Here is a 54,713-nt window from a genome sequence, read left to right as displayed (position 1 = left end):
GGTCGCGCTGGGTGTCGCGGCGGTGCTGATACTCGTCAACGTCGTCGGCGCGAAGCAGACGGGGCGCCTGCAGGTCGGCATCGTCGTCGTCATGCTGGCCGCCCTCGGCTGGTTCGCCGCGGGGAGCGCACCCAGCGTCCAGCAGGCAAACTACGCCGGCTTCTTCGACGCCGGTCTCGGCGGTCTCCTCGCCGCGACCGGCCTCGTGTTCGTCTCCTACGCCGGCGTGACGAAAGTCGCGAGCGTCGCCGAGGAGGTCGAGAATCCGGGCCGGAACATCCCGCTGGGTATCCTCGGCTCGCTCGCGTTCACAACGGTCCTGTACGTCGCCATCGTGGCGGTGCTAGTCGGCGTCACCGACCCCGGGAGCGTCGCCGGGTCGCTCACGCCGATGGCGGTCGCCGCCGAGGCGACGCTGGGCCAGTTCGGCGTGGTCGTGGTCATCCTCGCGGCCATCCTCGCGCTCGTCTCGACGGCCAACGCGGGCGTGCTCTCCTCGTCGCGGTACCCCTTCGCCATGAGCCGGGACAAGCTCGCGCCGCCGTCCTTTTCGGCGGTGAGCGAGCGGTTCGGAACGCCCGTCGCCTCGATTACGCTCACCGGTGCCGTGCTGTTGGTGCTCATCGCGTTCGTCCCGATTCTCGATATCGCGAAACTCGCCAGCGCATTCCAGATTCTGGTGTTCGGCCTCATCAACGTGGCCGTCGTCGCCTTCCGCGAGGGGAACGCGGAGTACGACCCCGAGTTCACCTCGCCGCTGTACCCGTGGCTCCAGGCGTTCGGCGCCGTCACCGCGGCGCTCCTGTTGACGCAGATGGGCTCGACCGCCCTGCTCGGGGCCGTCGCCATCACGCTCGGGAGCGTCGTCTGGTACGTGCTCTACGCCCGGCCGCGGGTGAGCCGCGAGGGCGTCGTCACGGACGCCGTTCGCCGACAAGTCGGACAGAGCGCCCTCAGCCGAACGGAATCGGCGATGGACGAGCCTCCCCGCGAGGTGCTCGTCGCGCTCACGAAGGACCTCGACGACAGGCGCGAGCGGTCGCTCGTCGCCGTCGCCGCGGATCTCGTTCGCCCCGACGACGGCCGCGTCGTCGTCGTCCGCTTCGAGGAGGTGCCCGACCAGGTCCCGCTCACCGAAGCCGTCACGGCGCAGTCGCCCGCGGACCGCTCGTACGAGGCGCGAATCGAGGCGCTCGCGGCGGAACTGGACGTCGCCGTCGAGGCCGACGAAATCGTGAGCCACGACACGAAACACGCGGTGGTCAACTTCGCGCGCGGCCGCGGGGTCGACGCCGTCGTGGCCGAACACGAGCCGCTTCGGCTCCGCTCGCGGCTGTTCGGCGACCCTATCGACTGGGTCGTTCGCCACGCGCCCTGCGACGTGCTCTTGGTCGATAACCTCGGCTACGACAGCCCGGAACGGGTGGTTCTCTCCGGGGACGGCGGGCCGTACCCACCGCGGGCGGTCAGCGTCGCGGCGGCCGTCGCCGCCGCCAACGCGAGTGAACTGTTGCTCCAACACCCGCCGAACCCGGAGATGACCGAACAGCACGAACGGACGGTCGGCGAGTATCAGACCGAACTCTCGGCGTTGCTTTCGGTCCCGGTTCGTACCACGCCGCTCAGAACGGACGGCGGGCGACCGGCCCGCCCCGACGTGGTGGTCCGTCGCGCCCCCGACCGCGGGCTTCGGAACGTCCGCTTCGCCGGCCGACCGACCGCCCCGAGTCCGCGGTGTACGACGATAACCGTCTACCCCCACGACTCGCGCCGACCGGGATTCGCACAGCGACTGCTCGAACGGCTGACGTTCTAGCCGACGCCACGGCGTTTGGGTCGGCGGGGCCGCGGCGTCGGGTTCGGTCGGAGAGACCGGCGTCAGGACGGTGGCCCATCCGCGAGTTCGATGCTGACGGTGGTCTCTCCGTCCAGGTCTTCGAGTCGTTCGGTTCCCGAACCTCGATGTGCCCGAGTTTGACGAGTCCGGACGCGTAGCCGAACTCCCGATAGAATATCGCGAGGTTCCCCCACGGCGCGTAGTAGGTGATGTCGCCGACCTCGGGGTCGACGCCGTCGTCGGAACCGCTATGACGGTGCGGCCGAGCCGTACAGCCACTCATCGGGTAACTCCCGAGGGTGCTCCTTGTATTCCCGAGCGACGGCGTCGGAGCGCCCGAGTCGAAGTGACCCCAGTTTGTAATCCGAACCAAACGGACGTAGCGCGAGGTACACGAGATGCTCGACGAGTTAGTTCGCTGAAAAAGTAAGCCGGTGGAGGGGATTGTGAACCTCGGTCGCAAATCTTCGATTTGCTCCCTGCTTCAAATCCCTCCACGCAGGGCTCTTCGTCTCACTTCGTTCGACAGAAAGAGCCGGTGGAGGGATTTGAACCCTCGGCCTATTCCTTACGAAGGAATCGCTCTGCCAGCTGAGCTACACCGGCGCGGTGGGCTTTCGAACGCATTCTTTCGTACCCCGGTTACGTAATTAAGACTTGCGAATCAACCCGGTGTCTGTCGGTCGGCACCAGCCCCCTCACGCCCGCTTCGTCAGGCGAACGTCGAGACAGACGTTGTACTCGTGGGGGGCGTACGACCGGACGACGTGTTCGTTCACGACCGCGACCTCGTAGGTCGGTTCGGCGGCGGCGCGGACGGCGGCCAGCCCCGGCCCGAACGGGTCGTCCTCGTGTTGGATGTCGTAGAGGTGAATCACGCAGTCGTCGCTCGCGAGGCGGACGGCGGTGTCGAGGAAGTCGCCGGCGCTGTGCGGGAGGTTCATGATGAGGCGGTCGGCCCAGCCCTCGTAGTCGGCGGCGACCTCGCGCACGTCGCCGTGAATCGCGATGAGTCGGTCGGCCACGTCGTTCCGCGCGGCGTTCTCGCGGAGGTACGCGACGGCCGCCTCGTTGAGGTCGCAGGCGACGACCTCCGCGCCCGCGGCGGCGGCGGGGACCGCGAACGGACCGACCCCGGCGAACATATCGAAGACGTGCTCGCCCTCGCGAATCTCCTCGACGACGCGGTGGCGCTCGGTCGCCAGCCGCGGCGAGAAGTAGACGGTGTCGATGTCGAGGCGGAACTCGTGGCCGTACTCGCGGTGGACCGTCTCGGTCGACTCGCCGACGAGCACGTCCCAGTCGCGGACGCGGAGTTCGCCTTTGACCTTCGAGGCGCGGTTGACGACCGTCTCGGCCTTGAGGTCGGAGGCGACGATGGCGTCGGCGATGTCGCGGGCGCGGTCGGGGTCGTCCTCGTCGAGGATGACGATGTCGCCGAGGCGCTCGTAGGAGGGTTCGAAGCCGAGCAGGTCGGCGGGCGTGGTCTGCGTGTCGCGGGCGGGCGGTTCGTAGTCGACGACCGCCAAGTCGTCGGGGACGGCGTCGGCGTCGACGACGGGGATGTAGAGCGTCCCCTCGGCGACGGTAATCTCGTGGTCGTGGTCGAGCAGGCCGGCGTCGGCGAGGCGTCGGCGCGCCGCCTCGCCCGACTCGCGGGGCACGCGGACGCAGGGGACGTTCATATCTCCACCACTGCGCGGTCCCGAGTAAGGGTGACGCTTCGCCGCAGGGCTCCGCGGACGCGGCGTGTCGCCTCTCGGGCGGGCGCGCCGCTCGCGGCGTTCGACGTTCGAAAAATCCAGTTTTCCCCGACTCGCCGTGTGTTCGGGGCGGCGATTCGGACTCGAATCACACCTCGACGTGTTCGTGGTCGATGCCGAGGAACGACTCCGCGGTCTCGACCCAGTCGGCGAACGTCCGAGCCCCATCGGCTCGTTCGTGGGGGAAGACGGCCTCGATTTCGTCGCCTCGGAAGACGATGCCCAGCGTCCGCGGGAGGACGACTGCATCGTGTTCGGGGCCCATTCGACCGGAGCCGACCGTCGCCCGCTCGTCGAGCGTCGGGAGCGCGACCCCTTCCGTTCGCGCCCAGTGGCGGCACTCGGCGAGTCGCTCGCGGACGACGGCGTCTCGCTTCGTCGGTGCGAGGTCGGACTCCACGTCCACGTTCCGCCCCCAGGTCCGGACGCACACGTCGTCGACGAACCCCCCGTCGGTGAGTCGTTCGAGTCGGACGATCAGCGCTTGGTGTTCCTCACCGAAGCCGTCTCGAATCGGCCGAATCCACAGTTCTACCCTCCGTTCACCGTCGGTTTGCATGCTCCTCACCACCCGATAGAGAGTACGCCCGATTCGGGCATAAGGCGAGCGTATCCTTCCCGACGGCCGGGAATCGGGAACGCGAGCGAGCGCGACGCGACTGTGTGGGGACGGGCGACGCGGCAGGCCGGGTTCGGTTTTATTCGCTCGGCGCGCGTCTGTGACGACATGTTCGACCACATCCTCGTCCCCACCGACGGTAGCGCCCATGCGACCCGCGCGGCCGAGTACGCGGTCGACCTCGCGGCGACCTACGGGGCCTCCCTGCACGTCCTCTACGTCGTCGACGTTCGAACCGGCCACGCGGATGCGCCCGTCGACGACGACGATTCGCAGACGCGCGGGGAGGCGGCGGTCGGCGACATCGCCGCGCGTGCCGCCGACCGCGACGTGCCCGTCGAGACGGAGATTCGCGTCGGCCTGCCGCACGAGACCATCATCGACTACGGCGAAGAGCGCGACATCGACCTCGTGGTGATGGGGACCCACGGGACGAGCGGGCTGGAGCGATACCTGCTTGGAAGCGTCGCAGAGCGAGTCGTCAGGCTCTCGGACGTCCCGGTGCTGTGCGTGCCGCCGGCTGACGACGAGTGAGTCGGCAGGAACGGCGGCCGACCGGACGACTGCGGAGCGACCGACCGGGCCGCGAGCGGCGGCCGTCAGCGAACGACCATCACGCTCATCGGCGCGCGCCCGGCGACCAACTCGGCGACGCTCCCGAAAAGCAGGTCCGTCTCGCCGGCGCGGCCGTGACCACCGAGGTAGACCGCGTCGACGCCCTCTCGGCGCGCGAAGTCGACGATGGTCCGCGCGGGGTCGCCGCGGAGCGTCTCGGTCCTGAGTGCCACCTCGCTCCCGTCGGCCAGCGCCGCGAGTTCCTCGAAGATGCCGTCCGCGAGCTCCTGTGCTCGCTCGTACCACTCCTCGGAGCCGTGGAGGGGTTCCGTGCTGATGTCCGCGTCGAACGGGGCGCTGTAGCCGGGGTCGGTCGGGTTGATGACGTGCAGGGCGACGACCGTCGAGTCGGCGTGCGCGAGGGCCTGTTCGAACGCGCGCTTCGACAGCGGGGAGCCGTCGACGGCGACGAGAATCGTTTCCATAACGATTATCTATACGGTTTCTTGGCACAAAAGCGCTCTCGCGGAAGCGGCGGGTGTCGCCGTCGATTCTGTCGGTTCCGCTGGTGTCGTCGGCGTCCCGGCCGGGTCGCGGGTCGCGCCGGGCTTTTCCCCGCGGCGTGCGAGTAGCCACCCGTGTTATCCGTCCCCGAACTGTTCGAATCGCGGCGCGACCGGTGGCGGACGCTCGCGCTCGCCGTCGTCGTCGTGGCCGTCGTCGCGCTCGTCGGAACGACGCTCGTCGACCGATTCCCGTTTCTCGCCGACCCGACGGCGCTTCGGGCGTGGCTCCTCGGGTTCGGAGCGCTCGCGCCCCTCGCCTTTGTCGGCGTGCAAATCGCGCAGGTCATCGTCGCGCCCATCCCCGGGCAGGCGCTCGGGTTCGCCAGCGGCTACCTGTTCGGCGCGCTCTGGGGGACGGTCTACAGCATGGTCGGTATCGTCCTCGGGACGGCGCTCGCGGTCGGCCTCGCTCGCGCGCTCGGCCGCCCGTACGTCGAGCGGGTCGTCACGCCCGACGCGCTCTCCGTGTTCGACGACGCGATGGAGACCCACGGGCTGGCCGTCCTCTTTCTCGTCTTTCTCGTTCCCGGCCTCCCCGACGACGCCGTCTGCTTCGCCGCCGGTCTCACCGACATCCCGGTCCGCAGGATAGTTCTCGTCGCGGCGGTGGGTCGGCTCCCCGGCTTCCTGCTCGTGAACCTCGCGGGCGCGGCCGCCGCCGACGGCAACGCCGAACTCACCGCGGTGTTCGTGGGCGCGTTGCTCGCCGCCTCGGTCCTCGGCTACCTCTACCGCGACCGACTCATGGGCGCGCTCGGGTCGCTCACGGAGCGAACAGCCGGTCGTTGAGCCACACCAGACACAGGTTCGCCGCGAGGAACGGGACGAACGCGCCCGCGACCCAGCCCCACTCCGTGAGGCCGAGCGGGACGACGCCGAAGAGGTCGGCGACCGGCGTGTACAGGAGGACGAGGTGGAGCGCGAGCGACAGCCCGACCGCGCCGAGGAGCCACGGGTTCGAAAGCGGCGACAGTCGGTAGCGGAGCCGCACCGACTGCGTGCGGACCAACTCGGCGGTGACGAGGAACGTGAACAGCACCGTCTGGGCGACGACGAGGTCGCCGGAGCGGTCGAGCGCGTAGAAGAACACGCCCAGCCCGGTCGCGGTGAGCGCGACGCCGATGCCGAGAATCGAGGCCATGGTCCGGCGGTCGAGGACGCCCTCGTCGCGCGGCCGCGGCGGCCTGTGCATCACGTCGTCCGACTTGGGGTCCGCGCCGAGCGCGAGCGCGGGGAAGCCGTCGGTGACGAGATTGAGCCACAGGAGCGCGACGGGCGTGATGACGAGCGCCGACTCGGACGCGAACGTCCCAGGGAACAGCGCCGCCCCGAGGAGCGTCCCGAGGAAGACGACGAGCACCTCGCCGGCGTTCGCCGACAGCAGGTAGTTGACGAACTTGCGGATGTTGTCGAAGATGCCGCGGCCCTCCGCGATGGCGTCGCGGATGGTGACGAAGTTGTCGTCCCGCAACACCACGTCCGACGCGCCCTGTGCGACCTGCGTCCCGCGGTCGCCCATGGCGATGCCCACGTCGGCGTTGCCGAGCGCCGGCGCGTCGTTGACGCCGTCGCCGGTCATCGCCACCGTGTAGCCCGCGTCCTGAAGCGCCCGGAGGATGCGGACCTTGTGCTCCGGCGCGACGCGGGCGAACACGTTGGTCTCCTCGACGACCCGGCCGAGTTCCTCGTCGTCCATCGCGGCAACCTCGGTCCCCGTGACGACCGAGTCGGCGTCGATGCCGACCTCGCGGGCGATGGCGCGGGCCGTCCGCGGGGTGTCGCCGGTCGCCATCGTCACCCGCACGCCGGCGTCGAGGCAGTCGGCGACCGCCTCGGCGACGCCCTCGCGCGCCGGGTCGGTCATGCCCTGGAGCCCGAGGAAGACGAGTCCCGATTCGAGCGTCTCGTCGTCGGCGTCGAGGTCTGCGCCGGGCGCGTAGGCGAACCCGAGCACGCGGAGCGCGTCGTCGGCGAAGGCGGTCACGGTCGCTTCGACACGCTCGCGGCGCTCGTCGGTGAGTGGTTCGATTGCCCCGTCGACGAGGACGCGGTCGCACCGCGCGACGATTTCCTCGGGCGCGCCCTTCACGAGCGCGACGGGGCCGTCGCCGGGCGCGTCGAACTCGTCCACGACGACCGACATCCGCTTTCGCTCGGAGGTGAACGGGACCTCGCGGAGCCTGTCGTTGGGGTCGCGCGAGCCGTCGAGGCCCACGTCGGCGGCGGCGCTCACAAGCGCGACTTCGGTGGGGTCGCCGCGGTGGTCGCCGCCGTCGAGTTCTTTGGTGTCGTTACAGCGGGCACCGCAGGACAGGAGCGCCGCGAGCGCCGGGTCCGAGTCCGGGTCGGGGTCCGGTTTCGTGGCGGTCGCGGCTTCCGAGTCGGCCGCGGCCGACGCGCCGCCGTTTTCGGACGCAGACGCGGTGACGGCCGGCGCCGACCCGCCGCCCAGTTCGACCGTCCGGTCGTTCGGGAGCCACGCGCGGGTGACGGTCATGCGGTTTTCGGTCAGCGTCCCCGTCTTGTCGGTGACGATGTAGTCGACCGCGCCGAGACTCTCGACGACCGCGAGGTTGCGGACGAGCGCGTTGCGCTCCATGAGCGTCCGCGACCCGAGCGCGAGGGTGAGGGTGACGACAGCCGGGAGGCCCTCGGGGACGGCCGCGACGGCGAGCGTGACGGCGACGAGGAGGACGACCACCGGGTCGGTGGCGGTGAGGAACAGCTGGACCGCCGCGATGAGCAGGATGAGCGCGACGATGCCGACGCCGATGCGGCGGCCGAGGCGGTCGACCTCGATTTCGAACGGCGTCTCGCGCTGGCGGGCTTGCCCGAGCTGGTCGGCGATGGCCCCGAGTTCGGTGTCCATCGCGGTGGCGACGACGACGGCCTCCGCGCGGCCTCTGACGACCGTGGTCCCGGCGTGGAGGACGCTTCTCCGGTCGGCCAGCGCCGCGTCGGCGTCGACCGCCTCGGCCGCCTTGTCGACCGGGACGCTCTCGCCGGTCAGCGTCGACTCGTCGGCGCGGCAGTCGGCCGCGGTGAGGATGCGGGCGTCGGCGGGGACGGCGTCGCCCGCTTCGAGGACGACCACGTCGCCCGGGACGACTTCGGTCGCGGGGACCGCCCGAATCGAGCCGCCGCGTCGGACCGTCGCCTCCGGCGTCGCCATCTCCCGAAGCGCCGCGAGCGCCTGCTCGGCGCGGTAGTCCTGTACGAAGCCGAACAGGCCGTTTCCGAAGAGGATGAGCAGGATGAGCGCCGCGTCGGTGTACCCCGGTTCGCGGCCGGGCAGGAGGCCGACGGCGAGCGAGAGGCCCGCGGCGACGAAAAGCAGGAGGATGAGCGGCCCGGTGAACTGCGAGACGAGGAGCGAAAGCGGCGAGACGCCCTCCTCGTCGGCGAGTTCGTTCGGACCCTCCTCGTCGAGTCGGCGGGCCGCGTCGTCGCCGTCGAGTCCGTCGCGGCTCGACCCGAGTCGCTCCAGCGCCGCCTCGCCGTCGAGCGCGTGCCACGGGACGCCCTCGCGTCCGCTCGCTCCCCCGGCCTCCCGATGCGCGGTTGCCTGCTCGTGCACGGTTCGACTGAACGACACGAGCCGACGTATGTCCACCGGCGATTTTCACCCCGCCGCAGTCGGCGGTACGATGAATACCGTTCGGGTCGCACGTTCGACCATGTGTGTGGTGTGTCAGCGTGTCTAAACGGGTGGCGACATCGAGCGAGAGCGTCTGTCCGTACTGCGGCGTCGGCTGTGGCATCCGCTACGACGCCGACCGCGGGAGCGCCGCGGGGTGGAACGGCCCGGTCAACAGGCGGGGCGAACTCTGTCCGAAGGGGGCCGCGGCGTGGGACGTGGTCGACCACGACGAGCGCCTGACCACCCCGCTGGTGCGAGTGAACGGCCGGCTCGTCGAGGCGACGTGGGACGAGGCGTTCGACCGCATCGAACGCGAGTTCTCCCGCGTCGTCGCAGACCACGGCCCGGACTCGGCGTTCTTCTTCGCGTCGTCGAACTGCACGAACGAGGAGAACTACCTGCTTCAGAAGACGGCGCGGGCGCTCGGGACGAACAACATCGACAACTGCGCGCGGCTCTGTCACGCCTCGACGGTGGCGGCGATGGGCGACCGCTTCGGCGCGGGGGCGATGACGAACTCGCTTTCGGACCTCGGCGAGGCCGACGTGTTCCTCGTGACCGGCGCGAACCCCGCCGAACAGCACCCGGTCATCTTCCGGTCGTACCTGCTTCCGGCGCTCAAGTCGGGGACGACGATGATTCACGTCGACCCCCGCGAGAACCAGACGACGAAGGCGGCGGACATCCACCTCCCGGTGAAGCCGGGGTTCGACATCCCACTTCTCAACGCGATGGCCGCCGTCGTCGTCGAGGAGGGGCTGGTCGACGAGGCGTTCGTCGCCGAGCGCACCACGGGGTTCGAGGCGCTCTGCGAGTCCCTCTCCGCGCTCGATATCGACGCGGAGGCCGAGCGAGCGGGCGTCGACCCGGCGGACCTCAGGGCCGCCGCGAGAGCCTACGGCGAGGCCGGCCGCGCGGCCGTCTTCACCGGGATGGGGATGAGCCAGCACCACTGCGGCACCGACAACGTGCAGGCGCTCATCAACCTCCCACTGCTGACCGGCAACGTCGGCGAGGCGGGCACCGGCGTCAACCCGCTCCGCGGGCAGAACAACGTGCAGGGCGCGGGCGACGTGGGCGCGCTCCCGAACGTCCTGCCGGGGTATCGCCCCGTCACCGATGACGACGCCCGCGCCGCCGTCGCCGACGCGTGGGGGTTCGAACCCCCCGCCCTGCCGGGGCTCACGGAGGTCGAAGCGACCCACCGCTTCGGCGACGAGGTGCGGGCGGCCTACGTCTTCGGCGAGAACCCCGCCGTGACCGAGCCGAACGCGAACCGCGTCCGCGAGGCGTTCGAGGCGCTCGACTTCTGCGTCGTCCACGACGTGTTCCCGACCGAGACGGTCGAGTTCGCGGACGTGGTGCTTCCCGGGAGCGTCTGGGCCGAGAAGTCGGGGACGGTGACGAACACCGACCGGCAGGTCATCCGGATGAACCGGAACGTCGCGCCGCCGGGCGACGCCCGCGCCGACCTCGACATCCTCCGGGAGTTCGCCGCCCGCGTGGCCGGCCTCGACGCGCCGGCGACCCCCGAGGGCGTCTTCGACGAACTCCGGCGGGTGACGCCCATCTACGCCGGGATGTCGTACGACGGCATCGGCGCGGGGAGCCAGCGCTGGCCGTTCCCCGAGGGCGCGACCGAGGGGACCGCAATCCTCCACGCCGACGCGTTCGAATCGGGGTCGAAGACCGCCCCGTTCCGGGCGGTCGAACACGTCGACCCGGCGGACTCCGTCGCCGACGGCGAACTCGTGCTCGTGACGGGGCGGGTCCTCCAGCACTTCAACAGCGGCGCGCTCACCCGTCGCTCGGGCGTGCTGATGCGGATGCGCGGCGAGGACAGCCTGCAGATTCACCCCGACGACGCCGCCGCCCGCGGCATCGAAGACGGGGCGACCGTCCGCGTCGAAAACGACCGCGGCGAAATCGCGGTCGCGGCCGAGGTGACGCCGGCCGTCCGCCGCGGGACCGTCTTCGCCACGTTCCACTACGCGGAACCGCTCGTGAACCGACTGACCGGCGACGCGCTCGACCCGACCGCGAAGATACCCGAGTACAAACACAGCGCCGTCCGCGTGACGGTCGAACCGGGGGCGGCGGCCGATGACTGACGACCCGTCTGAGACCCCCGCGTCGCTTCCGACGCTCGCCGACGCCCTCGGCATCGGCCCGGACGACCTCGTCTGCGCCGTCGGCGCGGGCGGCAAGAAGTCGCTTCTCTACCGACTCGCCCGCGACCTCGACGGCGTGGTCACGAGTACCGTCCGCATCCCAATCTTCGACGACGAGGTGGCCGAGGTGGTCGTCACCGACACCCCCGAGACCGCCGTCGCGGAGACGCGGACCCGACCGCTCGGCGTCGTCCCGGAACGCGAGCGCCCGGACCGCTACCGCGGCTACGACCCGGCGACGGTCGACCGAATCGCGCGCGCCACCGACGACGTGGTGTTCGTCAAGGCCGACGGCGCGCGCTCGCGCTGGCTGAAAGCGCCCGGCGAGAACGAACCGCGACTCCCGGACGCGGCCGACCTCGTCTGCCCGGTCGCCAGCGTCCGTGTCGTCGGCGAACCGCTTTCCGACGAGCGCGTCCACCGACCGGAACTCGTCTCCGACGTGTCGGGGACGGCCGTCGGCGACGCGATATCCGCGTGGGACGTGGCCGCCGTGCTGTCGAACGACCGCGGCGGGATGAAGGGCGTCCCCGAGACGGCGCGGGTCGTCCCGGTGCTCAACATGGTCGACGACGAGCGACTGGCCGAGACGGCCGGAGAAATCGCGCGGTGGCTCTGCGAGCACCCCCGCGTCGACCGCGTGGTGGCGACCGCCCTCGACGCCGACGACCCGGTCGTCGGATTCTACTGACTCGGCCCCGCCCCGGTCGCGGGGGACTCGTTCCGCCGTCGCGGCGACTATCTGGCGGTCTCGCGGCCCGTCAGCTCGTCGAGTTCGAGTTCGACGAGGTGGAAGTCGAGGTCGTCGACCTCCTCGTCGAACACGCGGACGCCGCCGAACAGCTCGTTTATCCTCGCCGCGTCGGGGCGTTCGTCGTCCGGGAGGACGCGAATCGCCCCGCGGGCCATGATGCTCCAGGAGTCTTCGCCCGCGTCCTCGTAGCAGACGAACGTCGCCTCTTCCGTCTCCTCGATGAACGCGAGCTTCTCGCTTCCGCCGTCGTCGGTCAGGCGGAACAGGAGCCGCCCGCCGTCGGGGTCGTAGAAGACGTGCGCGGGAATCGCATACGAGCGGCCGCCGTCGGCCAGCGACAGCACGCCCGACGAGGCGTTCGACAGGCGTTCGGCGACCGTTTCGGGGTCGGTGCCGACGGTGTAGACGAATCTGATATCTCGCATACGTGACGTTCGCGGCCGCGACACATGAAACGGTGGTGCACCGAGGGCGGGTCGCGGGCCTCGAGTCGGAGGTCAGGGGAGATAGAAATGTGACTTCGGGAACCGCCGGTGAATCTCCGGGGGCGCGTGGCGGACGATGTGCACGTCGTGGGCGTCGTCGCTCGCGACGTTCCCGCCGACGCTGACGAGCGGGACGACGACCCGGCCCGCGTTCTCGCTCCCGACGAAGATGACGCTCGCGTCCGTCTCGGCCGCGACCGTCTTGAGCTCCGCGACGATGTTCCCGGGCGCGGGGTTCCGACCGACCGAAACCGCCTGAAACGACGCCGACGGCGCGATATCGACCGCGGTCTCGTGGAGCTCTCCGACGACCGTCTGCCGGTCGAACACCTCCCGCGACGGGACCCACCCCGCCTCGACGGCGTACGCCGAGTCGTCGGGGACCACGGCGACCGCGAGCACGTCGTGGCCGGTGGCCGACGCGAACCGCGCGGCTCTGTCGAGCGCGGCGTTCGCCAGCCGAGAGCCGTCGTAGGCGACGAGGTACATACGTGTCGCTCGTGTAGCGACCGTGATAAATCAGTCGTCGGCTATCGATTCGATTCGCTCGCCCGACGACGCGAGCCGGTCGAGCGCCTCCTGTGCGGCGTCGCTCACGGCGTCGGCGTCGCGGTAGGAGTCGCCGAGACCCACCTCGCGGCGGTGCCACTCGCCGTCGGCAAGGGCGAAGATATCGACCCACCAGTAGAGCGTCAGCCCCCGCGCGAACTCGGTGATGGTGACGCGCCGGTCCGAGTCGGGCGACTCGTAGACGGTCTTGGCGCTCGCCTCGTCGGTGTCCACGTCGGTCTCGACGGTCCACCCCTCCGGAACGGCGAGCGAGAAGGGGTCGTCTGTCATCATCGTTCCCGATGAGACGGAGCGACTTGACTGGTCCGCTTTCGGAAACCGTCGCGGGGAGGCGACCGAGCGGCCGGCCGTGTCGCTCTCTCGGCGCTCGGGAGCCGGCGGCTCAGTCGAGCGACCGCGCCGAGTTGGCGACGACGAGCAGGCTCGAGGTGCCCATGGCGACGGCGGCGAAAAGCGGGTTGAGCACGCCGAGGGCGGCCAGCGGGATGGCGACCGCGTTGTAGCCGAACGCCCACGCGAGGTTGCCGCGGATGCGGCGGTTCACCCCGGTCGAAAGCGAGAACACCTCGGGAATCGCGTCGATGTCGCGGCCGACGAGCACCGCGTCGGCGGCGTCGCCCGCGATGTCCGTCCCCGTGCCGAGCGCGATGCCGATGTCGGCGGCGGCGAGCGCGGGCGCGTCGTTGCTCCCGTCGCCGACCATCGCCACGGTGCCCCGGGCGCGGAGGCGCTCGACCGTCTCGGCTTTCGCCTCCGGCGGGACGCCCGCGAACACGTCGGTCACGTCCGGGTGGTCGCGGAACCGGCGGGCGGCGCGCTCGGAGTCGCCCGTGAGGACCACGACCTCGCGGCGGCCGCCGTCGGCGACGGCCGCGACCACGTCGTCCCACGCCTCTCGCGGTTCGTCGCCGACGACGAGCACCGCCCGAGAGCGCCCGCCCCACCCGACGACGACGGGCACCGCGCCCTGGTCGCGGGCGGCCTCGACGGCGGTTTCGTGGGCCGGAGCGAGCGTCACGCCCCCGTCGCGGAGGAGCGATGGGTGACCGACGACGACGCGCCCGCGCTCGCCGCCGACCTCACCGGAGACGCCGCGGTCGTGGACGGTCACGTCGTCCGCGGAAACGTCGGGAATCGCCGCGGTCGCGTCCCCCGCCTCGATTCGGGCTTCGGCCGCTTCCACGACGGCGGTCGCAAGCGGGTGCGCGGAGAACCGTTCCAGCGCGGCGGCCGCGGCGAGGGCGGCGGTTTCATCGTCGCCGACGACTCGGAGGACAGCCATGTCGCCGTCGGTGAGCGTCCCGGTCTTGTCGAAGACGACAACGTCCACGTCGGGGACGGCCTCGAAGACGGCCTCGGAGGCGACGACGATGCCCCGGCTCGCGGCCTCCTTGATGCCCGAGGCGACCGCCAAGGGCGTGGCGAGGCCGAGCGCGCAGGGACACGAGACGATGAGGACCGTGAGGCCGACGAGGAGCGCCTCGGTCGGCGTGCCGCCGCCGAGGAGGGTCCAGCCGAAGGCGACGGCGGCGAGGACGAGCACCGTCGGGACGAAGATGGTCGCCAGTTTGTCGGCGAGGCGCTGGACGCCCGAGCGGGCGCTCTGGATGTCCCAGAGCAGTTCGACCAGCCGGTCGAGCGTGCTCGTCGCGTCCTCGCCGACCGCGACGACGAGCGGGCGGTCGGCGACGACGGTCCCGCCGAGCACGTCGTCGCCGGGGCGCTTCGTCCGCGGCATCGACTCGCCGGTGACGAGCGCCTCGTCGACCGCGGCGGTCCCCTCGCGGACCGCGCCGTCGACCGGGACGCGTTCGCCCGGTCGGACCTCCACGAGGTCGCCCGGTTCGAGCGCGTCGAGCGCGACCATCTCGACGGCGGTGTCGCCGGAGCCGTCAGCGTCGTCGCCGACTCTGCGGCGGGCCTCCGAGACGCGGGAGGCCGCGAGGTCCGAGAGCATCCCGGCGGCCTTCCGCTTGATGCGGTCCTCGTAGTAGTTGCCGAGCGTGACGACGAGGACGATGGCGACGGTCACGTCGAAGTAGACGTGCGTCTCGCCGACGAGGACGGCCGCCGTCGAGTAGACGTAGGCGCTCGTCGCCGCCAGCGAGACGAGCAGGTCCATGTTCGGCTGGCCGGCGCGGAGGCTGACGAGCGCCCCCCGAAGGATGGGAAAGCCGGTGTAGAACAGGACGATGGAGGTCATCACCCAGATGTTGCCGAGGATGTAGATACCGTCGAAGACGCCGAGTTCGACCACCGGCTGAAAGCCGACGTAGGTCGGGTACAGAAACAGGACGTACCACAGCATCACCATCATGCCGAAGACGCCGCCGCCGATGACGAACCGGGCGACCTGATTGTCCGAGCACTCGGCCGCCTCGCGCTCCTCGGGGTCGCGCGTGCCGTAGCCGTAGCGCGCGAGCGTCCCCGACAGCCCGTCTAAGTCGGCGGCTTCGGGGTCGTAGGTGACGCGGACCATGTCGTTGGCGTAGCTGGCTTCCGCGGCGTAGACGCCCTCGCAGGTCCGCGCGGTCCCCGAGACGAACGCCTCGCAGGTGGCGCAGTGCATCCCGTCGACGGCCATGTAGGTCCGCTCGGCGTCGTCGGGCACCTCGTCGGCCTCGCCCGCGAGTTCGCGCTCGACCGTCTCGGGGTCGGCGCTCGCGGCGTCGCCGAGCGCGCGGGTGATTTCGAGACAGCCGCGACAGCAGAACTCGCCGTCTATCTCGTCGTCAGTGACGGGCGGCGTCGGCGTCGGCAGGCCACAGAGGTCACAGCCCTCGTCGTCATTGCCGGCGTCGCTTTCGCCGCCGGCCGACCCGCGGGACCGCGTCGTCGTCGACATCGTCACAACGGTTGGTAGAAGGGCACGTGAAGGTGCGGGACCGACACGCCCAGAAGCATCAGCCCGTGGGACAGCGGGATGTAGCCGAGGACGAGGAACGCCGCGCCGAGCGCCCGGTGGAGCGTCGCCCGCCGGCGCGCCGAGACGCGGCCGAGGAGCGTCCCGTAGAGGAACAGCGTCGGAATCGTCCCGAGGCCGAGCAGGCCGAGCAGGGCGGCGGCCCGGAGCGGGTCGCCCGTCGAGAAGGCGTAGAGGTACGCCGGGTAGATGATGGGACACGGGAGCAGGCCGTGAATCGCCCCGAGGCCGAGAATTCGCGGGCCGCCGACGAGCCTGTCGACGCGGGCGGTCGCCCACCCGCTGAGGCGGCCGAACAGGCGCGTGACCGCGGTCGGGGTGAACCGGTCGATTGCGGTCGACCGGCCGACGAGGTAGCCGACGCCGGTGAGGATGATGGCGCCTCCGACGAGCAGGCCGGTCGTCGCGCGGACGCCGCTCCCGACGGCGGTCACCGAGTCGAACGCGTCGAAAAACAGGCCGCCGCCGAGGGCGAAGGCCGCGCCGATGGCCGCGTAGCTCAGCGCCCGGCCGACGTTGAACAGGGCGTGTTGGCGGACCTGTCGGAGCGTGAGCGACCGGCCGTCGACGCCCTCGCGGTCGGCGAGGCGGTCGGCGTAGACGGTGACGAGCGGGCCGCACATCCCGAGGCAGTGCGCCCCGCCGAAGAGGCCGACGAGGAGGAACGCGACCGCTTCGGGGGTCGCGGCCGGCAGTCCGAGTGAGATGCCGCCGTCCATCTCAGGCGGCGTGTTCGGCGTCGGTCTCGGCGTCGGCGTCGCCGTCGTGGCCGTGTCCGCCCTCGGTCGGACTCATGAGGAGGTAGATGGTCGTGGAGATGAGAAGGACGTTGACGGCCGTGACGACGCCCGCGAGGGGGTTTTTCGTCACGCCGAAGATGACCGCTGGCAGGAGCGCGAGCAGTGCGACGGTTCCGGCGCGTCGAGGCGTGAGTTCCATACCGGTCCATTCGCGACCACGGTGTTTCTGATTTCGCCCATTCCCACCGCGTTGGAATGGGGTGTTGCGTTAAAGTCCCGTTATTCCTCATGACCGGGTATGGCCGTTGATTCGACAGCAGAGGGAGCCGCGTCCTCTGCCGCGCGCACTTCCACCGACGGAGGCGTGCCAGCAAACGCGGATTCCCAAGGTGATTCCGGGCAGGCGGACCCTCCCGTGGACTCTATCGTCGGGACGGCCGACGACGGCATCGTTCGCGAACTCGAACACGACGACTTCGACCCGGTCGGGACGCTCGTGCTCGTGCTCATCTACATGGCGATTCTCATCGGCATGTGGGTGTTCATGTACTTCGTCGAGTTCCTCGGACGGGGTCTCACGGTGGTGGGATAGATGGAGATACACGCCTACGAGAAACTCTGGTTGGCGCTGGCGCTCGTCCTCATCGTCGGGTTCATCGGGACGATTACCTACGGGGCCGCCGGCGCGGGCATCGAGATGATTGACGACGAGGGCGGCACGGTCGACCCGGCGACGCTCGACCAGCATCCGAAGTTCGGCACCCCCGGTATCGAGCGGACCGGCGAGAACAGCTACGACGTGTACGTGGTCGCGCGGCAGTTCGTCTTCGAACCGGGCACGACCCAGCCGCTCCGCGTTCCCGCCGACAGCACGGTCACGTTCCACGTGACCGCCGCCGACGTCATCCACGGCTTCGAAGTCGTCGGCACGAACGCGAACACGATGGCCATCCCCGGGCAGGTCTCGGAGTTCACCGTTCAGTTCGAAGAGCCCGGCGAGTACGGGATGCTCTGCAACGAGTACTGTGGCTCCGGCCACCACGTGATGGAAGGGAAGATTGTGGTTATGGAACAGGACGAATTCGACAGCTGGTACGAACAGCAACAGGCGGACGGGGAGGCTGAGAACTGATGGCGACCGCATCCGGCGGAAGCGAGTTCGTCGATAAGTTCCCGGACGAGGCGGCAATCGTCAAGGCGAGTTTCCTCATCGCGTTCGTCTCGCTCGGCATCGGCGCCTTCTTCGGCCTCATTCAGGCGCTCCACCGGACGAACGTCCTCCGCGTCATCGACTCGGCGGACTACTACACGGTGCTGACGGGCCACGGCGTGCTTCTCGCCATCGTCTTCACCATCTTCTTCCTCTGTGGGGTGTTCCACTGGGCGGTCGCCAGAAGCCTCGACCGACCCGCCGAAAGCGCGCTGTTTTCGTGGGCGTGGGTCGGCCTGATGACGACGGGGACGGTGCTCGCAACCGTCGCTATCCTCGGTGGCTTCGTCCCGAACCTCGGCATGAGCGCGGACGTGCTGTTCACGTTCTACGCGCCGTTGCAGGCGCACCCGATATTCTACATCGGCCTCGCGATGTTCATCGTCGGCACGTGGCTCGCCGGCGCGGACTGGTTCCTCTCGTACCGCGCGTGGCGGAAGAACCACGAGGACGAGCGCATCCCGCTACAGACGTTCATGGTCCTCACGACGATGATTATGTGGTACGTCTCCACCCTCGGCGTCGCCGTCTCGGTGGTGTTCTTCCTCATCCCGTGGTCGCTCGGCCTCATCGAGAGCGTCAACCCGCTTCTGACGCGGACGCTCTTTTGGTACTTCGGCCACCCCATCGTCTACTTCTGGCTGATGCCGGCGTACCTGCTTTGGTACACCGTGCTCCCCAAGCTCGCGGGCGGGCGGCTGTTCAGCGACCCGCTCGCACGCGTGGTGTTCCTGTTGTTCCTCCTGCTTTCGACCCCGGTCGGGATTCACCACCAGTACCTCGACCCGGGCATCGCGGAGGGCTTCAAGTTCATCGCCATGACGAACACGATGTTCCTGCTCCTCCCGTCGCTCCTTACGGCCTTTACGGTCGTCGCGAGCGTCGAACACGGCGCACGCCAGCGCGGCGGTGAGGGCTACCTCCGCTGGCTCGGCGCGCTCCCGTGGCGCGACCCCGCCTTTACCGGCATGGCGCTCGCCGGCGCGATGTTCGCCGCCGGCGGCTTCTCCGGCATGATCAACGCCGGGATGAACATCAACTACCTCATCCACAACACGCTGTGGGTGCCGGGGCACTTCCACCTCACCGTCGGCACGGCCGTCGCGCTGACGATGATGGCCGGGTCGTACTGGCTCGTCCCGCAGGTCACGGGCACGAAGCTCTACAGCCGGCCCATCGGCCTCCTGCAGGTCATCATGTGGTTCGTCGGCATGGTGTTCATGTCGAACGCGATGCACCGCGCCGGCCTCGCCGGCATCCCGCGGCGCACCGCCGAACCGCAGTACCAGAACTTCGAGTTCCTGACGCCCATCGGGAGCATCTTCGAGCTTCGGGTGCAGATCGCCCTCGGCGGGACGCTCCTGTTCCTGTCGGTGGTGCTGTTCCTGTTCAACATCCTCCTGACCTCGCTCGGCGAGGAGTCCGACCGGCCGGTCGACTCCCACCTGCCCGAGCCGCTTTCGGGGCCCGAGGGAAGCCCGCGCGTCCTCGACAACCTCGCGATGTGGACCGGTATCGCGGCGGTGCTCGTCGTGCTCGCGTACACGCTTCCGCTGGCCGGCATCATCCAGAACGGCGGCGGGCTGTTCGGCGGCGGCCTCCCCGTCCCGGCGACCGTCTCTGCCGGCTTCGACCTCGTGGCCACGACGGTCACGAGCGCGTTCAACACCCTCTGGGGGGTGGTCGCGTGAAGCTCACGAAGGCGCGGGCGCTCATCCTCATCGCGTTCAGCGTCCCCATCGCCATCGAACTCCGCACGGTGGCGGGCTTCTTCAACGTGGAGCTCCCGCTCATCGCCGTGGCGGTCATCGAGTTCCTCTTTCTCGCCCTGCTGTTCGTGCTGTACGGACTCTACGGCGAGGGGTCGGAGTCGGCGGCGTAGCTGACAGCCGACGCCTCGAACGCCGTTTCGACGCCTGATTTTCCGCATCGTCGCCGCGAACCCCGCCACGCGACGACCGCCGAACCGACATAAAACCCCCGCGATAGCGGGGGTGACGCCCGGTCAGTTTCCCGGTCGCTGGGAAGCAGTCTCCGTTTATATTCGGTCGTCTCGCCTACGTCTAAGCGACCATGAGCAACCTCGACTTGATGAAGGCCGGCATCGGCCTCGCGGTCGTCATCGGTATCGCCCTCACGGCTATCGCGGGCTACGCGCTGTTTACGACGTTCGGCGGCGTCGACGGCCTGACCGTCGCACCTGAACTCCTCGTGTCCGTCCTCTTCGGCGGCCTGCTCGTCGCGGCCGCCGCGAGCGCCCACCGGGTCGCACCCAAGCCGCGCACCCGCGTCTGAGGCGTTCGACACCGACCGCACCGCGGCTCCGCTGACCTCCATGCTCCGTTTCCCGACCCGCCGAGCGACCGCGCCGGGCGGACTGTCACGACCCCTCGAACCGACGCCTGCCGCGCCGCCGAGGGGAAAAGCGATATCGACGGAGAGCCAATAGAATGACATGTACGACACCGTTTTTGTCCCCACCGACGGTAGCGCTCGCTCTCGCGCGGCGGCCCGCCGGGCAATCGACCTCGCGAGCGCCTACGGCGCGGCGATTCACGTCCTCGCGGTCGTCGACGTCGGCGACCTCGGGCTGTGGACGGCCGCCGACGTCCCGGTCGAGCGAGTGCGTACGAGCCTCCGGGACGCCGCCGAGATGGCCGTCGAGGAGGTCGCATCGCTCGCCGGAGACGCGGGCGTCGACTGCGAGACCGAAATCCGAATCGGCGTCCCGTACCGGGAGATTCTCGACGCGGTCGCCGAGGCCGACGCGGACCTCGTGGTGATGGCGACCCAGGGGCGGACCGGCCTCGAACACGCGATTCTCGGGAGCACGACCGAACGGGTCGTCAGGCTCGCCGAGGTTCCCGTGTTGACCGTCAGAGAGTGAGCGCGGACTCGCTCGCTCGGAGCCGGAGTCGGAGCCGCTCGACCAGACTCAGACCAGCGCTCTGAGCCCGTCGCGGAGCGCTCGCCGGCCGTAGACCGCGAGGCCGACGGCCCCGGCCCCGCCCAACAGGAGCGGAATCACGTCGAAGCCGTCGACCGCTAGTCGGAGCGCCCCCCAGACGAGGAACGCCGCGGCCTGCGAGACGTAGAACGCGAGGGTTCCGTTGAACGGGACGAAGCCCCCGGAGAGGAAGACCACACAGAGGAGCGCGATGCCGACCACGTCGGCGCTCATCGGCGGGAGCCAGCCGAAGGCGACCGCGCCGACGGCGAAGGCACAGAAGACGACGCCGACCGCCAGCCGGAACGGGGCGATTTCGGCGAACAGCGACTTGTCCGGCGGAACGACGTTCGAGCCGCCGTCGGCCGGTGTCGTAGATGTCGGAGGCACAGTCGCACGTTCGTCCGGAACTGTCAAAATTCTATTCTCTCGTGCGGCCGCGGTCCGCTTACTCCACGGGGATGCGACTGCCGCCGTCGCGGTCGGTCCGGTCGTCGCGGTCGACGGCGGGGCGCTCGTCGAGTTCGACGACGAGCGTCAGCGGGTCGCCCTCGCGGACGATGCCGACGGCGACGGGTTCGCCGGGGCGGGTCTCGGTGATGAGATAGCGCATCAGTTCCTCGTGGGTGCGGACCGGATTGCCCTCGATGGCGACGAGCACGTCGCCGCCGACGGGGATTTCCGTGCCGCGGTAGTCGGCGGTCCCGCGACAGCCGTGGAGGAAGCCCTCGTCCCCGTCGGAACCCGCGGCGTCGACGACGAGGACGCCGTGGGGCGCGTCGAGGTCGTTCGCCTCGGCAACCGTCGGCGTCACGTCGAGGGTGCGCGCCCGGAGGTACGAGTGGCGGTAGTGTCCGTCGGCGACGAGCACCGGGAGGATGCGGTTGGCGATGACCGGCGAGACGGCGAAGCCGATGTTGTCGCCCTGTTTGGCGCGGTTGACGCCGACGACCTCGTAGGCGGAACCGGTCGCGTCTCCATCGCCGACGTCGTCGCCGTCGGTGTCGAATTTCCCGGCGGCGAATCCCACGAGCGGCCCGCCCGAGTTGCCGGGGTTGATGGGGGCGTCCGTCTGGACCACGTCCGGGATGGCGAAGCCGTTCGAGGTGGGAAGCGACCGGTTCGCGCCGGAGACGATGCCCGCGGAGATGGAGCCGTCGAGGCCGAGCGGGTTGCCGAGCGCGGCGACCGACCGCCCCGGCGCGGGGTTCTCGGTCGCCAGCGGGAGCGCCGCGGCGTCGCCGGGTAGGTCGTCGACGGCGACGACGGCGAGGTCGGTGTAGGCGTCGGCACCGACGACCTCGCCGACGCGCCACGACCCGTCGGCGAATCGGAGTTCGACCCGACCGGCGTCTTCGGCGTCGGCGAGCCGCGAGACGTGTTCGTTGGTGACGAGATGCCGGTCGTCGTAGACGAAGGCGCTCCCCGCCCCGCCGGGACGGCGGCGGCCGCCGACGTAGACGGAGACGACCGAGGGGATGACGTCGCGGTACAGCGCTTCGAAATCGGGATGCGTTGGCATGGTGGTGCGACGGGGCGGCACATACCGCTCGGGCGTCGCTTACCTCGGGTTAGTGCCCAGTGGATTTGAGCGTGTCGCGTGGTGACAACGGACATGACTGTCACCCGCGGAACCCGGACGGAGGCGGCGGCCGTGGGTTGCCACCGAAGCGATGCCGCGAGGCCCCCAATTTAATACTATCTGTAGTAAACGACGAGACAGCAATGGTCGCACTCGACGTACACGAGAACATGCAACGACTCGCCGACAGCGGCGTCGTCGCGGTGATGCGCGGCGCGGACGCGGACACCATCATCGACGTGGCCGACGCGCTCCACGAAGGCGGCGTCACCGCCTACGAAATCACGGCCGACAACCCCGACGCGATGGACCTCATCCGCGAGGTGTCGGCGTCCTTCTCGGACCGCGAGGCAATCGTCGGGGCAGGGACCGTTCTCGACGCGCCGACCGCGAACGCGGCCATCCAGGCCGGCGCGGAGTTCGTCGTCGGGCCGAACTTCGACGAGGGCGTCGTCGAGACCTGCAACCGCTACGGGACGCTCGTCGCGCCGGGCATCATGACGCCGACCGAGGCGACCGACGCGTACTCCGCGGGCGCGGACCTCGTGAAGGTGTTCCCCGCCTCCTCGCTCGGTCCCGGCCACCTCAAGAGCATGAAGGGGCCGCTCCCGCAGATTCCGATGATGCCGACCGGCGGCGTCGGCCTCGACAACGCCGCGGACTACATCGAGGCCGGCGCGGTCGTCGTCGGCGCGGGCGGCGCGCTCATGGACGACGAGGCAATCGAAAACGGCGACTTCGAGGCAATCACCGAGACGGCCCGCGAGTTCTCGAACGTCATCGACGACGCGCGAGACGACTGAGGGAGAGGCGAATCCCCTGGAATCGAGACGGATCGGATCGCTGGTTCTTTTCGGCGTTCGTAGTGACGCTATGTTGTCGGAGTCGTGTTGAATAGTGGGGCGAGTCAGTTACAGGCTGTCTTTTCTGCCCTCTACTTGTGGGGTATCGGTGTTTTGACGCTGTTCAACTCGATTCGTATGTTCCAGGCCTTCGCGCTCGACAAAGATATCGAGATCTTCTGCGAGTTCTTCGAGCTCGACCATTAGTTCCTCCTCATGACCTGCCAGTTGCTGTTGCATCTCGTCAGAAAGCTGTTTTTCGAGACGGTCTGTGTAGTTGAGCCGATACTCAAACGGGCCGGTGAGCAATTTACTCTGGACCGAGTCGATTTCGTGACGATCTGACTCAAGATTTCGATTGGCCCACGCTTTCAGATGCCAGGTGAAGCCGTCTTCGACTGTCAATTGCTCCTGTTCAGAGTCGACAATTTGGTTGTGCCAACGCTTGACTTGGCTCACCAGTTCTCGACGAAGCGTCCACTTGAGGTTATCAATCTCCTCAGTCTCGACAGCGACGAAGGCATCTCCTGCGTAGACTACACTCATATTTGCGAAGATATCCGTTCTGGATTCTTGTTCTGTATCGACAGTCCGTTCGCTAACCTCACCGGTCATCAATACACGAATGACGTCTTGCCGCGAGATCGCAAATTCACCACTCTCAGTTTGCCAGTATCCGTAGCCCCCCGCAACAATGAGTAGAATACCGATGATTCCCCATAACGCCTCGCCGATACCCAACAAAAGGAAGAACAGTCCTATGATAATCGAAAGCGTACCGTGCGGTCCGTACGGGCGGTATTCAAGGTTACCATCCCCCACGATATACCAGTCCGACTCTGCGAGCAATCGGCCTTTTACCACCCCGGTATTTTGCCCAACATCTTCGCTCTTAATCTCCAAATCAGACCCCTGAGTCCCCGTTGTTTGGTATTTGAAATCGTTATCTTCCTGAATCTCTTCGAGGCTACGTTTTAGAGTTCGGTAGAACTGCCGTGGATTAATCCCACTATAATCCCCCTCTACGAATTTTGTTGCTTTTCGTAGCCCTTGTCTGGTAAAGTCTATCATGCTCCCTGCCATGTCAGATAGACATCCATTGATTGTGATAAGGGTTTTGAGAAGTGACAATCAAATAACTTGATATAGATCCCCCCACGGTAGCCTCTGCTCAACGACTACCAACACCGTCGAGGTGCGAGCACGTACTGACATTTTCAACGGAGCCAACCGGCTTTTCCCGTACCCCAACAGCCGGCTTCACCGAATCGACCGCACGCGTTCTTCGAACCCATCGGGAACTACGTCGGCGAGCGCGTCGGGGTCCGACTCGCCGTTGGCCGCGACGAGGTAGGCCGCGCCGTCGGCGTCGCCGTAGACGCGCTGGAAGTCGTAGACGAAGCCCCAGCAGTCGGTCGCCTCGGGAATCTCGTCGCTCTCGGTGAGGTACTCCACCTGCCGGACGACCGCGTACTCGACGAGTCGGTTGACCGCCTCGCCGCCCGGCGTGTCCGCGTCGAACACGCCGAGTTCGCGGGCCTCCTCGGCGAGCGGGACGAGCCGCGAGACGGCGGCTTCGACCGCCGGGGGCAGGTCCCCGACGCTCCCGTCGGTGACCGTCTCGTAGGCCGCCGTCACCGCGCCACAGCCCGTGTGCCCGAGGACGACGATATCTGTCGACTTGAGCGCCGACACCGCGTAGCCGACGGCGTCGTTGACGACGAGCCGCCCGTCGACTTCGGTCCACACCTGATTGCCGACGTTGACCGACGTGAACAGCTCGCCGGCCCTGTCGGCGCTCCAGACCGCGTCGGCGGGGACCCGAGAGTCCGAACAGCTCACCGAGACGACCGCCGGCGACTGCGCCTCGCGGACGCCCTCGAAGTGGTCGGCGGCGAGGCTCTCGACGTGTCGCGCGTTCCCGGCCAACAGCGACTCCAGCACTGTTCGCGTCATTGGATTACGTTGCACCCGCGCGTCAATATAGCTCCCCGCTCGTCGCGGCGTTCACCGCCGTCGGTCGGCTCCGGCTAGCGGCCGTCATCATCCGATTCGTCGTCTCCGGACTCGGCCGACGCGCCCCAGATGAAGGGGTCGTCGGCCTTCCGTTCGACCTCCGTCTCCTCGCCTTCGTCTTCGTCTTCGCTTTCGGGTTCGCTCTCACTCTCGCCTTCGTCTTCGTCTTCGCTTTCGGGTTCGCTCTCACTCTCGCCTTCGTCTTCGTCTTCGCTTTCGGGTTCGCTCTCACTCTCGCCTTCGTCTTCACTTTCGCCTTCTCTCTCGCCTTCGTCTTCGTTTTCCGCGGTCGTCGGCTCGGCCTCCTCGACGAACTCGGGCGTTTCGCTCACGCCGGCCTCGTCGCCGGTGACCGCTCCCGAGTCCGACGCGTCGGCGTCGCGGTCCGGTTCCGCGGCGCGGATGCCGAGCGCGGCCTGTCGGGACTGCCGTCGCGCCTCGTGGCGCGCCGAGAGCGCCTCGCGGAGGCGGCCGTTCAGCGTCTCCCGAAGCTCCGCCGCGTCGGCGACTTCGATGTCGACGGCGGTCGCGTCGCCGCCGACGAGGGAGATGCTCCCCGCGGTGTCGGCCGTGACCGTCGAGACGCGCCAGCGGCGCTGGAAAATCGTCCGGCGCTCGATGACCGTCTGCACCCGGTAGTAGGGGACAACGCGCGTCTCGCGCTTCCAGAACCCGTTTCGGGTGACGAAGTGGTCGTCGGCGAGCGCGTAGCCGCGGTGCCGCCACTGGAGCGCGCCGGCGACGACGGCCACCGGGACGAGCGCCAGCGGGACGAACCACGGAATCTCCTGCGGGAGGAACCGATTCGCGCCGTAGAGCGCGACCGTCGCCGCCCCGAGGACGAGCGAGTAGCGGACGGCGTAGCGCCGGCGGATGCGCGTCGGCGGCCCCTCGAACGTCGGCATCTCGACGTCTTCGAGGTCGGAGACGAGGCCGAGCACGCGGTCGCGGGTCGCGAGCGGGATGGCCGCCTCGGAGCCGCGACTGGCGCGGCCCGACCCGTTTGTCCCGTCGGAGCCGGGCGCGTAGCCCGCCGTCTCCACGAGGAGCGTCGCGTAGCCGAACCGGCGCTTCAGGGGGTTGTCCTCGACGGTGAGCGTCTGGAGCTTGTCGAGCGGAATCGACCCGTTGTAGCGCTGGAGGAGGCCGCGCTCGTACTGGAGTTCGTCGCCGACGCGGGTCAGCCGGAAGCCGTAGTAGTTCACCACCGCGGAGGCGAAGCCGGCGGCCCACGACACGAGCGCGACGAGGAGCACCAGCGCGACGATGCCGACCCCCGCGGCCGCGGCGCTCCCGGTGGGGAGCGGCACGTCCACGTACGACGCGACGATGGGGAAGGCGGTGGAGCCGAACACGAAGACGAGCCCGGGGAGCCGGAGGTCGAACGACAGCGCGCCGACGATGGCCAGCTCGCGGGGCGTCAGTTCGAACAGCAGTTCCTGTTCGGGCTCGGGCGCGTCGCCGTCTGTGCCGCCGCGTTTCAGGCGGGCGACCTCCGACTGGATGCGGCGGGCCTCCTCGTAGCTGACGAAGCGGAGACTGCCCTCGGTCTCGCCGCCGCCCGCGGTTTCGAGGTTCACGGCGGCGATGCCGACCAGCCGCTGGGCGACGTTGCGGGAGATGTCGACGTTCTGGATGCGCCGGTAGGGAATCTCGCGGTTGCGCCGGGAGAACACGCCCGAGCGGATGTCCAGCGTGTCCGGCGTGAGTTCGTACTCGAACCGGCGGAAGTAGGCGAGTTCGTAGCCGGCGATGCCGAGCACGGCGACGCCGACGAGCGCGACGGCGCCGAGGCCGCCGAGGACGCCGCCGAAGGCGGTCCCGCCGGTGAACGCGAAGAAGGCGAGCGCGAACGCGACGCTGGCGCTCCGCTGGACCGCCCGGTAGGGGACCGAGAGCGGCGACAGCCGGGTCATACCGCGTCGTCGCCCTCGGACGCGATTGCGAGGCGCTTCAGCCGGTCTTGGAGGTCCTCTGCGCCCTCGGGGGTCAGCCCCGGAACCGACACGTCGGCGCCGCGTGAGCCGGCGGTGTAGACGACGGTCGACGCGAGGCCGACGAGTCGTTCGAGCGGGCCGCGGGTCGAGTCGACGTGCTGGACCCGGACGAACGGGACGACGGTGTTGACCTTGGTGAGGACGCCGCGCTGGAGGTACAGCGAGTCGTCGCGGACCTCGTAGCCCCACGCCCGATACCGGAGGAGCGCGAAGCCGACGCCGACGACGAGGAAGACGACGCCGACCGCGACGGGGACGTACGTGGGTATCGAGACGGGCGCGAACAGCGTCGCCGCGGTCGCCACGCCGCCGGCGGCGAGCGCGAACACGACCGCTCGGGCGACCCAGAGAAGACGGATACGGGGGTGGAGGCGATTCACGGGAATCCCTCCGAGCGCGTGAACATCGTATACTCCGGCGTCTCCTCGAACGGGTAAATAACTGTGGCCGGGGCGAATCGGCTTACGGTGTCGCGGCGAGCCGGCGCTCGACCCGGCGGGTCGCGGTGTCGAGCGTCGCCCCGACCTCCGCGAGCGTCGCGAGCACCGGGTACCGGACCGACAGCTCGGCGTAGAAGAACTCGGTCACGTCCGGCACCAGCGCCGAGAGCGCCCGCCGGTGGTGTGAAATCGTCTCCTGTCGCGCCGCGACGAGTGCTTCGAGTCGCTCGCGGAGCGCCGAAAGCTCCTCGTAGAGCCCCAACAGCGCGTCGAAGCCGCGTTCGGACAGCGGCGTCCGGTCGAGGTCGCGGAGCCGCCCGAGGAGCGCTTCGATATCGTCGCGCATCGACGCCACGGACTCGGCCTCCTCGTCGACGACTTCGATGAACTTCCCGCGTTCGTCCAGCGACGACGCGGCCGCCGCCGCGACCGTGCGCCGGAGCGCCGGCGAGAGGACGCTCGCCGACCGGAACGCGGTCGCCACGTCCGGGCCGAACTCGGCGGCGAGGCTCTCCCCGAAGTCGTCGCCGTACTCCTCGTCGTAGTGCGGGACGGACATCACGGTCCGCTCGTAGCTCCGGCGCAGTCCGGAGAGCGCGGCGTCGGTTCCGCCCCGCTGGCCCCGCTGGCGGACGAGCGTCGCGGTGGCGGGCGTCCGGGTCGGAGCCGACGCCGTCGCCTGCGACGCGGCGACCTCGCGGCGGAACGCCCGGAACGCCTCGCGTTCGTCAACACAGCGGCGACGCTCGGCGCGGAGTGCCTCGCGGGCGTCGGCGAGGCGGTCGAGGCTCACCGCCATCGAACCGCCCCCGGAACGTCCGAGCCGACGACCCGCCTCGGCGGCGTCCGCTCGTCGACCAGCGGGAGCGCCGACAGCTGTCCGCGGTCGGCGTGCGCGGCGATGCCCTGTCCGTGGGCGGCCCCGCTGGCGGCGAGGGTGTACGCCTCGGCCATGCCCTTCGGTCCCGCGAGCGGGACGAGTCGGACCGTCGTCCCGCGGCGGTCGATGTCGACTATGACGAACGACTGCGGAAACGAGCAGGTCGCCGGGGCGATGAGTTCGCGGACGCCGGCTCGCACCGCCGTCGCGGGCCAGTGGATGTGCCCGGAGAGCACGAGCGGCACGTCGTGACGCGCGAGCACCGCGGCCAGCTCGTCGGCGTTGCGGAGCTGGTAGAAGTCGGCGTCGGGGAACTGCCCGGTGTGGCGGCGGGGGTGGAAGGCGTTGTGGTGGAGGACGACGACCGGGGTCGTCGCGTCAGCGAGGACGGCGTCGAGCCAGCGGAGTTGGGAGTCGGGAACGGCCCCCTCGTGGGTGTCGGTGAGGGCGAGGTCCGGCCCGCCGCTGGCGGAGTCGAGCCCGACGATATCGACGCCGCCGACCCGGCGGACGAACGGGAGGGAGCCGCCGGCGTAGCGCGCCGCGAACTCGGCCGGCGTCGGGGCGTCGTAGTCGTCCCAGCGCTTCGGCACGTCGTGGTTGCCGGGAACCGCGACCCGCGGTCCCGGCAGGTCGCGGAGGAGTTCGTCGACCACGTCGTACTCCTCGGGGCGGCCGTCGCGGGTCAGGTCGCCGAGGAGGACCGTCGCGTCGGCGTCGAGGTCGGCGATGGTCGAGACGGCGGTCCGAAGCCGCGTCTCGCTCCGGTGGTAGGCTTTCCACGTGCCGGAGCCCGTCGGCGTGACGTGCGGGTCGGCGACGACCGCGAGTCGGGTCGGCGTCTCCGAGACCGGCCGGCCGAGGCGCGCGAGCACCGGACCGGGACCGCGCTCGGCCGAGTTCCCGACCGGCGACGTTCCGAGGGCCGGCGGGGCGTCCGGACTCATCGGTCGATGGTCCGCGTGAACGTCCCCAGCGCGGTCTCCCGGTGGACGCGTATCCGCCCGGTGTCGGGACACAACTCGATTCGAAGCGGCGACTCGGTGGCGCGCGTCTCGTCCCCGTGCATACACGTGGACTCACCCGGACCGAGCTGATAAACATATCGTACAGAATATATATTTTCGAACGTAGATATAGATATTCTACGGAGTCCTCGGGAGTCGGTGCCGGCGTCAGTTGAGGAGCAGGCCGGCGTCGACGAGGAGCAAGACGGCGACGAGCGCGGCACCGAGGTAGAACGGCGCGGCCTTCTCGGCGGGCGTGCGGACCTTCTTCTCGGCGAGGCCGTCTTTCGCGCGGGCGCGGCCGACTTCCACGAGGCCGGTCAGGACGAACCAGAGCGCGAGCATCCCGAGGACGAGGTGGCCGCGGCCGGAGCCGAACAGGCTGTCGACGGTGTAGCGCGTGCCGGCGAGGTGGCCGCCGGTCGCGAACATCACGAGCGAGGCCCCGCGGGACCACATCGTCAGCCGGGAGACGACCGATTCGAACGCGGCGGCGCGGATGTTCCCGGCGCGGGCGGTCGGCAACACGGCGAGCGCGAAAAAGAGGACGCTCCCCGTCCAGAGACCGCCGACGACGAGGTGGAGCGTTGCCATCACGGTGTCGATGAGTGCCATGTCCGTCGGGTTAGTTCAGCGATGCTTGAAGGTTTCACCTTCGGGCGGCCGAGGGAGGCGACCCAGCCGACGCGTCGCGTTCGCGTGAGCCATCTCGCCCGGGGCGAACGATGTCAGTGGAGCACCCCGAAGCGAACGATGTCAGCGAAGCACCGCGGGCGGCTTCGCCGTCACGTCGAGGGCGGCCGCGTAGTGGAGTACCGGGTCGCCGCCGGGGTGGTCGAAGCCGCAGGCCTCGAACATCGTGTTCGCGCGAATCTCGGCCTCCACGTCCTGTATCGGCCACGGGTCGTGGTCGATGTCGCCGATGACGACGGGCCAGTCGTCCGTGTAAAAGCGGTAGTTCTCGACGAGGAACGCGTCGAGCGACCCGGGGTCGAGGGTTCGGACCTCGCCGGTCGGCCGGTAGGTCGCCTCGAACCGCGCTTCCGGCGTCTCGGCCGTCGCGGGCCGGTAGCTCTCGTAGTCGACCGCGCCGTCTCGCTCCTCGACCGAGATGGTCGCGTAGTGGTACGGGAGCCGGTAGCCCAGTCGGGCCATCGTCACGCCGAGGCGGTCGGCGGCGTCGAGGGTGAAAAAGTAGACGCCGCGGGGGCCGCCGTCGGCGGGTTCGACGTAGGTCCGGAGGTTCACCTCGGGGAACCCCAACCCGACGGGCGACCCGCGCGGGCGGATGTCCGTCATGTCGAACGAGACGACGCCGAGCCACGCCCGCCCGTCGCGGGTCGCCACCGTGAGCCGGTCGGGAAGTCGCGGCTCCACGAGTTCGGGAGCGACCGGCCAGTGGGCGAACAGCGTGTGCCGCCAGCGCATCGACAGGAGGTCCATAGCGACCGTTAGGACCGCCGACGGGTGTGGGTTTCGGCGGTCGCGGGCACCGCCCTCTGCGGTCGATTTCCCCCAGCGAAACGCACAGGTGTCTGGCGACGAACTGTCATCTATGGGACTCGAAAACGCCAGCGGCACGTTCGACATCGGCGGCGACCTCACGGTTCACCGACTCGGCTTCGGCGCGATGCGCATCACCGGCGACGACATCATCGGCGAGCCGGACGACGTGGAGAACGCGAAGAAGGTCCTCCACGAGTCGCTCGTCCACGGCGTCGACCTCATCGACACGGCGGACTCCTACGGCCCCGCCGTCTCCGAGCGCCTCATCGGCGAGGCGCTCGCGCCCTACCCGGACGACCTCGTGGTCGCCACGAAGGGCGGTCTGCTCCGCAACACCGACGGCGACTGGAAGCCCAACGGCGACCCCGACTACCTCCGGAACGCCGTCCTCGGAAGCCTCGACCGCCTCCGCGTGGACACCATCGACCTCTATCAGCTTCACCGCCCCGACCCGCACGTCTCCTTCGAGGACTCGGTCCACGCGCTCGCCGAGATGAAAGACGAGGGACTGATTCGGCACGTCGGCCTCTCGAACGTCTCGGTCGAACAGCTCGACGAGGCGCGCGACATCGTCGACATCGCCACGGTCCAGAACCGCTTCAACATCGGCGACCGCGAGTTCGAGGCGAGCCTCGACGCCTGCGAGGAGTACGGCATCGGCTTCATCCCGTGGTACCCGCTGGGCGCGGGCGACCTCGGCGACCGGGCCGACGCCGTCTCCGCGGTCGCGGCGAAACACGACGCGACGCCCCAGCAGATCGCCCTCGCGTGGCTCCTGTACCGCTCCGACGTGATGCTTCCCATCCCCGGCACGTCCAGCGTCTCGCACCTCCGCGACAACGTGGCGGCCTCGCACATCGACCTCGACGACGAGGACATGGACCGACTGGCCTGACGTGGAGTACACCGTCGTACAGGGCGACATCGCCGCCCAGTCGGCCGACGCGCTGGTGAACGCCGCGGGGACGAGCCTCCGGATGGGCTCCGGCGTCGCGGGCGCGCTCCGTCGCGGCGGCGGTCCCGAACTGAACGACGCGGCGATGGCGAAGGGGCCGATAGCCCTCGGCGCGGCCGCCGTCACCGACGCCTTCGACCTCGACGCCGAGGTCGTGATTCACGCCGCGGCGATGCCCCACTACGGCGACGGGCGGGCGACCGCCGAGAGCATCCGCGACGCCACGCGAAACGCCCTGCGGGCCGCGGACGACCGCGGCTGTGAGTCGCTCGTGATTCCGGCGCTCGGCTGTGGCGTCGCCGGGTTCGACCTCGCCGACGGCGCGCGACTCATCTGCGAGGAACTCGCGGCGTTCGAGCCGAGTTCGCTCCGCGACGTTCGGTTCATCGCCTACGCGGACGACGAGTTCGAGACGGTTTCGCGGGTCGCCGACGCGGTCGGGTCGGGGACCGGAAAATGACGGTGAGCGACGCGACCGACCCGGAGCTGTGTCCGGTCTGTTCGACGCCCTACGACTCGGTCTCGCTCCACGACCGCGGCCTGCTCGTCAATCTCCTCGACAACGAGCGCTACCGGCGCGTCTGCTTCGAGCCGGTCGAACGCGACGGGCGGCCGCACGTCCGGTTTTTCCACCACACCCACGAGCAGGTCGGCGCGGACGACTGACCGAGCGGGGCGGCGGCGACACGAGCGCGTCTGATTCGACGCGCCCCGCCTAACTCCACGGGCGTTCCGTGAACTCGCCGGCCTCGATTTCGCGCTCTATCTCGCGGAGCGTCGCGTCGTCGACGCTGACGAGGTGACAGAGCGGGTGGCCGGGCGCGGCGACGGGGTTCTGGAGGACGCCGGCGACGAGGCCGGTAAAGGGCGCAGAGACGCGCTTTTCTCTCGTCTTGAAGTGGTCCGAGATGGTGCAGATGGTGTCGCCCTCGTGGACGAGGGGCACGTCGCCGTACTGCATCTCGACGAGGCCGCCCACGTCGGCGCGGAGCCACGTCTTGTCGGTCGCGGAGTCGATGACGCGCGACCAGCCCGGCCAGCTGACCGCCTCGTCCGGGAGGACGCCGTACTCGGCGAGGACGCTCTCGACGCCGTCGAGCGCGCGGTCGACCATCGCCGGCTGGAAGCGGTGGGCGCGGCCCATCTCGACGGTGATGGTCGGAATCCCGTCGTTGGTGGCGACGGTGCGGAGCGAACTCGCCTCGGCCTCGCCCGAGAGGATGAGGTTCGCGCCGAACGACCGCGCGAGGCGTGCGACCTCGGGGCGGTTCATGTCGGCGCGGACGTGGTACATCGTCGTCCGGTTGCGCGTCGAGGTGTGGAAGTCGATGCCGAGGTCGCAGGGCTCGACGAACCGGCGGTAGATTTGGTTCGCCATGCGCTCGGCCGTGTTCGCGCCGTCGCGGCCGGGGAACGACCGGTTCAGGTCGAGGTCGTAGATGGGGATGTAGCGCTGTTGGGCGAAGTAGCCGGGGACGTTCGCCACGTGGATGCAGACGATGGTGCCGTGGATGTCCGCGGGGTTGTACCGGCTCGCAACCTCCTGCATCACCTTCACGCCGTTGAGCTCGTCGCCGTGGAGCGCCGCGGTCATGAAGACCGACGGCCCGCCCTGCTCGCCGTTGATGACCGTGACGGGTATCTCGACGGGGTCGCCGAGGTACGTCTCGCTGATTTCGTATCTGAGGTGTCGCACCTCGCCCGGCGGCACCTCCGAGTCGTACCTGAACGGTTCGGGGTTCATGAGACGGTCATCGGCGGCGACGGGTAAGAAGGTTGACCGGTGGCGACCGACCGCCGCGTCGATTTACGTCGCTCGCGCGCCACGTTTCTCTCATGGCGACTCCTCGGCTCGACGACCCGCTCGACATCGGCGGGCTCACGCTCCGAAACCGGCTCTACCGCGCGCCGGTCCTCGAATGCGCGGGCACCGGACCCGACGCGCCCGAGCGCCTCGCGGCGGAACTCGAACCCGCGGCGCGGGCCGGCGCGGGCCTCGTCTGTCAGGGCGCGACCATCGTCCGCGAGACGGGCGGCTGTGCCGCGCCGGGGATGACCCGCATCGCGGACCCCGAGTTCGCGGCGTCGCTGTCGGCGGTGACGGAGCGACTCCACGACCACGGCGCGGCCGTCGCGGTCCAGTTGGAGTACGGCGGCCTGCGGAGCATGGAGACGTGGCACGCCGCGTACCGACGGGACCACCCCGACCTGCGACAGCTCGCCGTCTCCCGGCCGCCGCGGCTCCTCAGACTGCTCGACGGCCTCGGCTTTCTCGACTACGACGCCCACGTCATGACGACCGAGGAGGTGTACGACCTCGCGGCGGACTTCGGCCGCTCTGCGGCGATGGCCGTCGACGCCGGCTACGACGTTGTCCACGTCGCCGGCGCGAACATGGGCGTCGTCCACCAGTTCCTCTCGCCGTTCTACAACCGCCGGGACGACGAGTTCGGCGACGGCGTCCGGTTTCTGGAGGTCGTCGCCGACGAGGTCCGCGGGCGGGCGGGCGACGTGCCGCTCATGACGAAAGTGCCGGCCGAGACGGCCGCGCCGCCCGGCGTCCGCCGACGCCTGACCGAGGCCGACGCGGTCGACATCTGCCGCCGCCTCGACGACGCCGGCTACGACGCGCTCGTCCCCGTCTCGGGGTCGGTGTTCTGGGACGCGAGCATCGTCCGGGGGTCGTTCCCGGCCCGCGCGTGGCGCGACGACCGCTACCGCGACGGCTACGCCGCGGCCTTCGGCGGCCCGCTCCGGGCGCGACTCGTCGAACTCGGCAACCGAATCGAAGCGGCGTGGTACGACTTCGACCCGGCGTGGAACGCCGACCTGTGCCGCCGCGTCCGCGACGCCGTCTCGGTGCCCGTGCTCTGCGAGGGCGGCATCCGCGAGCGCGGCCACATCGACCGACTGCTCGGCGACGCCTGCGACGCCGTCGGGATGGCCCGGCCGTTCTACGCCGAACCGGAGCTCCCGGCGCGACTGCTCGGCCGCGACGTGGCGGCCGACACGCGGGTCGTCTGCGAGAACTGCAACAACTGCGCGGTGCCGCAGGCGACGGGCGCGCCGGGCGTCTGTCGAACGCCCGCGGTGTTGGCCCGCGCGGGGGCCCTCAGAATGGAGGGCGCGTACGACACAGCCCCCGAATCGGCGGATAGCGACGAGCCCGACCCGGAGAGTTAATAAGGCTCTCGTCGGTGAGTCTGGGTAATGGCGCGCGACCGGTCCGCGATGGAGTCGGCCGAACTGACGGCGGTGCTCGACGCGCTCGACGACGCGGACGCCCGAGCCATCATCAGAGGACTCGAAGAACCCATGACGGCAAGCGAAATCTCAGACACGTGTGACATCCCGCTTTCGACGACGTACAGGAAGCTGGACCTGCTCACGGACGCGGCGCTCCTCGCCGAGGGGACCCAGATTCGCGCGGACGGCCACCACGCGACGACCTACGAGGTCGCCTTCGACGAGGTGCGAATCGCGCTCAACGAGGACCGCGACTTCGACGTCGCGGTCGGCCGCCCCGAGCAGACGCCCGACGAACGCCTCGCGGACATCTGGTCGCGGGTCCGGAGGGAGACCTGATGGGGCACCTCAGCGCCTCGCCGACGATAGCGACGATGATAATCGTCGTCAAGACGGGCATCCTCGTCCTCGGCGGGCTCATCACCTACTTCAGCTACAAGGCGTACCGGAACACCGGGGCGGCGTCGCTCCGCGCGCTCGCGCTCGGCTTCGGCGTCGTCACGCTCGGCGCGATGCTCGGCGGCGCGCTCGACGTGATTCTCAACGTCGACCTCGCCACCGGACTGCTCTTCGACTCGGTGTTGACGCTCGTCGGCTTCGCGGTCATCACCTACTCGCTGTACGTCGACTGACCGCGCTCGCCGACCCGCTTCGGCGCTCGGAGTCGCTTTCGACCCTCCGACCCCGACCGCGGTCGTGCCCGCCACGTCTCTTCACCGCCGCTTTCCGCCGCTTTCCGCCGGCTCCCGTTGTCTCCCGTCGTTTCCCACCGGACTCTCGCCGTGAGCCACAGCGTCGCTCCGCTCGATGCGCACTGGTATCACGACTCCGTGATTGCAGATGTTATTGCCCAAATCGTGCAAAACCGTTATTAGGTCGCGGCCGGTATCGGTAGGTATGTCCGACGACGAACTGACCGACATCCGGAAGCAGAAACGCGAACAACTCGAATCCAAGCTCCGCAGTGACGGCGGGAGTGCGGCGAAAGAAGCCGCGGCTGGGCCGGCAGAACCCGTCCACGTCGACGGCGCGTCCGAACTGGAAGACGCCGTCTCCTCGTACGACGTGGTGCTCGTCGACTTCTACGCGGACTGGTGCGGTCCGTGCAAGATGCTCGAACCGACCGTGAAGAAGCTCGCGGAGACCACCGACGCCGCGGTCGCCAAGGTCGACGTGGACGCGAACCAGGAGCTCGCCGCCCAGTACCAGGTCCGGGGCGTCCCGACGATGGTGCTTTTCGCCGGCGGCGAGGCGGTCGAACAGCTCGTCGGCGTCCGCGGCTACGACGACCTGAAGAACCTCGTCGAATCCCGGCTCGCGTAGGCGTTCTCCCTCCCCGGGACTCGGGGTCGATTTCTTGACGGTATCGTCCGACCATCGGGTATGCAACTCGTCGCCGAGCACATCGACATCGGAACCCGGTCTCCGACGGTCCTCCTGAACGAGAGCGACGCGGCCGAACTCGGGGTTCACGCCCTCGAACGCGTCCAACTGCGCCGGGACGGGCGGACGACTATCGGCATCGTGGAGCTGACGGACGAACTCGTCTCCGAGGGGACCCTCGGGGTGACGCGCCGTCTCGACCACCTCGAAGGCGCAGTCGAGGTGTCGGTCGCGCCGCAACCGGACTCGGTGTACTACATCCGCAAGAAGCTCGACGACATCGAACTCGACGCGGACGAACTGTCCCGACTCGTCCGCGACATCTACGAGGAGCGCCTCGCCGACGTGGAACTCGGCGCGTTCGTCTCCGCGACCTACACGAACGGGCTGTCCATGGAGGAGACGATGCACCTCACGGAGTCGATGGCGGACATCGGCGAATCCATCGCGTGGGAGGAGCCGGTCATCGCTGACAAACACTCAATCGGCGGCGTCGCGGGCAACCGCGTCACGCCGATTCTCGTCCCCATCGTCGCCGCGGCGGGGCTGAAGATTCCGAAGACCTCCTCGCGGGCCGTCACCTCCGCGGCGGGCACCGCCGACACGATGGAGGTCCTCTGCGACGTGGAGTTCTCCGTGCCGGAGATACGCGACATCGTCGGGGAGACCGGCGGCTGTCTCGTCTGGGGCGGCGCGGTGAACCTCTCGCCGGTCGACGACCGCATCATCCGCGCCGAGACGCCGCTTTCTATCGACCCCAAGGGACAGCTCATCGCCTCGGTCCTCTCGAAGAAAAAGAGCGCCGGCTCGACCAACGTGGTCGTGGACATCCCCTACGGCGAGGGCGCGAAAGTCGAGAGCCTCGCGGAGGCGCGCGAACTCGCGGAGGACTTCAACCGCGTCGGCGGCCACCTCGGGATGGCCATCGAGTGCGCCATCACGAACGGGGCCGCGCCGGTCGGCCGCGGCGTCGGCCCCGTGCTCGAAGCCCGCGAGGTCCTCGCCACGCTCGCCGGCGGCGGCCCGAACGACCTCCGCATGAAGGCGATTCGCCTCGCCGACATGCTTTTCGAGTCCACCGGCGTCGACGCCGACGCCGCCGACATCCTCGACTCCGGGCGGGCCGAGGAGACCTTCCGCGAGATACTCGCCGCGCAGAACGGCGACCCCGACGTGGAGGCCGCGGACCTCTCGCCCGGCCGGCACACCGCCGCGGTCCGCGCCACCCGCGACGGCGTGGTCACGCACGTCAACAACCGCCTCGTCAACGAGGTCGCCCGCCGGGCCGGCGCGCCGCGAGACCCCGGCGCGGGCCTCGAACTCCACCGCCGCGTCGGCGAGATGTCCGCCAGCGGCGAGACGCTGTTTACGGTCCACGCCGAGTCCGAGGACAAACTCGCCGACGCGAAGGCGCTCACCGAGCGCGTCGAGACCGTCCGGGTCCGACACCCCGACGAGGCGCTTGTCGACCGGGTCTGAGAGCGTCGCCGCGGCGACCTTTTTCCATTCGACGCCCGTAGTTCCCGCATGGACGACCGCGTACACCCCGAGGTCCGGCGCACCGCGACGGAAATCGACACGATGGAGATTCGCGGCGCGGCGACCATCGCCGACGCGGCCGCGCGGGCGCTTCGGACGCAGGCCACGGAGAGCGACGCCGCCGACGCCGAGGCGTTCCGCGCCGAACTCCGCGCGGCCGCGCGGGCGCTCTACGAGACGCGGCCGACCGCCGTGAGCCTCCCCAACGCCCTCCGGTACGTCCTCCGCGGCATGTCGAGTACGACCGTCGAGGGGCTCCGGCAGAACGTCGTCGAGTCGGCCGACGAGTTCTGCGCCCGCCTCGAACGGGCCCAGGCCGACCTCGGCGAGGTCGGCGCGAACCGCCTCCGCGACGGCGACACCATCATGACCCACTGCCACTCGACGGACGCGCTGGCGTGCGTCGAGGCGGCGGTCGAGCAGGGAAAACGCATCGAGGCCGTCGTCAAGGAGACCCGACCCAGAAATCAGGGGCACATCACCGCGAAGCGACTCGACGAACTGGGCGTGCCCGTCACGCTCATCGTCGACTCGGCGGCGCGGCGCTACCTCAACGACGTGGACCACGTGCTCGTCGGCGCGGACGCCGTCGCGGCCGACGGGAGCGTCGTCAACAAAATCGGGACGAGCGGCCTCGCGGTCAACGCCCGCGACCGGGGGACGCCCATCATGGTCGCCGCGCAGACGCTCAAGCTCCACCCGGGGACGATGACCGGCCACACCGTCGATATCGAGATGCGCGACACCGCCGAGGTCGTCGACGACGAGACGCTCGCGGAACTCGGCAACCCGACCGTCAAGAACCCCGCGTTCGACGTGACGCCGCCGCGCTACGTGGACGCCATCGTCACCGAGCGCGGGCAGTTCCCGCCCGAGAGCATCGTCATCCTGATGCGGGAGCTGTTCGGCGAGGGAACCAGCGAACCGTGGGCGGAGCCGTCCTCGCGGGTCGAACCGTAGGCAGGTCCCAAACCGCCGTTGCGGGCCGAACCGTAGCCGGAGTCGTCGTCAGGGTCCGGACCGTCGTCGCGGACTGACCCGCGGTCACGGCCCGTCGACGAGGTCGCCCATGACTTTCATCTCCGCCTTTCGCAGGTGTTCCGCCGCGGTGCTCGTCGAGCAGTCGAGCCGGGCGGCCACGTCGGCGACCGCCCCCGTCCGCGGCTCGCGGTAGTAGCCGCAGTCGACGGCGGCCTCGACGGCATCGCGCTGGCGGGGCGACAGCGACCCGGCGGAGACGCTCCCCGGACCCGTGTACTCCCGCACCCGCACGATTTCGAGGCCGCGGCCCTCGGGCATCTCCTCGACCGCCGACTGGAGGGCGTCGTCGGTGCCGACGAGCGTCACCGACACCGCGCCGTCGCCGTCGAAGACGACCGGCGGAACGACGATGAGGTCGCCCCGCGTGACGGCCGCCGTCTGTCTCGCGCCCGCTGCGTCGAGCCGCTCGTTCACCACGATGAAAAAGGAGTCGCCGGGGAGCTGTGAGACCTCGTACGACCGGATGCGCTCCGTCTCCGCGAGCGCCGCCTCGTAGGCCTCGATGTCGGAGCCGAACACCTCGAAGACGATGGTGTTCCTGTCGGTCACCGTCGGGTTCCAGTGGTGGAGTTCGGTCCGCTCGAACGCCTCGTGGTCGACGACGAACTCGTGCATCGGGTGCATCTGCTCGTCGTCGGGCGCGAAGCGAAGCCTGACGGATTTCATGCCAGCGGGTTGATTCGACCGCGACATAAAAACTGACCGCACTCGTGAGGCAGAACGCCGAACCGACGGCCGGACGAACGAACGGGCGTCAGCCGCCATGTCACTCGAACGCCCGCGACAGACCCCCGAGTCCGACGACGACGACCCCGCCGCGCGCGCGCCGCCGACGACGCCGGTCCCCTCGACGCCGACGCGCTCCGGCGGGCGCTGGGGGACGCCGCCCTCGCCACCGAGGAGCACGTCCACGCGCCCGCGGTGCAGATTCGCCCCGACGCGGTGCAGTCGTCGCTTTCGGCCCTCCGCGACGGTCTCGGCCTCGACCACCTCTCGTGTGTGACCGCACAGGAGTACGAGGACCGCTACGAGTCCGTCTATCACCTGAAGTCGTACGACGACCCGACCCGAGAGGCGAGCGTCGTCGTCCCGACGCCCCGCTCGGACCCGGTGAGCGAGTCTGCCGCGCCGGTGTTTCGGACGGCCGAGTGGCACGAGCGGGAGGCGTACGACCTCGTCGGCGTCGGGTACGAGGACCACCCGGACCTGCGCCGCATCCTCCTGCCGGAGACGTGGCAGGGTCACCCGCTCGGGCTGGACTACGACCAGACGCGGCCCCAAGTCGTCCGGTACGACGAGAACGCGAACCCGCTCGCCGAAGACGGCCGCGCCGACACGAACACGATGCTTCTCAACATCGGGCCGCACCACCCGGCGACCCACGGCGTGATGCACCTGCAGGTCGCACTGGACGGCGAGCAGGTCGCCGACGTCGAGCCCGACATCGGCTACATCCACCGCTGTGAGGAGCAGATGTGCCAGCGGGGGACCTACCGACACCAGATTATGCCGTACCCCGACCGCTGGGACTGGGGCGGCGGCGGCCTCCTCAACGAGTGGGCCTACGCCCGCACCGCCGAGGCGCTGGCGGACATCGACGTGCCCGAGTACGCGCAGGTGCTCCGGACACTGGCGGCCGAACTGAGCCGCATCCTCTCGCACATGCTCGCGGTCGGCGCGTACGCCCTCGACGTCATCGGCGACTTCACGGCGACGTTTCAGTACGCGCTCCGGGACCGCGAACTCGTCCAGAACATCCTCGAAGACCTCACGGGCCAGCGGCTGATGTTCAACTACTTCCGGCTCGGCGGGGTCGTCTGGGACCTCCCCGACCCCCGCGAGGCGTTCTTCGAGAAGATTCGGCGCTTCGTCGACGACCTCCCCGAGAAACTGCGGGGGTACCGCGACCTCCTGACGGCGAACGAGATTCTGCAGGCCCGCACGGTCGACACCGGTATCCTCCCGCCCGAGGTGGCGAAGGACTACGGCGTGACGGGACCGGTCGCCCGCGGCTCCGGCATCGACTACGACCTCCGCCGCGACGACCCCTACGGCTACTACGACGAACTCGACTGGGCGGTCGCCGTCGAAGAGGACTGCGACAACTTCGCGCGCCTGCTCGTCCGCCTCCGCGAGGTCGGGGAGTCGGCCAACATCGTCGCCCAGTGCGTCGACCTGCTCGAAGGCTGGCCCGAGGACGAACGGACCGTCCAGTCGAACGTCCCGCGAACCATCAAACCGGACGACGACACCGAGGTGTACCGCGCCGTCGAGGCCGCGAAAGGGGAGTTGGGTATCTACATCCGCGCCGACGGCACCGACACCCCGGCGCGGTTCAAGATTCGCGGCCCCTCGTTTTCGAACCTGCAGGCGCTCCCCGAGATGGCCGAAGGCGAGTACATCCCGGACCTCATCGCGGCGCTCGGGAGCCTCGACACGATAATGGGAGAAGTAGACCGGTAGTCGTCGGCGAGACGACCGGGACCGGGCGTCGTTTCCGACTCAGTCGTCCGCCGACGGGACGGAGCTTCCCTCACCCGAGCCGTCGGCGACAGCTTGCGACCCCGCCGGCGGCGACCCGTCGGGGGTCGTGCCGGCCGCCGCGGGAGCGTCGCCGCCGCGGTCGCTTCCGCCGCCGTTTCCGACGTCGAACCGGCCGACGAGGTCGTTGAGCGACTGGGCGGACTCCGACACCTGCTGGATGTTCCGCGTGACCTCGTTTATGGCGGCGGTCTGCTCTTCGGTCGCCGCGGAGACCGTCGCCGTCTCCGAGGTGGTCTCCTCGCTCACGCTCGACACGTCGTCGACCATCGAGACGACCTCCTCGGTCGAGACGGCCTGATTCTCGGTCGCCTGCGAAATCTCCTCGACGCCGTGTTCGGCCTCCCGAATCGCCCCGGAGATGTGGTCGAACATCTCGATGGCGTCGCCGATGGTCTCGGAGCCGCTCTCGACGCTCTCCTGCATGGACTGCATGTCGTCGACCGTGTCGTCGGCGCGGTCGCGCACCTCGTCGATTTGGGCTTCCACCTCGTCGGTTGCCTGACTGGCCTCCTTGGCGAGCGCCTTGATTTCGTTGGCGACGACGGCGAAGCCCTCGCCGGCCTCGCCCGCGCGGGCGGCCTCGATGGAGGCGTTGAGCGCGAGCAGGTCCGTCTGCTCCGCGATGTCGTTGATGAGTTGGACGATTTCGTTGATTTCGCCCACCTGCTCGCCGAGGGCTTCGACCCGCTCGACCGCCTCGTCGGCCTCGGTCTCGATGGTCGATATCTCGTCTGTCGCCTCCGCGGCGTGCTCGCGCCCCTCGTCGGCGAGCGACACGGCCTGGTTCGCCGACTGGACGACGCCGTCGGCGGAGGCGGCGACCTCCTCGATGGTCGCCGAGAGGTCGTTCATCTCGTTTGCGACCGTCTGGAGCCGCTCGGTCTGCTGTTCCGCGCCGTGGGCGATTTCCTCGACCGACCGCGCGGTCTCCTGGCTCGCGGACTCGATTTCCTTCGCGCTCGACACCGTCTCGTTGCTCACCGCCGCGAACTCGTCGGCGACGGACTGCACCTCGACGAAGCCGTCTTGGAGCTTCTGAATCCCGGTGTCGAGGTCGGACATGATGGCGCCGAACTCGCCGGGGAGGTCGGTCCGGAGGTTCTGGTCGAGGTTGCCGTCGCCGAGTTCCGTCCCGGCGGTTCGAAGCGCAGAGACCTGCCGTTGGAGGTTCTCCTGCATGTCGTCGAACGCCTCGACGAGTTCGCCGAGTTCGTCGTCGTTGGCGTCGATGTCCTCGTCGTCGTCGAACCGACCGCGGGCGAGCGACTGCGCGCGGTCCCGAAGCGCCTCTATCGGCTCCGAGAAGTACCGCGCGGCCACGTAGCCGACGCCGATGACGACCGCGATGATGCCGACGATTAACAGGAGCATGACGTTCCGGGCGGTGTCCGCCCGGTCGTTCATCGCCTGCCCGAGCTGTTCGACCGGGGCCGTCACGTCGGACTCGGGGACGGTCGCGACGAGTTCGTACTGCCCGTTGCCGAAGTGGAGCGGCGCGTAGCCGACGAAGTAGCGAGCCGACTCGTCGTCGTCGCCGGTCGTCTCGTGAGTTGTCAGTCCGCTCTGGCCGACAATCGCGGTCACGTTCCTCGCGATTTCGGACTCGACGGAGCCGAGCGACTCCCGCGAGTCGGTCAACAGCGTCCCGCGTTCGCTCACGATGCTCAGGTGGCCGGTCTCACCCACCTGGATGTCGTCGATGAGCGTGTTGAGCAGTTCGAAGTTGAACTGGAGCGTGATGGTGCCCGCGAGTTCTCCCCCGCGGTACACCGGCGCGGTGACGTAGACGGCGGCGTCGCCGCCGACGTTCGTGACCTCGCTGACCTGGATTTCGCCGTCCTGAAGTTCGGTCGCGGACTCGAACCACGCCTCGTCCGCGAACGAGGTGTCGGCCACCGACTCGGTGGCGATGCCGTCGTCGGTGCGGGTCGCTTGGACGATGCCCTGTCCGTTCTCGTCGGTGAACAGCACCTCGTCGTAGGCGGGGTGCTCCTCGCCGTCGATGGTCACGGCGCGGGTTTCGAGGTAGCTCCGGAACGAGTCGTTAATCTGGCCGCGGGCGTCGGCGACGGCGGCCGTCTGCAGTTCGTAGTAGTAGACGCTCGGCGCGAGCACCCAGTCGAAGTCCTCGTGGTAGGTGTACGCGACGAACTTCTCCTCGACGGGGTTGCCCTCCTGAGTGGTGTCTTCCCACTCGTACTCGACGATGCCCCAGTCCTCGCCGTCGCGGACGGCGGCGTTCGACTCGATTTCGGCGGGCACCTGATTGAACGCCGTTATCCCGGTGTCTTCGACGGTGTTGACCCCGTCGTCGAGGCCGTGGTGGACGACGAAGTCGAGGTCCCCGTTCAGGATGAACGCGTACCCGGTCGAGCCGACGTAACCGGGGTAGAACGCGTCGGAGAGCGTCCCGCTCTGTTGAACGCCGCTTCCTGCTGTCCCGGCGATTCGCGCCTCGACTCGGTCTTTCACCTGCTGTTGTTGCGCCGGGGAGAGGTCCGCCCAGTCCTGTCCGCCGTACTGGTTCGCGAGGACGGACTGCTTCGTGGTCTCGACGGTGGCGCGCATCTGGAGCGCCATGTAGCCCAACTGCGCTTGGCTCTGTTCTTGGACGAGTTCCATCTCCCCGTCCCGGGCGGCCTCGTAGTTCTGCACGGGTGCCGAGTCCGCCAGCGCGAGGGCGTCGATTCGACGGGCGTCGAGGAGGTTCTGTATCTCCTCTTGCCGGGCGGCGACGGTGTGGTTCAGGTCACCGGTGATCTGTGATTCGAGCGTCGCCTCGCTCTGTCCTTGTGCATAATTTCCAATACTATCCATTCCTTGGACGCCCGCAACGCCGACGACTGACACGGGAATCAGCGAGATGGCGAGACAGAGCGCGATAAGTTTCGTTCGTATCTTCATGATGTGGGTGATATCGGCGAATCCCCGGCGTCCCCCAATGTGCGCCGAACAGCCGGTAGTGGCCGAATTACTCTGACTGTAGCTCTGCGAAAACAATCGTATAAAACTCACTCGCCAATTATTATCATCGATATTCAAACGACGAACCCGCTTCGAAACCCACAGAATAGCGGGCTAATCTCTCACTCGGTATTGCAGTAATCACTCAACGAGTTTCGAACCATTGTCACGAAATAGCAACACTTGCGAAGGCGGATGAGCCCGAGTCGACCTACCGCGGCCTACCGCGGCGTCTCCGTTCCCCACTTATCGAGGGCGACCGCGAGTTCGGGCGTCTCCTCGGCGGCCTCGGTGATAGACCGCCCCTCGGCGTAGGCGTCGATGGCCGACCGGAGCGCCACCGCTCCCGCGCGGGTGCCGTCGGGGTGGCCGTGGATGCCGCCTCCGAGTTGGACGCAGACGTTCGTCCCCGTGGCGTCGAGCAGGTCGGGGAGCAAGCCGGGGTGGAGCCCGCCCGAGGCGACCGGGAGCACGTCGGTCGTCCCGTAGAGGTCGCCCGCGAGCCAGTCGTTGATGCCGACGGTGTCCTCGTTCGCGAGCTTGCCGAGGCCGGCGGTGCCGGTGTGGAGCTGGTCGACCCCGCAGAGGCGCGCCACCTGCGCGAGCACCCGCATCGAGACGCCGTGGGCCGGAAGCCGGTCGAAGGCGGCGTGCATCGCGCGGTGGGCGTGGATGGCGAGGCCGTGTTTCTCGGTGCGCTCGCGGACGGTCTGGAGCCCCGCCCAGCCCGCGGTGATGATGTCCACCATGACGTACTCGCCGCCCTGCGCGGCCACCTCGTCCACCCGGTCGAGCATCGTCTGGGTGTCGGCGGTGACGTTGATGAGATAGGACTTCGTCTCGCCCGTCTCGTCTTCGGCGTCGTCGCGGAGCGACAGTGACTCGGTCAGGCGGTCCGAAAAGGGGTTGAACGACTGGTCGGTCAGGTTCTCGTCGTCCTTCAGGAGGTCGACGCCGCCGACCCACGCGTCGTAGCCGACCTGCGCGTGCGCCGCCGTCGAGAGGCCGACTTTCGGCTTGGGGACCGTCGCCGTGATGGGGCGGTCGGTGACGCCGAATATCTCCTCGCGGACCGACGACCCGTACAGCGGGCCGGGGTACGCCGAGACGACCGACTCGGGCCACTCGCAGTCGAGGAGGCGAATCGTGTCGACCGCCTTCATGCCCATGATGTTGCCGGCGATACACGACAGCACCTGCGGCATGTTGCCGGGTTCGAACAGCCCGGCGGGGTAGGCGACCCGAATCAGGTCGCCGTCGATGTCGAACGTCGTCGCGCCCATGTCGGTGAAGTCCGCGCCGGTCTGGAGGGCCGCCCACGTCCCGTTGGAGGACTCCGAGGCCACGCGACTCGCCGCCGCCTCCGTCGACATCCCCGTCGCGGGGTCGATTCGGAAGGTGCAGACGAGGTCCTCGTCGGTCGGTTCGTAGTCGAGGTCGAGGAAGTCTTCGTACGTGATACCCATAGCCTCGCCTACGCTCCCGCGAAGCTTAAAACGGCATCCCGAAGCGACTTTGGCTCCTCGACGCGAAGACACACGGCTCGGCCCGAAGTGGGTGAGTCGGGACGTCGTGTGGGTCGGTCCCGCCTCAGGGCGACAACAGCGCCCGGACCTCGCGGAACTCGGGCACGTCCGCGTCGAGGGCGGCACAGAGGGCGTCCGCCGCGCCCAGCAACCACTCGGCGCGCTCCACGCGGGACTCCACGTCGCCCGGTCCGATTCGGTACCGCTCGACGAGTTCCTCGATGTCCGACCCCTCGGTCCACTCGTGGAGGATGCGGGCGGTCTTGACCGCTGTCAGCCACTCCTCGAAGGGGTCGGCGTCGTGCATCGCGGTGGTGAACTCCGCGGCGTGGCCCCGGGCGTACTGGTACATCAGCGCCCGCTCTCGGTTGCCGAGGTAGGTGTCGTGCATATCGGGCGTGTCGCAGACGACTTCGAGGGCGGTCCGGGCGGTGACGTGTTCGTCGGCCATCTCCTCGATGGTCCGGATGCCCGAGACGATGCGCGCACCGGTCGTCGGCGAGACGTACTGTCTGGAGGTCTGTGCGCCCAGCGTCGTCGCCGACAGCGTCTCTCCCGTCACGTCGAGGAGCTCCATCGTTTCGAGCTCCGAGACCACCTCGGCGACGAGGTCCGCGAGGTCGACGTCGGGGTGCTGGTGGGCGTAGTAGGTCGCTGAAAACACGTCGGCGACGCCGTCGAGGCTGTCGGCGAACCCGGAGGCGACGACCGACAGAACGTGTGTTCGGAGCGCCTCGGGGTCGGCGAACTGCGAGTCGACGGCCTCCGCGTCGGCAGTGACGTAGCGGTCGAACAGCTCGGCTTTCGTGTCCGCGTCGCCGACGAGGACCGCCTCGCCGAACGGGTCGAGGTGCGGGCGACCGGCGCGGCCGCACATCTGGTGGACGTCGAGGACGGGAATCCATTCCATCGCGTCGCCGGTGTAGCGCTTCTGGTCGCGGATGACGACCCGGCGGGCGGGGACGTTCACCCCGGCGGCGAGCGTCGGCGTCGCGCAGATGACCGCGAGCCGGCGGTCCCGAAAGGCGTTCTCGACGGCGACCCGGTGGGCGCTCCGCAGGCCGGCGTGGTGGAAGCCGACGCCGGTCCGGGCGCACTCCGAGAGCTGACGGCCGGTCGCGGTGCCACCGAGTTCGTCGAGTTCGTCGCCGAGGGCGGGCGCGGGCGAAAGCTCCTCGTCGGCGAGGCGGTCGGCCAGCGCCTCGGCCTCGCGGCGCGACCGGACGAACGCGAGACACTGCCCGCCGGTCTCGACCGCGTCTTCGACGAGCGCGACGGTCGCCTCGGTTGCCTCGTCGTCGTTCGGGCCGGTCGGGGGGACGACCACGTCGAGGTCGGTATCGTCGTCGAACTCGACGGTCTCGTCGGCGTAGACGCCGGTCCGGAGCGAGACGGGCCGCCACGTGCTCTCGACGAGTTCCGCGTCGAGCCAGTCGGCGATGGCCTCGGGGTTGTCGACGGTCGCCGAGAGCGCGACGAGTTGGAGGTCGGGGACGCGGCGCTGGAGCGTCGAAAGCGTGACTTCGAGCGTCGGCCCGCGCCCCGGCGCGCCGAGGAGGTGGACCTCGTCGACGACGACGCAGGCGAGGCGTTCGACCCACGGCGCGCCGTTTCGAATCGCCGAGTCCACTTTCTCGCTCGTGGCGACGACGATGTCGTGGTCGCCGAGTTCCGCCTCGTCGGCGTCGAAGTCGCCGGTGGAGATACCGACGCTCACGCCGGGGAGTTGGTCGAACGTCTCGTACTTCTCGCGGGCGAGCGCGCGAAGCGGGACGATGTACAGCGCCGGCCCGTCGGCGGTGAGCATGGCGAGTTCCGCGATGAACGTCTTGCCGCTGGCGGTCGGAATGGCGGCGACGACGCGGCCGCCCGCCGCGACGCCGGCCTCGACGGCGGCGGCCTGCGGCGGGTACAGCTCCTCGATACCGTTCGACTCGTAGTGGGAGACGAGGGCCGCCGACAGCGGGAGGTCACGCACGCGCATCTGTCACAGAGGTGGCGGCGGACTCACATAAGTATCTTCGCCGACGGGGAGGTCGTCGGCTGTCGTTCGGGTCGGCAGTCGGGTGGGCAAAGACAGCACACCAGCATCGCGCGGGTGTCGTACAACGACGCGCTCGTCCTTCATGACTCGTTTTCCACCGTTATATACCGAACAGCCCTTCTATTGTCTCCACCGTCGGATTCGGAGTCGCACGAGCATCCGTCGGGCTGTCCCCGACGTTGGAACTAGTCAACGAGCGGTCGGTGGCGGCGGTGTGGAAATAACTGCGGCGGTACTCGCGGTCGTTGTGTTGTCACGAAAAATCGTTTCGCGTCGGATGTTAGACGGTGTAATCTGCGAGGACGGAACTCGTCTCGCCGCTGTCCGAAGTCCAGACGACGCGGATGACGTCGCCCTCGCGGAGTTCGGTGCCACTGCCCAGACTGTCAACGACGTTCTGGCCATCTGTGACGGAATCACCGTACAGAGAGATCGTCGCTTTCGAGCTTGCCGACAGGTCTCCGGAGGTGAACGGTTTCTCCGTGTCTGTCTCCCCAGAACCGGGGTCAATCACACCCCAGGCCTGTTCGCCGTTCACGGTGATATTTATATTCGAGGTGTCGACTGATTCGCCCGACTCTACGACGACTGCGACAGTGATGTTATCATGATACGGTTCCCCGGCTGGAGATGACGGGTGGTGAGACCCGTTAAAATGACTGTTCAGTAGGGAACCATCCAACGCTCGAACCTGTCCTTTCTCCTCATCGAAATCGAATGCCATGTTCGGTGCCGACTCGGTCTGCCCCCCCAATCCGAGCACAAACGTCCCGATGACGGCCGCGAGGATGACGGTAATCGCGACCATCAGAATCACACCGATGACTGGCGATACAGCGTCTTCGTCACGGATGAGGTGTTTAACGTTCATTTACCCGTTGTAGGTCCAACTCTGGAGCGTTGCAGAGGTGCTCCCGCTCTCAGATGTCCAGACAATGCGTACTGTTTCGCCGGACGGGATAGCAGTGCCACTACTGAACTCTTGGGAATCGCCCGCATTCACTAGTGAGTCGGATCCAGTATTAGACCAACTGACAGTGCCAATCGTGGGACTAACGACTTCCAGTCTTGCTGGGTCAATCGCGTCGCCAGTCTCGTGAGTGATCGTTAATAACTCCGAGCCGGATGTGCTGTCGTAATCGAAACTGAACGTTGCCTGCGGCGCTGTCTCGCTCACTTGGTCACCCAGGCCCAGCACGAACGTCCCGATGACGGCCGCGAGGATGACGGTGATCGCGACCATCAGAATCACACCGATGACCGGCGACACCGCGTCGTCGTCTGCGAATAGTTGGTTTAATTTCATGAGTTGTTTATCGTATACATACGCGGTTAATCCGCGGAAAATCCACCCGGAACGCGGTATGTATGAATGCTACATGGACGGTCACAAGCATAAATCTAACCAACGACACGACAGCAAAAATTACGTTCGTCGCTAGCATACAGTTCAACCGACAGTCACGGTTCGGGTGCCGTTCGAGACGCCGCCGCAAAAACCGGGTCGCCGCGGGGGGCTCAGATGTAGTCGTGCTCGGCGAGCCGCTCGACGGCCTCGCGGAGTCGCTCTTCGCTCGCGGCGTACGAGATTCGGGCGTAGCCCGGCGCGTTGAACGCGCTCCCGGGGACGGTCGCCACCTTCGCGTCCTGAATCGCGCCCTCGCACCACGCCTGGTCGTCGTCGTCGACGGGGAGCATCATGTAGAACGCGCCCTTCGGGACGGCCACGTCGACGTCGTGTTCGGCGAGGAGGTCCACGAGCATGTCGCGGCGGGTCTCGAACGCCTGTCGCATCTCCTCGACGGAGTCGTCGGTGCGCTCCGAGAGCGCCTCGACGCCGGCGTGCTGGACGAAGTTCACGGCACAGGAGACCGAATGCGAGTGGAGCTTGCCGGCCTGCGCGATGAGGTCCGACGGGGCGTGGAGGTAGCCGAGCCGCCAGCCGGTCATCGAGAACGCCTTCGAGAAGCCGTTGATGGTGATGGTGCGGTCTTCCATCCCGTCGAGGGAGCCGAGCGAGGTGTGCTCGAAGCCGTCGTAGACGATGCGCTCGTAAATCTCGTCGGAGATGACGGCGAAGTCGTGTTCGACCGCGAGGTCGCGGACGCCTTCGAGCGCCGCGTCGGAGAACACGCCGCCGGTCGGGTTCGACGGGGAGTTGACGACGAGGAGCTTCGTCTCGTCGGAGACCGTTTCGCCGAGTTCGTCGAGCGCGGGTTCGAGCTTGAAGTCGTGCTGGGCGAGGTCGACGCGGCTGAGCGTGCCGCCGGCGAGCTTGACCATCGCCTCGTAGGAGACCCACGCGGGGTCGAGGAGCACGACCTCGTCGCCGTCGTCGACGAGCGTCTGGAACGTCTCGAACAGCGCCTGCTTGCCGCCGGGCGTGACGATGACCTCGTCGGCCTCGGCGTCGACGCCGTTGCCGCGGAGCTTCGCCGCGATGGCTTCCTTGAGCTCCGGAATCCCGTTCGACGAGGTGTAGCTCGTGTGTCCCGCGTCGAGCGCGTCCTTCGCCGCCTGCGTGATGTTGTCCGGGGTCGGGAAGTCCGGCGCGCCGACCGAGAGGTCGACGACGTCTTCGCCCTGCGCTTCCAGTTCGCTCGCGAGGTTCGAGATGGCGAGCGTCGCGCTCGGTTCGACGCGGCCGACTCGGTCGCTGAAATCGAAGTTCATGCCAACGCCTCCACCATATCGGTCGCGGCGTAAACCGCTTCCGCACCTTTGCTGACGCGTTCGCGCGCTTCAGCGCCGCTCATGCCGGGGCCGGAGACGCCGAACGAGACGGGTTTGTCGCGGTCCAGCGAGACCTCCGTCAGCGACTTCGCGGTCGCGTCGGCGATGACGCGGTCGTGGTCGGTGTCGCCGGTGACGATTGCGCCGACGACCGCGACGGCGTCGACGTCGTCGCGGCGGGCGAGTCGGTCGGCCGCGAGCGGCGAGTCGTACGCGCCGGGGACCTGAATCGTTTCGACGACCTCCGCGTCGCGCTCGGCGGCCGCGTCGCGGGCCGCCTCCTCCATCTGCTCCGTGACCGACGAGTTGAATCGGGCCACGACGAGTCCGAGAGAGACCATGGCCGACCCTTCCCGTCTCGGATAAAAGAACTACCGACACCGACCGAATTTGGCCCCGGCGACGGCCAAGCACAAAAGTTGTATTGTCGGCGTCGCGATGGGTGGGCATGAGTACTGACAGTGGGACCGAGACGGTCGCTCGGTCCCGCGCCCTCCTGGCGATTCTCGGCGTGGCGGCCCTCGCCCTCCTCGTCCGCCTCGTCGACCTCGGTGGTCGCATCTTCCACTGGGACGAAGGCCGCGTCGGCTACTGGATTCTGCGCTATCACGAGACCGGCGAGTTCTCCTACCGGCCCATCATCCACGGCCCGTTTCTCCCCGTCGTCAACGACTACCTCTTTGCGGTCCTGCCGGCGGCGGACTTCACGGCTCGGCTCCCGGTCGCCGTCGTCGGCGGCCTGCTCCCGCTTTCGGTCTGGCTGTTCCGCGAGCACCTCCGCCGCGACGAGATGGTCGCGCTCGCGGTCTTCCTCGCGGCGAACCCGATTTTGGTCTACTACTCGCGGTTCATGCGCAACGACGTGCTCGTGGCCGCCTTCTCGTTCGTCGCGCTCGGCTTCGTTGTCCGCGCGTACGACACCGGCCGCCTCGCGTACCTCATCCCCGCGGGCGTCTCCTTTGCGACCGGGTCGGCGACGAAGGAGAACTACGTCGTCTACCTCGCGTGTTTCCTCGGGGCGGCGTTCCTCGTCTTCGACCACCGACTGCTCGCCCGCACCTCGGCCGGCGAGTCCGCCCGCGACATCCTCTTTTCGGAGTTGCCGGCGAGCCTCCGCGACCGACTCCGCGCACGCGGGGCCGGCAGTCTCGGCTACGGCGCGGTTCGCTACGCCGCGGGCGTCCTCGGCGGCCTGCTCGCGTTCCTCGTCGTCTTCGTCTTCTTCTACGCGCCGCGGCCCGACCTCTGGAACGCGCTCGGCGGCTCCGCCCCGATGCTCCCGGTGCTCGAAGCCGGGACCGTCGGCGCGGCCTCCGAGATGGTCGGCAGTTGGCTCGGCGGGAGCCACCAGTCTCACGAGTACCTCCCGTATCTGAAGGACTTCCTCGAAACGTTCGTCTACGGCGCGCCGGTGCTCATCGTCTTCGCGCTCGTCGGCGTCGTCGTGGACCGCTACGGCGTCGTCGCCGGTCGAATCCGGTGGCTCGTCGCCTTCGCCACCTACTGGGGCGTCGTGAGCATCTTCGGCTACCCGCTGGCGACCGACATCCAAGCGCCGTGGGTCGTCGTGCACGCTGTCGTCCCGCTCGCGATTCCCGCCGCGGTCGGCGCGGCGTTCGTCTTCCGCTCCGGCGCGCGGGCGCTCGACAGTAAAGACGCGGCCGGCGTCGGTCTCGCGGCGCTCGTCCTCGTCGCCTCGGTCGGCGGCGTCGCGGCCGCGAACGTCGACTACTGGAACGCCTCGACCGACGACGACAGCGAGGTGCTCCAGTGGGCCCAACCCGAAAACGACCTCAAGGCCACCCTCGACGACGTGGCACGCGTGTCGGCCGCCAACGACGGCACCGACGTGCTCCTGTACGGCACACGCCCGCCGGACAGCGACGAGATCCACTTCTACGTCGCAAACGAGTCGGACCCCCTCGGCGGGCCGTCGTGGCACAGCCGCCTCCCGCTCCCGTGGTACTTCGAGGGCGCGGACGTCGAGCGAACCAGTAGCGCGCCCGACGCGAACGTCTCCGAGGTGACCGCCGACGCGCCGCCGGTCGTCGTCGCCTACGAGTGGGACCGCGCCGAACTCGAATCCGAACTCGACGGCTACGTCGCGCGCCAGCACGCCTTCAAGCTCTGGAGCGAGGACGTGGTCGTCTTCATCGACGAGGACGCCCTCGCCGACGCGAACGAGACGCGGGGCTGACGCCGGTCGGGACGTTCGACCGCTCCGGTTTTTCTCGCGTTCGACCGGGGTGAGCGCCGCGAGCGTCCGGCGCGGTCGGCGTCGATTCTGTCCTATTTTATCCACGCTCATGCACATCTGGACACCGAATGTGGCAACGTTTATGCACCGACGTACTGAATCCGCGACTGTGACCGTCACCGTACCCGGACCCACGCTCGGCGTCGTCGGTGGGGGCCAGCTCGGGCGCATGCTCGGCGAGGCCGCCGCACCGCTCGGCGTCGACATCGTCGTGCTCGACCCGACACCCGACTGCCCGGCGTCGGCCGTCGCCGACCAGATCGTCGGCGACTTCGACGACCCCGAGGCGATGGCGGAACTCGCCGCGCGGGCCGACGCGCTGACGTTCGAAATCGAGCTCGCCGACCCCGACCTGCTCGACGAGCTGGCCGCCGAGGAGGGAATCGCGGTCCACCCCTCGCCCGACGCGCTCCGGACCATCGAGGACAAACTGGTCCAGAAGGACACCTTCGGCGAGGCGGGCATCCCGATTCCGCCGTTCCACCGCGTCGACGACGCGGCCGACCTCCGCGACGCGCTCGACGAGTTCGGCTCGGTTATGCTGAAAGCCCGGACCGGCGGCTACGACGGCCGCGGGAACGTTCCCGTGACCGACCCCGACGACGCCGAGGCCGCCATCGAAGAGGTCGGCGGCCCGGCGATGGCCGAGGCGTTCGTCGACTTCGAGCGCGAACTCTCTGTCATCGGCGTCCGCGGCGAAGACGAGATTCGGACGTTCCCCGTGGGCGAGAACGTCCACGAGGAGGAGATTCTCCGCGAGACCGTCGTCCCGGCGCGGACCACAGACGCGGTGCGCGAGGAGGCCGACCGCGTCGCCCGCGAGGTGCTCTCGCATCTGCCAGGCCGCGGCGTCTTCGGCATCGAACTGTTCGAGACACCGGACGGCGACGTGCTCGTCAACGAGGTCGCCCCGCGCCCGCACAACTCCGGCCACTGGACCATCGAGGGCGCGCTCTCCTCGCAGTTCGAACAGCACGTCCGCGCCGTCCTCGGGTGGCCCCTCGGCGCGACGACCCGCCGGTCGCCCACCGTGATGGCGAACGTCCTCGGCACGGTCGACGAGAGCCGGCCAGCGCGACTCGGCGGTCTCGACGACGCCCTCGCCGAATCCGGCGTCTCGCTGCACTGGTACGGCAAAGACGAGGTTCGGCCCCTGCGAAAGATGGGCCACCTCACCGCCGTCGGCGACGATGACGCCGCCCTCGAAACGCTTCTCGCACGCGCACGCGAGCTCCGCGACGGACTGCACTTCGACTGACCGACGACCGACCACGACACTACTGGACCTATGACGACAGAACGGGACCTCATCGACGAACTGCACGCACAGGCCGACGCCGACCGCGACCCCGAGACGACGCCCGACGTGGGCATCATCATGGGGTCTGACTCCGACCTCGACGTGATGTCCGGCGCGCACGAGGCGCTGGA

54 protein-coding genes, 1 tRNA gene and 3 pseudogenes (2 of these 58 only partly in view) are annotated in these 54,713 nt (G+C 68.9%); 25 read left to right on the top strand and 33 right to left on the bottom strand.

The window, feature by feature from the left end; genetic code table 11:
• Positions 1 to 1,816, top strand: partial view of an amino acid permease gene (locus IEV64_RS12350; RefSeq protein WP_007275030.1) — the 3' portion only. Its footprint begins 362 nt before the window's first position; 1,816 of the gene's 2,178 nt are visible here — the last part of the coding sequence; the start codon falls outside the window, past its left edge; the stop codon is at positions 1,814 to 1,816.
• 154 nt (positions 1,817 to 1,970) lie between these two features.
• On the opposite strand, the pseudogene IEV64_RS20125 reads toward IEV64_RS12350, so the two are convergent.
• From IEV64_RS20125 to IEV64_RS12330, 4 genes and pseudogenes are all read right to left on the bottom strand, one after another.
• Positions 1,971 to 2,120 (bottom strand): annotated as a pseudogene (locus IEV64_RS20125) (cyclophilin-like fold protein); the annotation flags it as partial.
• 250 nt (positions 2,121 to 2,370) lie between these two features.
• A tRNA-Thr gene (locus IEV64_RS12340) sits at positions 2,371 to 2,443 on the bottom strand.
• Positions 2,444 to 2,535: 92 nt separating this feature from the next.
• Positions 2,536 to 3,522, bottom strand: a complete 987-nt coding sequence (locus tag IEV64_RS12335; protein WP_188424003.1) for a class I SAM-dependent methyltransferase — start codon at positions 3,520 to 3,522, stop codon at positions 2,536 to 2,538.
• Between the two features lie 166 nt (positions 3,523 to 3,688).
• Positions 3,689 to 4,159 (bottom strand): HTH domain-containing protein, encoded by a 471-nt coding sequence (locus IEV64_RS12330; RefSeq protein ID WP_007275019.1) that lies wholly within the window; start codon positions 4,157 to 4,159, stop codon positions 3,689 to 3,691.
• Positions 4,160 to 4,327: 168 nt separating this feature from the next.
• On the opposite strand from IEV64_RS12330, the gene IEV64_RS12325 reads away from it, so the two are divergent.
• Complete coding sequence (locus tag IEV64_RS12325) at positions 4,328 to 4,753, top strand: universal stress protein (protein WP_049920542.1); 426 nt, start codon at positions 4,328 to 4,330, stop codon at positions 4,751 to 4,753.
• Between the two features lie 65 nt (positions 4,754 to 4,818).
• On the opposite strand, the gene IEV64_RS12320 is transcribed toward IEV64_RS12325, so the two are convergent.
• Complete coding sequence (locus IEV64_RS12320) at positions 4,819 to 5,259, bottom strand: universal stress protein (RefSeq protein ID WP_007275017.1); 441 nt, start codon at positions 5,257 to 5,259, stop codon at positions 4,819 to 4,821.
• A gap of 153 nt (positions 5,260 to 5,412) precedes the next feature.
• Between IEV64_RS12320 and IEV64_RS12315 the strand changes: the two genes are divergently transcribed.
• Positions 5,413 to 6,129, top strand: coding sequence for a TVP38/TMEM64 family protein (locus tag IEV64_RS12315; protein ID WP_007275016.1), 717 nt, complete (start codon positions 5,413 to 5,415; stop codon positions 6,127 to 6,129).
• Here IEV64_RS12315 and IEV64_RS12310 read toward each other — a convergent pair.
• Entirely contained in the window at positions 6,104 to 8,953 is a 2,850-nt protein-coding gene (locus IEV64_RS12310; RefSeq protein WP_188424002.1) for a cation-translocating P-type ATPase, read from the bottom strand. The genes IEV64_RS12315 and IEV64_RS12310 overlap by 26 nt on opposite strands.
• A gap of 95 nt (positions 8,954 to 9,048) precedes the next feature.
• On the opposite strand from IEV64_RS12310, the gene fdhF reads away from it, so the two are divergent.
• Both fdhF and yqeC read left to right on the top strand, forming a co-directional pair.
• Complete coding sequence (fdhF, locus tag IEV64_RS12305; RefSeq protein ID WP_188424001.1) at positions 9,049 to 11,091, top strand: formate dehydrogenase subunit alpha; 2,043 nt, start codon at positions 9,049 to 9,051, stop codon at positions 11,089 to 11,091.
• On the top strand, positions 11,084 to 11,842 hold the full coding sequence (yqeC, locus tag IEV64_RS12300; protein ID WP_007274795.1) for a selenium cofactor biosynthesis protein YqeC: 759 nt from the start codon (positions 11,084 to 11,086) through the stop codon (positions 11,840 to 11,842). Before fdhF ends, yqeC begins: the two co-directional genes overlap by 8 nt.
• 47 nt (positions 11,843 to 11,889) lie before the next feature.
• Here yqeC and IEV64_RS12295 read toward each other — a convergent pair whose 3' ends face one another.
• The 6 genes from IEV64_RS12295 to IEV64_RS12270 all read right to left on the bottom strand — a co-directional run bounded on the left by IEV64_RS12295 (position 11,890) and on the right by IEV64_RS12270 (position 16,822).
• On the bottom strand, positions 11,890 to 12,330 hold the full coding sequence (locus tag IEV64_RS12295) for a pyridoxamine 5'-phosphate oxidase family protein (RefSeq protein ID WP_004971082.1): 441 nt from the start codon (positions 12,328 to 12,330) through the stop codon (positions 11,890 to 11,892).
• A gap of 72 nt (positions 12,331 to 12,402) precedes the next feature.
• Positions 12,403 to 12,879, bottom strand: a complete 477-nt coding sequence (locus tag IEV64_RS12290; protein ID WP_188424000.1) for a universal stress protein — start codon at positions 12,877 to 12,879, stop codon at positions 12,403 to 12,405.
• Between the two features lie 30 nt (positions 12,880 to 12,909).
• Positions 12,910 to 13,230 (bottom strand): hypothetical protein, encoded by a 321-nt coding sequence (locus IEV64_RS12285; RefSeq protein WP_049918249.1) that lies wholly within the window; start codon positions 13,228 to 13,230, stop codon positions 12,910 to 12,912.
• A 112-nt stretch (positions 13,231 to 13,342) separates the two neighbouring features.
• Positions 13,343 to 15,805: a heavy metal translocating P-type ATPase gene (locus IEV64_RS12280; protein WP_188423999.1), complete on the bottom strand. Its 2,463-nt coding sequence runs from the start codon at positions 15,803 to 15,805 to the stop codon at positions 13,343 to 13,345.
• Positions 15,806 to 15,807: 2 nt separating this feature from the next.
• The gene (locus IEV64_RS12275; protein ID WP_188423998.1) at positions 15,808 to 16,602 is read right to left on the bottom strand and encodes a sulfite exporter TauE/SafE family protein; all 795 of its coding nucleotides are present in this window, start codon (positions 16,600 to 16,602) and stop codon (positions 15,808 to 15,810) included.
• Position 16,603: 1 nt separating this feature from the next.
• Positions 16,604 to 16,822: a DUF8131 family protein gene (locus IEV64_RS12270; protein ID WP_007274790.1), complete on the bottom strand. Its 219-nt coding sequence runs from the start codon at positions 16,820 to 16,822 to the stop codon at positions 16,604 to 16,606.
• A 165-nt stretch (positions 16,823 to 16,987) separates the two neighbouring features.
• Between IEV64_RS12270 and IEV64_RS12265 the strand changes: the two genes are divergently transcribed.
• From IEV64_RS12265 to IEV64_RS12240, 6 genes are all read left to right on the top strand, one after another.
• Positions 16,988 to 17,215: a hypothetical protein gene (locus tag IEV64_RS12265; RefSeq protein WP_058565934.1), complete on the top strand. Its 228-nt coding sequence runs from the start codon at positions 16,988 to 16,990 to the stop codon at positions 17,213 to 17,215.
• Positions 17,216 to 17,755: a cytochrome c oxidase subunit II gene (locus tag IEV64_RS12260; protein WP_007274789.1), complete on the top strand. Its 540-nt coding sequence runs from the start codon at positions 17,216 to 17,218 to the stop codon at positions 17,753 to 17,755.
• Entirely contained in the window at positions 17,755 to 19,524 is a 1,770-nt protein-coding gene (locus tag IEV64_RS12255; protein WP_007274788.1) for a b(o/a)3-type cytochrome-c oxidase subunit 1, read from the top strand. The genes IEV64_RS12260 and IEV64_RS12255 overlap by 1 nt, the downstream gene beginning before the upstream one ends.
• On the top strand, positions 19,521 to 19,715 hold the full coding sequence (locus tag IEV64_RS12250; RefSeq protein ID WP_007274787.1) for a hypothetical protein: 195 nt from the start codon (positions 19,521 to 19,523) through the stop codon (positions 19,713 to 19,715). Before IEV64_RS12255 ends, IEV64_RS12250 begins: the two co-directional genes overlap by 4 nt.
• A 191-nt stretch (positions 19,716 to 19,906) precedes the next feature.
• Entirely contained in the window at positions 19,907 to 20,128 is a 222-nt protein-coding gene (locus IEV64_RS12245) for a hypothetical protein (RefSeq protein WP_004971073.1), read from the top strand.
• 160 nt (positions 20,129 to 20,288) lie between these two features.
• Positions 20,289 to 20,720 carry a universal stress protein gene (locus IEV64_RS12240; RefSeq protein WP_007274786.1) on the top strand — a complete coding sequence of 144 codons (432 nt, stop codon included), beginning with the start codon at positions 20,289 to 20,291 and terminating at the stop codon, positions 20,718 to 20,720.
• 48 nt (positions 20,721 to 20,768) lie between these two features.
• Here IEV64_RS12240 and IEV64_RS12235 read toward each other — a convergent pair whose 3' ends face one another.
• A complete protein-coding gene (locus IEV64_RS12235; protein ID WP_007274785.1) occupies positions 20,769 to 21,170 on the bottom strand; it encodes a hypothetical protein in 402 nt (133 codons plus the stop codon).
• A gap of 58 nt (positions 21,171 to 21,228) precedes the next feature.
• Positions 21,229 to 22,302, bottom strand: a complete 1,074-nt coding sequence (locus IEV64_RS12230; RefSeq protein WP_188423997.1) for a S1C family serine protease — start codon at positions 22,300 to 22,302, stop codon at positions 21,229 to 21,231.
• Positions 22,303 to 22,505: 203 nt separating this feature from the next.
• On the opposite strand from IEV64_RS12230, the gene IEV64_RS12225 reads away from it, so the two are divergent.
• On the top strand, positions 22,506 to 23,165 hold the full coding sequence (locus IEV64_RS12225) for a bifunctional 4-hydroxy-2-oxoglutarate aldolase/2-dehydro-3-deoxy-phosphogluconate aldolase (protein ID WP_188423996.1): 660 nt from the start codon (positions 22,506 to 22,508) through the stop codon (positions 23,163 to 23,165).
• A gap of 108 nt (positions 23,166 to 23,273) precedes the next feature.
• Here the strand turns inward: IEV64_RS12225 and IEV64_RS12220 are convergent, their stop codons facing one another.
• From IEV64_RS12220 to IEV64_RS12185, 9 genes are all read right to left on the bottom strand, one after another.
• Complete coding sequence (locus tag IEV64_RS12220; protein ID WP_229722615.1) at positions 23,274 to 24,287, bottom strand: hypothetical protein; 1,014 nt, start codon at positions 24,285 to 24,287, stop codon at positions 23,274 to 23,276.
• 177 nt (positions 24,288 to 24,464) lie between these two features.
• Positions 24,465 to 25,160: a carbonic anhydrase gene (locus tag IEV64_RS12215; RefSeq protein ID WP_007274782.1), complete on the bottom strand. Its 696-nt coding sequence runs from the start codon at positions 25,158 to 25,160 to the stop codon at positions 24,465 to 24,467.
• A gap of 74 nt (positions 25,161 to 25,234) precedes the next feature.
• On the bottom strand, positions 25,235 to 27,136 hold the full coding sequence (locus IEV64_RS12210; RefSeq protein ID WP_188423995.1) for a PH domain-containing protein: 1,902 nt from the start codon (positions 27,134 to 27,136) through the stop codon (positions 25,235 to 25,237).
• On the bottom strand, positions 27,133 to 27,597 hold the full coding sequence (locus IEV64_RS12205) for a PH domain-containing protein (protein ID WP_049920514.1): 465 nt from the start codon (positions 27,595 to 27,597) through the stop codon (positions 27,133 to 27,135). The genes IEV64_RS12210 and IEV64_RS12205 overlap by 4 nt, the downstream gene beginning before the upstream one ends.
• Before the next feature lie 82 nt (positions 27,598 to 27,679).
• Positions 27,680 to 28,456 (bottom strand): DUF7260 family protein, encoded by a 777-nt coding sequence (locus tag IEV64_RS12200; protein ID WP_188423994.1) that lies wholly within the window; start codon positions 28,454 to 28,456, stop codon positions 27,680 to 27,682.
• Positions 28,447 to 29,484 carry a metallophosphoesterase family protein gene (locus IEV64_RS12195; RefSeq protein ID WP_188423993.1) on the bottom strand — a complete coding sequence of 346 codons (1,038 nt, stop codon included), beginning with the start codon at positions 29,482 to 29,484 and terminating at the stop codon, positions 28,447 to 28,449. Before IEV64_RS12195 ends, IEV64_RS12200 begins: the two co-directional genes overlap by 10 nt.
• Positions 29,481 to 29,606 (bottom strand): hypothetical protein, encoded by a 126-nt coding sequence (locus tag IEV64_RS19980; RefSeq protein WP_004043988.1) that lies wholly within the window; start codon positions 29,604 to 29,606, stop codon positions 29,481 to 29,483. Before IEV64_RS19980 ends, IEV64_RS12195 begins: the two co-directional genes overlap by 4 nt.
• A 106-nt stretch (positions 29,607 to 29,712) precedes the next feature.
• On the bottom strand, positions 29,713 to 30,159 hold the full coding sequence (locus IEV64_RS12190) for a hypothetical protein (RefSeq protein WP_004972323.1): 447 nt from the start codon (positions 30,157 to 30,159) through the stop codon (positions 29,713 to 29,715).
• 141 nt (positions 30,160 to 30,300) lie between these two features.
• Positions 30,301 to 30,987 carry a YqjF family protein gene (locus IEV64_RS12185; RefSeq protein ID WP_188423992.1) on the bottom strand — a complete coding sequence of 229 codons (687 nt, stop codon included), beginning with the start codon at positions 30,985 to 30,987 and terminating at the stop codon, positions 30,301 to 30,303.
• A 112-nt stretch (positions 30,988 to 31,099) separates the two neighbouring features.
• Here IEV64_RS12185 and IEV64_RS12180 point away from each other — a divergent pair, with 112 nt between their 5' ends.
• The 3 genes from IEV64_RS12180 to IEV64_RS12170 are packed head-to-tail and all read left to right on the top strand — an operon-like array spanning position 31,100 to position 32,671.
• A complete protein-coding gene (locus tag IEV64_RS12180) occupies positions 31,100 to 31,945 on the top strand; it encodes an aldo/keto reductase (protein WP_007274776.1) in 846 nt (281 codons plus the stop codon).
• A 1-nt stretch (position 31,946) separates the two neighbouring features.
• Positions 31,947 to 32,465: a macro domain-containing protein gene (locus tag IEV64_RS12175; RefSeq protein ID WP_007274775.1), complete on the top strand. Its 519-nt coding sequence runs from the start codon at positions 31,947 to 31,949 to the stop codon at positions 32,463 to 32,465.
• Positions 32,462 to 32,671 (top strand): DUF8145 family protein, encoded by a 210-nt coding sequence (locus IEV64_RS12170; protein WP_007274774.1) that lies wholly within the window; start codon positions 32,462 to 32,464, stop codon positions 32,669 to 32,671. Before IEV64_RS12175 ends, IEV64_RS12170 begins: the two co-directional genes overlap by 4 nt.
• Positions 32,672 to 32,720: 49 nt before the next feature.
• Here the strand turns inward: IEV64_RS12170 and IEV64_RS12165 are convergent, their stop codons facing one another.
• Positions 32,721 to 33,749, bottom strand: a complete 1,029-nt coding sequence (locus IEV64_RS12165) for a succinylglutamate desuccinylase/aspartoacylase family protein (RefSeq protein ID WP_188423991.1) — start codon at positions 33,747 to 33,749, stop codon at positions 32,721 to 32,723.
• Positions 33,750 to 33,841: 92 nt separating this feature from the next.
• Between IEV64_RS12165 and IEV64_RS12160 the strand changes: the two genes are divergently transcribed.
• The 6 genes from IEV64_RS12160 (at position 33,842) to IEV64_RS12135 (ending at position 39,133) form a co-directional block, all read left to right on the top strand.
• Positions 33,842 to 35,188: an oxidoreductase gene (locus IEV64_RS12160; protein WP_089778687.1), complete on the top strand. Its 1,347-nt coding sequence runs from the start codon at positions 33,842 to 33,844 to the stop codon at positions 35,186 to 35,188.
• A 27-nt stretch (positions 35,189 to 35,215) separates the two neighbouring features.
• The gene (locus tag IEV64_RS12155; protein WP_004971053.1) at positions 35,216 to 35,590 is read left to right on the top strand and encodes a helix-turn-helix domain-containing protein; all 375 of its coding nucleotides are present in this window, start codon (positions 35,216 to 35,218) and stop codon (positions 35,588 to 35,590) included.
• Positions 35,590 to 35,883 carry a DUF7521 family protein gene (locus tag IEV64_RS12150; RefSeq protein WP_049920513.1) on the top strand — a complete coding sequence of 98 codons (294 nt, stop codon included), beginning with the start codon at positions 35,590 to 35,592 and terminating at the stop codon, positions 35,881 to 35,883. The genes IEV64_RS12155 and IEV64_RS12150 overlap by 1 nt, the downstream gene beginning before the upstream one ends.
• Before the next feature lie 265 nt (positions 35,884 to 36,148).
• Complete coding sequence (gene trxA / locus IEV64_RS12145; protein WP_188423990.1) at positions 36,149 to 36,574, top strand: thioredoxin; 426 nt, start codon at positions 36,149 to 36,151, stop codon at positions 36,572 to 36,574.
• A 60-nt stretch (positions 36,575 to 36,634) separates the two neighbouring features.
• Positions 36,635 to 38,113, top strand: coding sequence for an AMP phosphorylase (locus tag IEV64_RS12140; protein ID WP_007274769.1), 1,479 nt, complete (start codon positions 36,635 to 36,637; stop codon positions 38,111 to 38,113).
• A 48-nt stretch (positions 38,114 to 38,161) separates the two neighbouring features.
• The gene (locus IEV64_RS12135; RefSeq protein ID WP_188423989.1) at positions 38,162 to 39,133 is read left to right on the top strand and encodes a ribose 1,5-bisphosphate isomerase; all 972 of its coding nucleotides are present in this window, start codon (positions 38,162 to 38,164) and stop codon (positions 39,131 to 39,133) included.
• An 84-nt stretch (positions 39,134 to 39,217) separates the two neighbouring features.
• Here the strand turns inward: IEV64_RS12135 and IEV64_RS12130 are convergent, their stop codons facing one another.
• Entirely contained in the window at positions 39,218 to 39,880 is a 663-nt protein-coding gene (locus IEV64_RS12130; RefSeq protein WP_188423988.1) for a helix-turn-helix domain-containing protein, read from the bottom strand.
• A gap of 97 nt (positions 39,881 to 39,977) precedes the next feature.
• Between IEV64_RS12130 and IEV64_RS12125 the strand changes: the two are divergent.
• Positions 39,978 to 41,677 (top strand): annotated as a pseudogene (locus IEV64_RS12125) (NADH-quinone oxidoreductase subunit D).
• Between the two features lie 39 nt (positions 41,678 to 41,716).
• Here the strand turns inward: IEV64_RS12125 and IEV64_RS20120 are convergent.
• The 8 genes and pseudogenes from IEV64_RS20120 to ribH form a co-directional block, all read right to left on the bottom strand.
• Entirely contained in the window at positions 41,717 to 42,820 is a 1,104-nt protein-coding gene (locus IEV64_RS20120; RefSeq protein ID WP_425433190.1) for a methyl-accepting chemotaxis protein, read from the bottom strand.
• A gap of 111 nt (positions 42,821 to 42,931) precedes the next feature.
• A pseudogene (locus IEV64_RS20115) lies at positions 42,932 to 44,326 on the bottom strand (cache domain-containing protein); the annotation flags it as partial.
• A gap of 617 nt (positions 44,327 to 44,943) precedes the next feature.
• Positions 44,944 to 46,188 carry a type III ribulose-bisphosphate carboxylase gene (rbcL, locus tag IEV64_RS12115; protein WP_007274765.1) on the bottom strand — a complete coding sequence of 415 codons (1,245 nt, stop codon included), beginning with the start codon at positions 46,186 to 46,188 and terminating at the stop codon, positions 44,944 to 44,946.
• A 124-nt stretch (positions 46,189 to 46,312) separates the two neighbouring features.
• Positions 46,313 to 48,232: a DEAD/DEAH box helicase gene (locus IEV64_RS12110; RefSeq protein WP_188423986.1), complete on the bottom strand. Its 1,920-nt coding sequence runs from the start codon at positions 48,230 to 48,232 to the stop codon at positions 46,313 to 46,315.
• A gap of 340 nt (positions 48,233 to 48,572) precedes the next feature.
• The gene (locus tag IEV64_RS12105; protein WP_188423985.1) at positions 48,573 to 49,163 is read right to left on the bottom strand and encodes a type IV pilin domain-containing protein; all 591 of its coding nucleotides are present in this window, start codon (positions 49,161 to 49,163) and stop codon (positions 48,573 to 48,575) included.
• Positions 49,164 to 49,598 (bottom strand): type IV pilin domain-containing protein, encoded by a 435-nt coding sequence (locus IEV64_RS12100; RefSeq protein ID WP_007274762.1) that lies wholly within the window; start codon positions 49,596 to 49,598, stop codon positions 49,164 to 49,166. It abuts the gene before it with no gap.
• Positions 49,599 to 49,810: 212 nt separating this feature from the next.
• Positions 49,811 to 50,965 (bottom strand): pyridoxal phosphate-dependent aminotransferase, encoded by a 1,155-nt coding sequence (locus IEV64_RS12095; protein WP_188423984.1) that lies wholly within the window; start codon positions 50,963 to 50,965, stop codon positions 49,811 to 49,813.
• On the bottom strand, positions 50,962 to 51,366 hold the full coding sequence (gene ribH, locus IEV64_RS12090; protein WP_007274760.1) for a 6,7-dimethyl-8-ribityllumazine synthase: 405 nt from the start codon (positions 51,364 to 51,366) through the stop codon (positions 50,962 to 50,964). The genes IEV64_RS12095 and ribH overlap by 4 nt, the downstream gene beginning before the upstream one ends.
• Positions 51,367 to 51,473: 107 nt before the next feature.
• Here ribH and IEV64_RS12085 point away from each other — a divergent pair, with 107 nt between their 5' ends.
• From IEV64_RS12085 to purE, 3 genes are all read left to right on the top strand, one after another.
• Positions 51,474 to 53,222 carry a flippase activity-associated protein Agl23 gene (locus tag IEV64_RS12085; protein ID WP_188423983.1) on the top strand — a complete coding sequence of 583 codons (1,749 nt, stop codon included), beginning with the start codon at positions 51,474 to 51,476 and terminating at the stop codon, positions 53,220 to 53,222.
• 169 nt (positions 53,223 to 53,391) lie between these two features.
• Entirely contained in the window at positions 53,392 to 54,540 is a 1,149-nt protein-coding gene (locus IEV64_RS12080; protein WP_188423982.1) for a 5-(carboxyamino)imidazole ribonucleotide synthase, read from the top strand.
• Positions 54,541 to 54,570: 30 nt separating this feature from the next.
• Positions 54,571 to 54,713 carry the 5' end (the start) of a 5-(carboxyamino)imidazole ribonucleotide mutase gene (gene purE / locus IEV64_RS12075; RefSeq protein WP_188423981.1) on the top strand. It continues 469 nt past the right edge of the window, so 143 of the gene's 612 nt are visible here — the first part of the coding sequence; it begins with the start codon at positions 54,571 to 54,573; its stop codon lies off the right edge, out of view.

Origin of the sequence: Haloferax sulfurifontis, from assembly GCF_014635105.1 — an archaeon.
Lineage (GTDB): Archaea > Halobacteriota > Halobacteria > Halobacteriales > Haloferacaceae > Haloferax > Haloferax denitrificans.
Note: the sequence above shows the minus strand (reverse complement) of the source record. Positions and strands in the feature narration are given on the sequence as shown.

Coding starts and splice junctions, on each gene's coding strand:
- IEV64_RS12335 (WP_188424003.1), bottom strand. CDS start 3,522: ATGAACGTCCCCTGCGTCCGCGTGCCCCGCGAGTCGGGCGAGGCGGCG.
- IEV64_RS12330 (WP_007275019.1), bottom strand. CDS start 4,159: ATGCAAACCGACGGTGAACGGAGGGTAGAACTGTGGATTCGGCCGATT.
- IEV64_RS12325 (WP_049920542.1), top strand. CDS start 4,328: ATGTTCGACCACATCCTCGTCCCCACCGACGGTAGCGCCCATGCGACC.
- IEV64_RS12320 (WP_007275017.1), bottom strand. CDS start 5,259: ATGGAAACGATTCTCGTCGCCGTCGACGGCTCCCCGCTGTCGAAGCGC.
- yqeC (WP_007274795.1), top strand. CDS start 11,084: ATGACTGACGACCCGTCTGAGACCCCCGCGTCGCTTCCGACGCTCGCC.
- IEV64_RS12295 (WP_004971082.1), bottom strand. CDS start 12,330: ATGCGAGATATCAGATTCGTCTACACCGTCGGCACCGACCCCGAAACG.
- IEV64_RS12290 (WP_188424000.1), bottom strand. CDS start 12,879: ATGTACCTCGTCGCCTACGACGGCTCTCGGCTGGCGAACGCCGCGCTC.
- IEV64_RS12285 (WP_049918249.1), bottom strand. CDS start 13,230: ATGACAGACGACCCCTTCTCGCTCGCCGTTCCGGAGGGGTGGACCGTC.
- IEV64_RS12280 (WP_188423999.1), bottom strand. CDS start 15,805: ATGTCGACGACGACGCGGTCCCGCGGGTCGGCCGGCGGCGAAAGCGAC.
- IEV64_RS12275 (WP_188423998.1), bottom strand. CDS start 16,602: ATGGACGGCGGCATCTCACTCGGACTGCCGGCCGCGACCCCCGAAGCG.
- IEV64_RS12270 (WP_007274790.1), bottom strand. CDS start 16,822: ATGGAACTCACGCCTCGACGCGCCGGAACCGTCGCACTGCTCGCGCTC.
- IEV64_RS12260 (WP_007274789.1), top strand. CDS start 17,216: ATGGAGATACACGCCTACGAGAAACTCTGGTTGGCGCTGGCGCTCGTC.
- IEV64_RS12255 (WP_007274788.1), top strand. CDS start 17,755: ATGGCGACCGCATCCGGCGGAAGCGAGTTCGTCGATAAGTTCCCGGAC.
- IEV64_RS12245 (WP_004971073.1), top strand. CDS start 19,907: ATGAGCAACCTCGACTTGATGAAGGCCGGCATCGGCCTCGCGGTCGTC.
- IEV64_RS12240 (WP_007274786.1), top strand. CDS start 20,289: ATGTACGACACCGTTTTTGTCCCCACCGACGGTAGCGCTCGCTCTCGC.
- IEV64_RS12230 (WP_188423997.1), bottom strand. CDS start 22,302: ATGCCAACGCATCCCGATTTCGAAGCGCTGTACCGCGACGTCATCCCC.
- IEV64_RS12225 (WP_188423996.1), top strand. CDS start 22,506: ATGGTCGCACTCGACGTACACGAGAACATGCAACGACTCGCCGACAGC.
- IEV64_RS12220 (WP_229722615.1), bottom strand. CDS start 24,287: ATGGCAGGGAGCATGATAGACTTTACCAGACAAGGGCTACGAAAAGCA.
- IEV64_RS12215 (WP_007274782.1), bottom strand. CDS start 25,160: ATGACGCGAACAGTGCTGGAGTCGCTGTTGGCCGGGAACGCGCGACAC.
- IEV64_RS12210 (WP_188423995.1), bottom strand. CDS start 27,136: ATGACCCGGCTGTCGCCGCTCTCGGTCCCCTACCGGGCGGTCCAGCGG.
- IEV64_RS12200 (WP_188423994.1), bottom strand. CDS start 28,456: ATGGCGGTGAGCCTCGACCGCCTCGCCGACGCCCGCGAGGCACTCCGC.
- IEV64_RS12195 (WP_188423993.1), bottom strand. CDS start 29,484: ATGAGTCCGGACGCCCCGCCGGCCCTCGGAACGTCGCCGGTCGGGAAC.
- IEV64_RS19980 (WP_004043988.1), bottom strand. CDS start 29,606: ATGCACGGGGACGAGACGCGCGCCACCGAGTCGCCGCTTCGAATCGAG.
- IEV64_RS12190 (WP_004972323.1), bottom strand. CDS start 30,159: ATGGCACTCATCGACACCGTGATGGCAACGCTCCACCTCGTCGTCGGC.
- IEV64_RS12185 (WP_188423992.1), bottom strand. CDS start 30,987: ATGGACCTCCTGTCGATGCGCTGGCGGCACACGCTGTTCGCCCACTGG.
- IEV64_RS12180 (WP_007274776.1), top strand. CDS start 31,100: ATGGGACTCGAAAACGCCAGCGGCACGTTCGACATCGGCGGCGACCTC.
- IEV64_RS12170 (WP_007274774.1), top strand. CDS start 32,462: ATGACGGTGAGCGACGCGACCGACCCGGAGCTGTGTCCGGTCTGTTCG.
- IEV64_RS12165 (WP_188423991.1), bottom strand. CDS start 33,749: ATGAACCCCGAACCGTTCAGGTACGACTCGGAGGTGCCGCCGGGCGAG.
- IEV64_RS12160 (WP_089778687.1), top strand. CDS start 33,842: ATGGCGACTCCTCGGCTCGACGACCCGCTCGACATCGGCGGGCTCACG.
- IEV64_RS12155 (WP_004971053.1), top strand. CDS start 35,216: ATGGCGCGCGACCGGTCCGCGATGGAGTCGGCCGAACTGACGGCGGTG.
- IEV64_RS12150 (WP_049920513.1), top strand. CDS start 35,590: ATGGGGCACCTCAGCGCCTCGCCGACGATAGCGACGATGATAATCGTC.
- trxA (WP_188423990.1), top strand. CDS start 36,149: ATGTCCGACGACGAACTGACCGACATCCGGAAGCAGAAACGCGAACAA.
- IEV64_RS12140 (WP_007274769.1), top strand. CDS start 36,635: ATGCAACTCGTCGCCGAGCACATCGACATCGGAACCCGGTCTCCGACG.
- IEV64_RS12135 (WP_188423989.1), top strand. CDS start 38,162: ATGGACGACCGCGTACACCCCGAGGTCCGGCGCACCGCGACGGAAATC.
- IEV64_RS12130 (WP_188423988.1), bottom strand. CDS start 39,880: ATGAAATCCGTCAGGCTTCGCTTCGCGCCCGACGACGAGCAGATGCAC.
- IEV64_RS20120 (WP_425433190.1), bottom strand. CDS start 42,820: ATGTCCGACCTCGACACCGGGATTCAGAAGCTCCAAGACGGCTTCGTC.
- rbcL (WP_007274765.1), bottom strand. CDS start 46,188: ATGGGTATCACGTACGAAGACTTCCTCGACCTCGACTACGAACCGACC.
- IEV64_RS12110 (WP_188423986.1), bottom strand. CDS start 48,232: ATGCGCGTGCGTGACCTCCCGCTGTCGGCGGCCCTCGTCTCCCACTAC.
- IEV64_RS12105 (WP_188423985.1), bottom strand. CDS start 49,163: ATGAACGTTAAACACCTCATCCGTGACGAAGACGCTGTATCGCCAGTC.
- IEV64_RS12100 (WP_007274762.1), bottom strand. CDS start 49,598: ATGAAATTAAACCAACTATTCGCAGACGACGACGCGGTGTCGCCGGTC.
- IEV64_RS12095 (WP_188423984.1), bottom strand. CDS start 50,965: ATGAACTTCGATTTCAGCGACCGAGTCGGCCGCGTCGAACCGAGCGCG.
- ribH (WP_007274760.1), bottom strand. CDS start 51,366: ATGGTCTCTCTCGGACTCGTCGTGGCCCGATTCAACTCGTCGGTCACG.
- IEV64_RS12085 (WP_188423983.1), top strand. CDS start 51,474: ATGAGTACTGACAGTGGGACCGAGACGGTCGCTCGGTCCCGCGCCCTC.